Origin of the sequence: Vibrio sp. 10N.222.55.C6, from assembly GCF_041473395.1 — a bacterium.
GTDB lineage: Bacteria > Pseudomonadota > Gammaproteobacteria > Enterobacterales > Vibrionaceae > Vibrio > Vibrio crassostreae_C.
In genome coordinates, this window is record NZ_JBFRSD010000012.1 from 1 (window position 1) to 46,442 (window position 46,442).

General features: G+C 44.0%; 41 protein-coding genes and 2 tRNA genes. 8 read left to right on the forward strand and 35 right to left on the reverse strand.

What is annotated here, in order from left to right:
• Positions 1 to 220: 220 nt before the first annotated feature.
• The 7 genes from AB4486_RS10415 to dusA form a co-directional block, all read right to left on the reverse strand.
• Complete coding sequence (locus tag AB4486_RS10415) at positions 221 to 997, reverse strand: phosphoadenylyl-sulfate reductase (protein WP_017059954.1); 777 nt, start codon at positions 995 to 997, stop codon at positions 221 to 223.
• Positions 990 to 2,717 carry an assimilatory sulfite reductase (NADPH) hemoprotein subunit gene (gene cysI, locus AB4486_RS10420; protein WP_372117111.1) on the reverse strand — a complete coding sequence of 576 codons (1,728 nt, stop codon included), beginning with the start codon at positions 2,715 to 2,717 and terminating at the stop codon, positions 990 to 992. The genes AB4486_RS10415 and cysI overlap by 8 nt, the downstream gene beginning before the upstream one ends.
• A complete protein-coding gene (locus AB4486_RS10425; protein WP_065584778.1) occupies positions 2,717 to 4,582 on the reverse strand; it encodes an assimilatory sulfite reductase (NADPH) flavoprotein subunit in 1,866 nt (621 codons plus the stop codon). The genes cysI and AB4486_RS10425 overlap by 1 nt, the downstream gene beginning before the upstream one ends.
• A 123-nt stretch (positions 4,583 to 4,705) precedes the next feature.
• On the reverse strand, positions 4,706 to 4,936 hold the full coding sequence (locus AB4486_RS10430; protein WP_004735813.1) for a hypothetical protein: 231 nt from the start codon (positions 4,934 to 4,936) through the stop codon (positions 4,706 to 4,708).
• 192 nt (positions 4,937 to 5,128) lie between these two features.
• The gene (locus AB4486_RS10435) at positions 5,129 to 5,800 is read right to left on the reverse strand and encodes a TIGR04219 family outer membrane beta-barrel protein (protein WP_102333451.1); all 672 of its coding nucleotides are present in this window, start codon (positions 5,798 to 5,800) and stop codon (positions 5,129 to 5,131) included.
• A gap of 135 nt (positions 5,801 to 5,935) precedes the next feature.
• Positions 5,936 to 6,157 carry an envelope stress response protein PspG gene (gene pspG, locus AB4486_RS10440; protein ID WP_017059950.1) on the reverse strand — a complete coding sequence of 74 codons (222 nt, stop codon included), beginning with the start codon at positions 6,155 to 6,157 and terminating at the stop codon, positions 5,936 to 5,938.
• Between the two features lie 206 nt (positions 6,158 to 6,363).
• Positions 6,364 to 7,368 carry a tRNA dihydrouridine(20/20a) synthase DusA gene (gene dusA / locus AB4486_RS10445; RefSeq protein WP_019822275.1) on the reverse strand — a complete coding sequence of 335 codons (1,005 nt, stop codon included), beginning with the start codon at positions 7,366 to 7,368 and terminating at the stop codon, positions 6,364 to 6,366.
• A 104-nt stretch (positions 7,369 to 7,472) separates the two neighbouring features.
• Between dusA and AB4486_RS10450 the strand changes: the two genes are divergently transcribed.
• Entirely contained in the window at positions 7,473 to 8,543 is a 1,071-nt protein-coding gene (locus tag AB4486_RS10450) for a tyrosine-type recombinase/integrase (protein WP_372117112.1), read from the forward strand.
• A 21-nt stretch (positions 8,544 to 8,564) separates the two neighbouring features.
• Here the strand turns inward: AB4486_RS10450 and AB4486_RS10455 are convergent, their stop codons facing one another.
• The 7 genes from AB4486_RS10455 to AB4486_RS10485 form a co-directional block, all read right to left on the reverse strand.
• Entirely contained in the window at positions 8,565 to 10,136 is a 1,572-nt protein-coding gene (locus AB4486_RS10455; protein WP_372117114.1) for a hypothetical protein, read from the reverse strand.
• Between the two features lie 74 nt (positions 10,137 to 10,210).
• Positions 10,211 to 10,372, reverse strand: coding sequence for a hypothetical protein (locus AB4486_RS10460; RefSeq protein ID WP_372117115.1), 162 nt, complete (start codon positions 10,370 to 10,372; stop codon positions 10,211 to 10,213).
• Complete coding sequence (locus tag AB4486_RS10465) at positions 10,372 to 10,503, reverse strand: hypothetical protein (RefSeq protein WP_017059946.1); 132 nt, start codon at positions 10,501 to 10,503, stop codon at positions 10,372 to 10,374. The genes AB4486_RS10460 and AB4486_RS10465 overlap by 1 nt, the downstream gene beginning before the upstream one ends.
• Before the next feature lie 85 nt (positions 10,504 to 10,588).
• Positions 10,589 to 12,952 (reverse strand): hypothetical protein, encoded by a 2,364-nt coding sequence (locus AB4486_RS10470; protein ID WP_372117117.1) that lies wholly within the window; start codon positions 12,950 to 12,952, stop codon positions 10,589 to 10,591.
• 43 nt (positions 12,953 to 12,995) lie between these two features.
• Positions 12,996 to 14,471, reverse strand: a complete 1,476-nt coding sequence (locus AB4486_RS10475) for a glycerophosphodiester phosphodiesterase (RefSeq protein ID WP_017059944.1) — start codon at positions 14,469 to 14,471, stop codon at positions 12,996 to 12,998.
• A gap of 216 nt (positions 14,472 to 14,687) precedes the next feature.
• A complete protein-coding gene (locus AB4486_RS10480) occupies positions 14,688 to 15,842 on the reverse strand; it encodes a hypothetical protein (RefSeq protein ID WP_017059943.1) in 1,155 nt (384 codons plus the stop codon).
• 24 nt (positions 15,843 to 15,866) lie between these two features.
• Positions 15,867 to 16,076: a hypothetical protein gene (locus tag AB4486_RS10485; protein ID WP_017059942.1), complete on the reverse strand. Its 210-nt coding sequence runs from the start codon at positions 16,074 to 16,076 to the stop codon at positions 15,867 to 15,869.
• A 439-nt stretch (positions 16,077 to 16,515) separates the two neighbouring features.
• On the opposite strand from AB4486_RS10485, the gene zur reads away from it, so the two are divergent.
• Entirely contained in the window at positions 16,516 to 16,974 is a 459-nt protein-coding gene (gene zur, locus AB4486_RS10490) for a zinc uptake transcriptional repressor Zur (RefSeq protein WP_017078243.1), read from the forward strand.
• A gap of 17 nt (positions 16,975 to 16,991) precedes the next feature.
• On the forward strand, positions 16,992 to 17,453 hold the full coding sequence (locus AB4486_RS10495; protein ID WP_017059940.1) for a chemotaxis protein CheX: 462 nt from the start codon (positions 16,992 to 16,994) through the stop codon (positions 17,451 to 17,453).
• A 153-nt stretch (positions 17,454 to 17,606) separates the two neighbouring features.
• Here AB4486_RS10495 and pgi read toward each other — a convergent pair whose 3' ends face one another.
• Positions 17,607 to 19,259, reverse strand: coding sequence for a glucose-6-phosphate isomerase (gene pgi, locus AB4486_RS10500; RefSeq protein WP_017071572.1), 1,653 nt, complete (start codon positions 19,257 to 19,259; stop codon positions 17,607 to 17,609).
• A gap of 326 nt (positions 19,260 to 19,585) precedes the next feature.
• On the opposite strand from pgi, the gene AB4486_RS10505 reads away from it, so the two are divergent.
• A complete protein-coding gene (locus AB4486_RS10505; protein WP_017059938.1) occupies positions 19,586 to 20,005 on the forward strand; it encodes a secondary thiamine-phosphate synthase enzyme YjbQ in 420 nt (139 codons plus the stop codon).
• A gap of 117 nt (positions 20,006 to 20,122) precedes the next feature.
• Here the strand turns inward: AB4486_RS10505 and AB4486_RS10510 are convergent, their stop codons facing one another.
• The 3 genes from AB4486_RS10510 to AB4486_RS10520 are packed head-to-tail and all read right to left on the reverse strand — an operon-like array spanning position 20,123 to position 23,835.
• The gene (locus tag AB4486_RS10510; RefSeq protein WP_017059937.1) at positions 20,123 to 21,328 is read right to left on the reverse strand and encodes a BamA/TamA family outer membrane protein; all 1,206 of its coding nucleotides are present in this window, start codon (positions 21,326 to 21,328) and stop codon (positions 20,123 to 20,125) included.
• 23 nt (positions 21,329 to 21,351) lie between these two features.
• Positions 21,352 to 22,437: an alanine racemase gene (alr, locus tag AB4486_RS10515; protein ID WP_372117120.1), complete on the reverse strand. Its 1,086-nt coding sequence runs from the start codon at positions 22,435 to 22,437 to the stop codon at positions 21,352 to 21,354.
• 6 nt (positions 22,438 to 22,443) lie between these two features.
• Positions 22,444 to 23,835, reverse strand: coding sequence for a replicative DNA helicase (locus AB4486_RS10520; RefSeq protein WP_016767560.1), 1,392 nt, complete (start codon positions 23,833 to 23,835; stop codon positions 22,444 to 22,446).
• Positions 23,836 to 24,011: 176 nt separating this feature from the next.
• Here AB4486_RS10520 and AB4486_RS10525 point away from each other — a divergent pair, with 176 nt between their 5' ends.
• On the forward strand, positions 24,012 to 24,929 hold the full coding sequence (locus AB4486_RS10525) for a DUF481 domain-containing protein (protein ID WP_137002284.1): 918 nt from the start codon (positions 24,012 to 24,014) through the stop codon (positions 24,927 to 24,929).
• Between the two features lie 180 nt (positions 24,930 to 25,109).
• On the opposite strand, the gene rplI is transcribed toward AB4486_RS10525, so the two are convergent.
• The 5 genes from rplI to rnr all read right to left on the reverse strand — a co-directional run bounded on the left by rplI (position 25,110) and on the right by rnr (position 30,038).
• On the reverse strand, positions 25,110 to 25,562 hold the full coding sequence (gene rplI / locus AB4486_RS10530; RefSeq protein ID WP_010434182.1) for a 50S ribosomal protein L9: 453 nt from the start codon (positions 25,560 to 25,562) through the stop codon (positions 25,110 to 25,112).
• Between the two features lie 38 nt (positions 25,563 to 25,600).
• Positions 25,601 to 25,828, reverse strand: coding sequence for a 30S ribosomal protein S18 (gene rpsR / locus AB4486_RS10535; protein ID WP_000090472.1), 228 nt, complete (start codon positions 25,826 to 25,828; stop codon positions 25,601 to 25,603).
• 112 nt (positions 25,829 to 25,940) lie between these two features.
• On the reverse strand, positions 25,941 to 26,330 hold the full coding sequence (gene rpsF / locus AB4486_RS10540) for a 30S ribosomal protein S6 (RefSeq protein ID WP_004741278.1): 390 nt from the start codon (positions 26,328 to 26,330) through the stop codon (positions 25,941 to 25,943).
• A 277-nt stretch (positions 26,331 to 26,607) separates the two neighbouring features.
• The gene (gene rlmB / locus AB4486_RS10545) at positions 26,608 to 27,348 is read right to left on the reverse strand and encodes a 23S rRNA (guanosine(2251)-2'-O)-methyltransferase RlmB (protein WP_017063180.1); all 741 of its coding nucleotides are present in this window, start codon (positions 27,346 to 27,348) and stop codon (positions 26,608 to 26,610) included.
• Between the two features lie 188 nt (positions 27,349 to 27,536).
• Positions 27,537 to 30,038, reverse strand: coding sequence for a ribonuclease R (rnr, locus tag AB4486_RS10550; protein WP_017063179.1), 2,502 nt, complete (start codon positions 30,036 to 30,038; stop codon positions 27,537 to 27,539).
• A 247-nt stretch (positions 30,039 to 30,285) separates the two neighbouring features.
• Here rnr and AB4486_RS10555 point away from each other — a divergent pair, with 247 nt between their 5' ends.
• Positions 30,286 to 31,695: an amidohydrolase gene (locus AB4486_RS10555; protein ID WP_136979333.1), complete on the forward strand. Its 1,410-nt coding sequence runs from the start codon at positions 30,286 to 30,288 to the stop codon at positions 31,693 to 31,695.
• A 143-nt stretch (positions 31,696 to 31,838) separates the two neighbouring features.
• Here AB4486_RS10555 and motX read toward each other — a convergent pair whose 3' ends face one another.
• Both motX and AB4486_RS10565 read right to left on the reverse strand, forming a co-directional pair.
• On the reverse strand, positions 31,839 to 32,474 hold the full coding sequence (gene motX, locus AB4486_RS10560) for a flagellar protein MotX (protein WP_017063177.1): 636 nt from the start codon (positions 32,472 to 32,474) through the stop codon (positions 31,839 to 31,841).
• Positions 32,475 to 32,772: 298 nt separating this feature from the next.
• Complete coding sequence (locus tag AB4486_RS10565; protein WP_010434108.1) at positions 32,773 to 34,089, reverse strand: adenylosuccinate synthase; 1,317 nt, start codon at positions 34,087 to 34,089, stop codon at positions 32,773 to 32,775.
• 172 nt (positions 34,090 to 34,261) lie between these two features.
• Here AB4486_RS10565 and AB4486_RS10570 point away from each other — a divergent pair, with 172 nt between their 5' ends.
• Positions 34,262 to 34,450 carry a DUF2065 domain-containing protein gene (locus AB4486_RS10570; protein WP_010434105.1) on the forward strand — a complete coding sequence of 63 codons (189 nt, stop codon included), beginning with the start codon at positions 34,262 to 34,264 and terminating at the stop codon, positions 34,448 to 34,450.
• 189 nt (positions 34,451 to 34,639) lie between these two features.
• Here the strand turns inward: AB4486_RS10570 and hflC are convergent, their stop codons facing one another.
• The 8 genes from hflC to tsaE form a co-directional block, all read right to left on the reverse strand.
• Entirely contained in the window at positions 34,640 to 35,617 is a 978-nt protein-coding gene (hflC, locus tag AB4486_RS10575; RefSeq protein WP_017059930.1) for a protease modulator HflC, read from the reverse strand.
• A gap of 2 nt (positions 35,618 to 35,619) precedes the next feature.
• Positions 35,620 to 36,822, reverse strand: a complete 1,203-nt coding sequence (gene hflK / locus AB4486_RS10580) for an FtsH protease activity modulator HflK (RefSeq protein ID WP_017059929.1) — start codon at positions 36,820 to 36,822, stop codon at positions 35,620 to 35,622.
• Between the two features lie 27 nt (positions 36,823 to 36,849).
• Positions 36,850 to 38,157 carry a ribosome rescue GTPase HflX gene (gene hflX / locus AB4486_RS10585; RefSeq protein ID WP_017059928.1) on the reverse strand — a complete coding sequence of 436 codons (1,308 nt, stop codon included), beginning with the start codon at positions 38,155 to 38,157 and terminating at the stop codon, positions 36,850 to 36,852.
• Positions 38,158 to 38,201: 44 nt separating this feature from the next.
• Positions 38,202 to 38,465, reverse strand: a complete 264-nt coding sequence (gene hfq, locus AB4486_RS10590) for an RNA chaperone Hfq (RefSeq protein ID WP_017059927.1) — start codon at positions 38,463 to 38,465, stop codon at positions 38,202 to 38,204.
• A gap of 193 nt (positions 38,466 to 38,658) precedes the next feature.
• Positions 38,659 to 39,591: a tRNA (adenosine(37)-N6)-dimethylallyltransferase MiaA gene (miaA, locus tag AB4486_RS10595; protein WP_017059926.1), complete on the reverse strand. Its 933-nt coding sequence runs from the start codon at positions 39,589 to 39,591 to the stop codon at positions 38,659 to 38,661.
• A gap of 97 nt (positions 39,592 to 39,688) precedes the next feature.
• A complete protein-coding gene (gene mutL / locus AB4486_RS10600) occupies positions 39,689 to 41,905 on the reverse strand; it encodes a DNA mismatch repair endonuclease MutL (RefSeq protein ID WP_372117123.1) in 2,217 nt (738 codons plus the stop codon).
• A gap of 102 nt (positions 41,906 to 42,007) precedes the next feature.
• Positions 42,008 to 43,723: an N-acetylmuramoyl-L-alanine amidase gene (locus tag AB4486_RS10605; RefSeq protein ID WP_372117124.1), complete on the reverse strand. Its 1,716-nt coding sequence runs from the start codon at positions 43,721 to 43,723 to the stop codon at positions 42,008 to 42,010.
• Positions 43,717 to 44,181, reverse strand: a complete 465-nt coding sequence (tsaE, locus tag AB4486_RS10610; protein WP_017059923.1) for a tRNA (adenosine(37)-N6)-threonylcarbamoyltransferase complex ATPase subunit type 1 TsaE — start codon at positions 44,179 to 44,181, stop codon at positions 43,717 to 43,719. Before tsaE ends, AB4486_RS10605 begins: the two co-directional genes overlap by 7 nt.
• A 240-nt stretch (positions 44,182 to 44,421) precedes the next feature.
• On the opposite strand from tsaE, the gene queG reads away from it, so the two are divergent.
• On the forward strand, positions 44,422 to 45,600 hold the full coding sequence (queG, locus tag AB4486_RS10615; protein ID WP_017059922.1) for a tRNA epoxyqueuosine(34) reductase QueG: 1,179 nt from the start codon (positions 44,422 to 44,424) through the stop codon (positions 45,598 to 45,600).
• Between the two features lie 613 nt (positions 45,601 to 46,213).
• On the opposite strand, the gene AB4486_RS10620 is transcribed toward queG, so the two are convergent.
• Positions 46,214 to 46,289 (reverse strand) — tRNA-Gly (locus AB4486_RS10620).
• Between the two features lie 33 nt (positions 46,290 to 46,322).
• Positions 46,323 to 46,399 (reverse strand) — tRNA-Met (locus AB4486_RS10625).
• Between the last annotated feature and the right edge of the window lie 43 nt (positions 46,400 to 46,442).

Sequence of the window (46,442 nt, forward strand, 5' to 3'; positions counted from 1 at the left end):
GAGGCGGCATTATAGAGATGTTCATCACATTGGCAAGTGTTTATTAAAGAAAGATGCAAAAATAACGATTACATGGCGAATAAACACTCAAAGCCTTATTTGTGCAAGTTTAACTACAGAGTACTTACAAAATAACCACAGACTTATCCACAATTGATCTAATTTTCATCCTAGAAAACAAAAAAGCTGCCTCATGGCAGCTTTTTAAATGGCAACGAGTCTAAATCCCAGAACCATATTGCTCTCCATCATCTTCATGGAGACCACATTCGCGTTTCAACCCATTAAAACGAGTTTCCTCTTCAGTCATACCCGGTTCCCACTTCTTAGTTGTATGTGTATCTCCAACAGAAAGGTAACCCTGCTCTCGAAGCGGGTGATAACCGAGACCATGCTCTTCTAGGTAATAGTGAACATCTTTATTCGTCCAATCGATTACCGGCAAAAATTTAAACACACCATTTTGGATAGATAAGATTGGCAAATTTGCACGCGATTGAGATTGCTCTCTTCTTAAACCGGAAAACCATGTCCCAGCCTCGAGCTCATCCAACGCTCTTCTCATCGGTTCAACTTTATTAAGCTTGTTGTACTTCTCTATCCCTTCTATACCTTGATCCCAAAGTTTTCCATATTGCGCTTCTTGCCAATTAGGGCTCTGTTGGGCGCGAAAGACTTGAAGGTTTAGAGTCAACTTCTGACTTAACTCATCAATAAAGCGATAGGTCTCCGGAAATAGATACCCTGTGTCAGTCAAAATAACCGGAATATCTGGTTTTGCTTGGGTCACTAGGTGCAACATCAATGCTGCTTGGATTCCGAAACTAGAAGACACAACATGTGTCCCTTCTAAATTATCTAAAGCCCACTTAACTCTTTCTAATGCGGTTAGCTGCTCTAACTCTGCGTTGATTTGTCCAAGACGAAGTATTTGCTCCGTCTTAGTCAATGCGAGTAGCTCTGCTAACTTCAATTTTGAAGCGACAGAATTATGCATGCAGATCCCTCTTGGAAATGATCACCTCTTCGATGATGCCAGCTCGGATTGTAAAATCACCGAACCCTTCTTTGTCGTTGCGTTCTGTAGCCCAACGTCCCACCAGCGCATCAATCTCTTCTAAGATCTGAGCTGATGTGATGTTCTCTTTATACATCTTAGGGATACGAGTTCCGGCCTTGTTGCCACCTAGGTGCATGTTGTAACGCCCCGGCGCCTTACCCACTAAACCAAGTTCAGCCAACATTGCACGACCACAACCGTTTGGACAACCTGTGATTCGAAGGATGATGTTATCTTCTTCTGGTAATCCATGTTTTTTCAGAATGTCTTCAACATCCGTTACAAACTCAGGAAGAAAGCGCTCAGCTTCTGCCATTGCTAAAGGACATGTTGGGAAAGCCACACACGCCATTGAGTTTTTACGTTGCTCTGAAACAGCATCATCCATCAAGCCATATTGACGCGCCAGTTTTTCAATCTTGGCCTTTTGACTCGTCGACACACCCGCAACAATTAGGTTTTGGTTTGCAGTCATGCGGAAGTCACCTTTGTGGATCTTCGCTATTTCAGCAACACCTGTTTTCAGAGCTTTACCCGGAAAATCAAGTAAACGACCATTCTCGATGAATAACGCCAAGTGGTGCTTACCATCAATGCCTTCCGCCCAACCAATGCGATCACCACGGCCAGTAAACTCATAAGGACGGCTTTCAGAAAATTCTACGCCTGCACGCTTTTCTACTTCTGCTTTGAATACATCAATACCAACACGGTCTAGTGTGTATTTGGTTTTTGCATTCTTACGGTTTGAACGGTTACCCCAGTCACGCTGAGTCGTTACCGCCGCCGCTGCTACATCTAACGTTTTATCTAATGGCACAAAACCAAAGTCGTCAGCTTTACGTGCATAAGTAGAGGTATCACCATGTGTCATAGCAAGACCGCCACCGACTAACACATTAAAGCCCACCAGCTTTCCGTCTTCAGCAATAGCAACAAAGTTAAGATCGTTAGCATGGACGTCCACATCATTTTGCGGAGGAATGACAACCGTCGTCTTGAACTTACGCGGTAGGTAGTTGCTACCAAGGATAGGTTCTTCATCCGTTGTTTCTAGTTTTTCACCATCTAACCAGATTTCTGCATAAGCACGAGTCTTCGGTAATAGATGTTCACTGATCTTTTTCGCCCACTCGTAAGCTTCTTGATGAAGTTCAGATTCAACCGGGTTTGTCGTACATAGAACATTTCGGTTTACATCACCCGCTGTCGCAATTGAATCAATGCCAATGCTATTTAGCGTTTGGTGCATCAACTTAATGTTCGGCTTCAAGACACCGTGGAACTGAAACGTTTGACGAGTTGTTAGACGAATTGAACCGTAAGAGGTACTTTCGTCTGCGAACTTATCAATCGCCAACCACTGCTTAGGGGTAATGATGCCACCAGGCATACGAGCACGAAGCATGACGTTATGTAACGGTTCGAGCTTTTGTTTGGTACGTTCGTTACGAATATCACGGTCGTCTTGTTGATACATACCGTGGAAACGAATCAACTGAAAGTTATCAGCAGTAAAGCCACCTGTTATGCGGTCTTGGAGATCTTGTTCAATCGTACCGCGTAGGTTATTACTTTCACGCTTAAGACGCTCATTGTCAGCCAAAGGTCCAAGTACTTGACCTAGCACTTCTTGCTCTATTACTTGCTTGCTCATTAGTACACATCCCTTTGGTAACGTTTCGCTTTACGTAAATCATTAATATATTGTTCAGCTTGCTCGCGGCTCTGGTTGCCATGCTTTTCCGCTATCGAAACTAACGCTTCATGAACATCTTTAGCCATTCGAGTCGCATCGCCACAGACATAGAGGTACGCGCCCTCTTGCAGCCATTGCCACACCTGCTCTGCTTGTTCGATTAAACGGTCCTGAACATAAACCTTTTCTTTTTGGTCACGGCTAAAGGCAACATCGAGCTTAGTTAGCGCGCCAGACTTGAGGTACTTTTGCCATTCAACTTGGTATAAGAAATCTTGAGTAAAGGTACGGTCACCAAAGAACAACCAGCTTTTTCCTTCAGCATCATTGTTTTCACGCTCTTGAACAAAACTGCGGAACGGTGCGATACCGGTACCCGGGCCGACCATGATGATTGGTGTATTGTCGTCTTGTGGTAATTTGAAGTTATTGTTGTTCTCAACAAACACCTTCACTTCACCACCCTCTTCAAGACGTTGAGCTAAGAAGCTAGAAGCTCCGCCTAAACGAGACTCTTCGCCTTTTTGGTATTCAACCAAACCAACCGTCAAGTGAACTTCTTCATCTACTTCTGCTTGGCTTGATGCAATAGAATAGAGACGCGGTGTCAGCTTACGTAACAGGCCAATTAACTCATCAGCCGATAGCTTAGTTTTCTTCTCAGCTAAAACATCGACAACTTGAGTATTACCCGCGTATTCACGAAGCTTGTCTTTATCTTCCACCAGCTTGATTAACTTCTTGCTGCCCGATAACTCAGCAAACTTAGTCACAAGTTGAGGGTTTGAAGTGGTAATCTCAAATTTACTCACTAGCGCACTATGGATAGATAGATTCTCACCATCGACATCGACACTTTCGATACCCGATAACCCAACCTTAGAAAGAATCTGATTTGCGAGTTCTGAACTGTTTTCATACCATACGCCTAGCGCATCGCCGGGTTGGTAGGTAATGCCCGACTCATCAAGATCAATCTCGATATGACGAACATCTTTACCCGAGTCACGACCCGTGATCTTTTGACTGGTTAATAGTGTCGCTGTATATGGATTTTGTTTGGTGTATTGCGAATGACCGGCAGCTGCTTGGCCTACTGGTAACTGAACGATATCAGCCTCGGCACCTGTCGATAGCGTCTCTTTTACTTGCTCTAATGCTTTAGCGCGCCATTCCGTTGCTGATTCTTCGTAATCAACATCACAATCAAGACGGTCGACAAACGATTTAGCACCAAGCTTAGCGAGGAAGTTATCGAAGTCTTTAGCCGTTTGGCAGAAGAACTCATAGCTTGAGTCACCTAAACCAATCACACCGTATTGTAGGTTTGATAATTTTGGCGCTTTCTTCGATTGAAGGAATTCATGCAACTCAATCGCGTTATCAGGGGCTTCGCCCTCACCATTGGTTGAAGCGACGAAAATGACGTGTGTCTCTTTGGCTAGGTTCTTACCTTTATAATCACTCGCATCGAAAAGCTCGACGGCGATACCTAAGGCTTTTGCTTCTGCCTCTAGCGATTCAGCGACGCCTTTAGCATTACCGGTTTGAGAAGCGAAGATAATGCTGAGCTTACCCGCTGGCTTAGCCGCTACTGCAGCGGCCGCTTGAGCGATTGGCGCAGCAGCACCGACAGGCTGAGCTTGGCTCACTCCCCAAAGGTAACCACTGACCCATGCCAGTTGCTGTGAAGACAGTTCAGAAACAGTTTGCTGAAGATGACCCAATTGTTGGTCATTAAGTGGTGCTGCTAGCCCAGGTAACTCATTAGCCCCAGACTGTGCATTATTATTTTGTGAAGACTCTTTCTTATTTAAAGACATGGTCACGACATCCCTAATCATTGCGTGACGATAGATTAACCACTCCTTTTAATAACAAGAAAGAATAGAAAAGTATGTTTTATAACTTTTTGGAAGTAAAAACCGATTGAAACGTAAATTGTCTTACTGGTTTTCAATGCGTACTTGCTGAAAGCCAACCGCCATTGCCGATTTAGATGCCAAGTCTAAATCCGCGTAATGGCACTCTTCACCATGAACATCAGTAAGCAGAACAAAGCCACCTCCCATATGGCGAAACTCCACAACCCAAGACCCTTCTTGAATTGAGGGCTCTATGATAGCTTCAACTAACAGGTTTTCTCTATATAAATTTCGTAATTCATTGAGTGTCATATTCCATCCCTTGCTTTGACCTCACTACATAGACCTTATAAGAATAGACGCAAATTGGCTCTCTGTATTAAGGATGGTCGAAAGTGATGAATGTGCTAACTAATTCCAGAAAGATATAATCAATAGATATAAAAAAACGCCACTTAATAAAGTGGCGTTCTTAAAATTCGTTCTAAATTTGCTTTATATGGCCTAGAAGCGCACTTCAGCACCAGCAAACCAACCATCGACCATGACAAAGCTCTTGCCTAGTTCTGAGCTAAAGAACTCATCCGAATCTAAATCGATAACACGGTAACCACCACGCAGGGCAATTTCAGATTCTGATACTGGAATTCGGTACTGAACACCCGCCATCAAGTCAGTGCTCTTAATACCACTGCTATCACCGAACTCCATCGTACCAATGATATCGAAGTTAGTGTCCGGCACATTGATCTCTGCGTTACCGTAGAAGCTCCACGTGAACTCATCAAACGTCGATGTTTTCGCACCTGTTGCTTTTGGTTCAATGTAATTCGAGTTTGAGTATTGAGTAAACGTCACACCCGCATCGAAGTTCATCTGCTTGTGATCTAACAACGTGTAATAGAAGGTGTAGTCGTACTTATCGAAAGCCAATGAATCTGCATCAACAGAAGTATAGCGAAAGCTAGCGTTTGGTAGCATCGGGGCATTATGCTCAAATGCGAAATACAACGAAGGTGAGTTAGAATCGTCATCTTGTCTAACTTCGTTTAGCTTTGTACTTCCCCACCACATATCGGCACCGACTTTAGCCGTGTAAGAAAACTCTTCTTCAGCAGACACTGCTGAACTTAAAGATAGCATTCCCACTAAAGCAATTAATGGCATTTTATTCATTTGAGATAGCTCCAATTCCATATCGTAGTGCTAATTGTATGCACATTCATAGATTATTGGGGAAAATTCTACCACACATCTTAAATTCTAAAACGATAAACCGCTGACGAGTAAAGATTTGACGGCACGATGACCTTAGTAACGTCTCTGGTTAGAACTGTGTACAAAATTTTTGAAAAACCACACACCGATTGCAATCACGATCAACCAAGGCAGTAACTTAAACACGACGCCCATCATACCTAAGACCAACATGACTAATAACGCCACTCCGGTTGCAGCCAATACCGTCATAAACGTAATACCAGTGACAAGTAGAGTCGCAACGAAAATAAGAACAAATATTAATTCAAACATAATGGTCTCCCTAATGAGTTAATGACCTATCTTTCCTACTTTCTAACATTGCAGCTTCCATACCAAGTATGCCAACCCTATAAAATCCTTATTTATCAGATAAATAAAAAGCCACACATCTTCATGCGTGGCTTTTCGGAAACTTATAGTGGTAAATTTAACCTCTAGTGGCGAATTTAACCTTAAGTTTTTAACTTAGAGGGAGCTTAAACATTTAGCTCTTTAGGGATCTTAGCCAATGCTGTTTGCATCACTTCAATACCTGCACCTTTCTTATGTGCGTTTTCACTGATGTAGCGACGCCATTGTCTTGCACCAGGCATGCTTTGAAACAAACCAAGCATGTGACGAGAGATGTGACCTAAACTTGCGCCATTTGAAAGTTCACGCTCGATGTACGGGTACATCTCTTCGACAACCTGTGAGCGCTTCTTAATTGGTGTGTCTAAACCAAAGATCTGTTGATCAACTTCAGCCAAAATAAATGGGCTATGGTAAGCCTCACGACCAATCATCACACCATCAAGGTGTTGCAAGTGCTCCTTAGTTTGCTCAAGAGTCGTAATGCCACCATTCACGGCAATCACCAGATCAGAGAAATCTTTCTTGATTTGGTATGCACGATCGTAATCTAGCGGTGGGATCTCACGGTTCTCTTTCGGGCTAAGGCCACTCAACCACGCTTTACGCGCGTGAATAGTAAATTGCTCACAGCCACCTTTTTCAGAAACCGTCGAAACAAACTTAGTTAGAAACTCATAAGAGTCTTGGTCATCGATACCGATACGCGTTTTCACGGTAATTGGAATATCAGTGACTTCTTTCATCGCTGAAACACAATCTGCCACCAACTCGGGCTCAGCCATCAAGCATGCACCAAATCGACCATTCTGAACTCGGTCTGAAGGGCAACCTACGTTAAGATTCACTTCATCATAACCGCGTTCACCAGCAAGCTTGGCACAAGCAGCAAGATCAACCGGGTTTGAACCACCGAGTTGAAGTGCAAGAGGATGTTCTTGCTCGTTATATTCTAGGAAGTCGCCCTTACCATGTAAGATCGCGCCCGTTGTTACCATTTCCGTGTACAGAAGAGTCTGCTGAGAAAGCAAACGGTGAAAGTAACGACAGTGGCGGTCAGTCCAATCGAGCATGGGTGCAACAGAAAGTCGGTTACTAGCGTATTTACTGGTTTTATTAGTGTTTGTCATGATTCAGTCTCAATTAATACTGTACAAACATACAGTGAATTACCTAGAATTAAACGGAATTACTTCCTGTAGTACCCCTCAAGTACCCCTTTAGGAGTTGGACAATGGCAAGTTATACCATCGAGACCAGAAAGCTAAAAAGCGGTGAACCAAGGTTCAAGGTAACAATCATCGTTAAAAAGAATTCGCGCATTATACACAGGGAAAGCAAAACTCTAAAAAAGAAAGCACTCGCTAAAGCTTTCGGTAAAAAAAGGGTAGCTGAACTAGAAGCTCAAGGGGTACTCAATCAGCCAAAAACAGTCCCCCTTTCGGTACTCCTCGATTTATTCATGACCGAAAGAGATCTTTGGGACAATACAGGCCGCACCAAACGCTATGTGATTAAGATGCTTAGGGATTGCGACATCGCCCAAGTTGAGAGTAATCAGCTACGAACTAGCGACTTAATCGAGCACTGTAAAAACAGAAGAGGCGCAGGAGCCAAACCCGCAACGATTTATCATGATATTGCTTACCTACGTTCTGTAATGAAAAAGTCTAAGCCTGTCTTCAACATCGACACCAATCACCAGATTTTTGATGAAGCCGTCCCTGTTCTGATTGATATGGGGTTAGTCGGTAAAAGTCAGAAACGAACACGCCGCCCTACCTCTGAAGAACTGAAACTCTTAAAGCTTGGGTTAGAGCAACGTGAGTCTTTCCGGCCAAACGGTACAACTCGAATCCCATTCACTGACATTCTTGAGTTCAGCATTCTTACTTGTATGCGAATTGGTGAAGTCTGCAAGCTGCGTTGGGAAGACCTCAACCAAGAACATAAAACGATACTCGTCAGAGACAGAAAAGACCCAAGGAAGAAAGAAGGCAATCACATGATTGTGCCACTGCTTGGCGAGTCATTTGAAATCGCACTAAAGCAACCAAATAAAAGTGAGCTAATTTTCCCATATAACTCACGAAGTGTTAGCGCAGGCTTTCAAAGAGTGAGAAACGAGTTAGGTATTAAAGATTTGAGGTATCACGATTTACGGAGAGAGGGAGCAAGTCGACTGTTTGAAAAGGGCTACACAATTGAAGAAGTAGCCCAAGTTACAGGTCATCGGAATTTGAACATTTTGTGGCAGGTTTATACTCAGTTATTCCCGCATAAATTACACAAAAAACACGATTAACTTGACGTACAGCCATTAAAATCAATCACCTGAAAGTGATAAACGTGAAACTGATTTAGAATTTTCATTTGGTATAAAGCTTAACTTAACTTTCTCCCCCTCAACTGACGCATCTAAATCCATGCAAAAGTAGGTGCGTTCAAACTCTAATGATTTTAAGTCAAGCCCAAAGCTTTCAGGTACGAAATTTTTCTTACTGAGATTCAGTTCATTGAGGCTGTCCGCTTTTCTTTTTTCTAAGAATTTTTCGTACTCTTCCAAACTAACATCGACTTGAAAAGGAGTAACATCATTACCTAATACGATTTCTTCTCCATCAAGTAAGTCAGCAACGTAAGTCAACGTATCATACTCGTCAGCTGATAATTCAAAGTCGCCGTATACTGGTGCTGGCAAGTCAAATTTATCTAATATTCTTCTGTAGCAGTCGATAATATGAATAACATCACCAAAATCTTTAAAAAACTTTAGCCGCTCTTGATTATCTTCTCCAATAGGCATCGGGTCTATAGATTGGCCATCTTCAAGCTCTAATCCGATACTTAAACCACCCCCTGCTTGTAAGATTTCTTTCGCTTTTAGGAGTTTATTGAAAAAAGGAATTCGATTAATACTTTTTCCATTCCACAACGAGGTGCTTACAACGTAATTACATGTAATTTTAGAGGCTTGAACATCTGAAAAGTCACAAAAACACGATACTTTAATCAGCTTGTTAAACGCTAAAGCTTCAAATTTTAATCCGTGTTTCAATTTAAACTGCTTACCTTTAAATCCTCCAAGGAAAGCTTGCTGTGATTCAGATATCGCATAAAGATCAACAGTAACCTTTGTTGAGGCTGGCATGATAACTAACTCTTTAGGCCCAGTTACGTCATTACCTATTGTCTCAAATAATTTTGAGCCTTTAAATTTAAAACGATCACTAGATAACTTAACTGGTTTACCAGTCTCTATCATCACCTCCATGTTAGCTTCAAACTCTTCGCCATCAGATTTATTCATGGACAAAGAAAAACATGCATCATTAGTTAGAGGGGTGATATGTCTTAGCGTTGCGCCATTAATAATATTAGTTTGAACTGAAAATCGACTATCTAACTGGTTAAGGTGGTCATCAATAAAACCAACCATCTTTGATGGTACATCCGTAGAAAAAATGGTGTCCTTACCAGAGACATAATCCAATGTATTCTTTAGTGCTTTTGATTCAATTTCTTCTTTAGGGAGAAGTTGTTTACCCACATTATCTCTAGCATAAGTTAAAGCTTGGCTCTTCCAATCACGTAAAAGCTCTTCAGAATAAGACCCATCATCTACATCAATTAGTGTAGAGCATGTAGTGCAAAGCCAAATACCATTATCAAAATCTCTCCTTTCAGCTTTAGTTTGTTCTGGTTTGTAGCGTGGGCCTCCAGGTGCAGCTGCACAAATATGAGCAGCGACGCCCACATTCGATAACGAACACTCATCAATTTGGGATGCAACCGTAAGAACTCCGCAGCCGGGTTTGGAACAGAAGTTCGCAACACTCTCTCTTAACAAGCGTTTAGTCGACTCAAGAAACTCATGCCTTTTATGAATTGGGGCCATTCACTACAACCTATGAAATTAAAATTGAAGAAACAGCAACACTCTATCGCCTAAGTATATAAAATAACAAGACATTATTGAGAACCCTTATGTTTCTCTAGCTCTACCACTCTTACTTTAAGTTCCCCTAATCCAATTTTGAGCCAGTCAATATCAACTCGAATAGCTGCAACAGTAGCTATACTGGAGACACACCCAGTGGCAACGGCAACAATTATTGTTTGATACTCTGCCATTACTTGAACTCATTGCGTAGGGTTTCCCATAGGCCAAATACTATTGGAGCACTTGCGCCAATAATGCCACCGAATTGAACACCGTCTGCCGATACGCTCGCGGTGATAAGTTCAGGGTGACCAGCTACCAAAGCAGCTCCCGCGCCAAGTAACGCTAAACCCTTTTTAGTGGAAGGAGCAGATCATTTTCTTCTGTTCACTTTCTATGACGCGGACTTAAATAACCAACTTTTCAAGTTCGATTCGGTGAGAGGCTTTTCCTTTACTGTGCTTTACCCATAAACGCTTTGGTTGGTATCCATTGGCACGGACCTCAACATCATAATTACCCTCTGGCAATCGCATACCGGCTTGGTACCTAGGCTTAATATTCATTATTCGAACCTTAAAACCCGGTTGGTTCTGTGCATTTGAATTGATGTACATAGGAAACTCCGTTTGGGCTTCATTATTGTTTTTAGCTGAACTCACCGGTTCGCTCTCAGCACGCTGAGTTAAATAACGAGCAAAAACACCATCCAACTCCGCTACCGAATGCTCCAAAGAGGTAGAAAACCCATCAGTAATACGCATACTTTTGTCTATTTGAGCGCCAAGTGGATGAATCAACGGTTGAGTATGTATCACCCAACGAACGGCATAAGAAGCCGACGGAGATAGTGTGTCACTGACTTGCTCTAAGAAAAAGCCAATCGTTGAGTCCGTTTGAGTGTACTTGGATGAAAATACATTCACAGGCACAACAAGAATAACGAATATGACGATAAACGAGCTGCCTATATTCAGAGCCTTGCTCTTCAAGTTCGGTGCAGGCCGTGGTTTATGGTAATTCATCAACACGATAAATTTTCCTGGCAGCTTAAACACCGTTAGGACAACGAGAAATAGCGATAGTCCCATTGATATTGGCGGCACAATGATAGAACGCAATGCCGCTTTGCCTTGTTCAGCATAAGGGCCATCATCAGCAAACTGAGCGCGTGACGCCTCAATATAACCTAGCCAATAATCTCTCTCACGCCTCACATTTGGAACAATAACCTGTTGGTAAAATTGCTTATTAGTCCACGTCGCCATCATGGGCTCGACGTAATAACGTTCGCCCATACGATTCTTTATTTGTTGCTGAACTTCGGCTACTTTTTGAAAATCATTCCAAGATAAGTTCGGTTCAATGTCGTAACCCCGCTGCTTTGCCTCGGCATGCCAACGAGCTTTGGTGTCCTTCATAACTTTGTTTCTGACTGCATTTTTAAACACGCTAATTTGGTTTATTTGCCAATTGGAGTCTAAATGGATCCCCTTTCGATGAACTTGAGTACGAACCTTACTTGCTGTTGTAGAGTGGGAGCGAAACTCCGACATAGAGTCGATTCCCATAGGATAACCGGTCTCTTTTAAGAACTGTTTTTGCCACACTGCCAGTATTCGTGGTGTGTAATGAGCGACACTATTGGTATACGTTTTATCTTGAATGGCTTCTCCAGCTTGCCCTGTCGCCTGCTCAATACCGGCTTGGATAACTGATAAGCCTAGAGAACCGAATGCTTCCCCCCAAGATGTTTCACCTTTCGTTCGTCGAAAGGTTTTCTCTAACCAATAATCCATCGGTTGGTGGGGAATCGAGTTATCTTTTAATAAGCGTTCATAGCGATCTTCAATGCGGCTGATACAATTGGCTCTTGAGCTTCCTTTGCGTTTATAACAGCGTTCTTTATCATCAAATAGGTCAAAAATAGGTTGTGCAACTCTTTGTGCTCTCGCCTCTGCTCTCGTTAAATAGGCCTTACTCGCCTGTTGATAATCACGATACCCCGTCGCGACGGTCGACTCGACCTCTTCCCACGCTTGATTGGCCTTTTGATGGCGAGACTCTACCGTCTGATTATACGCCCCAACATGTTTTTGATATTGATGCCACGATTGCTGAACTTCATTCCGTAATACTTTATAGTTCGCATAGTGCTCATCGAAATTGGCGTTTGCTCGATTTTGAATATAACGATCCAAAATTTGAACTTTCTTATCATCAATATGACTTAAGAATGCATCATTGCTGTAAACCAACCCACCGATCAAAGCGAGAAAAGTCATTTCTGACGACTCGGTACTCGCCTCTGAGTTATAAGGGATCCCTTCGATATTAATCGCATTCATCGCTAAACTAGATCGCAGTACAGAGGAAAAGAAAGCCTCCTGTCTCTGCTTTGCACTACTCGGTTCAATCAACCATTTATCTATTACCGCCTTTTGACCAAAAAAAACCGTTGGCCAAACCAAAGCTGTAATCACGACCAACGATGAAATAGCGCGAAACTTCGTCGTGGTCAGCCATCCTTTAAGTAGAAAATCCGCAACAATTAAAGTCACCCCGATCCCTGAGATGGTTCGGCCAAATAGCTCCGTTTTATGTAATTGAGCATCACTAACATCGATTCCACCCGCAATTTCAACCAACTTGGCGTTGAAAGCGACTTCAGGAAAAAGATAAAGAAGTGAACAAAAAAACAACAAAACAGCCAACCATTTCGGCTTCTTATTATTTGTGGTTATTACGTCCTGGCTAGGAACTGGTTTCATCTTAACGCTTCCATAATTTGTCTATCCCTGTTCTCATCAAACATCATTTTTCTGTCGGCATCGAAATGCTGATCGCATCGTTACTTAAATTTAAATCTTCATCTTGAATATCAAACAGCACTGCTGGCTTCGCGCTCTGCGTTGTTTGCGTTCTTTTTTTCACACCTTTCACGCTAGCAGGCTTGGAATATGACACACTCCTAATGAGACCTCGGTTAGTGATGTAATGGCCATCTTTGAGATAATCTATTTGTTCATAGAGTCGGTGAAAATCAGCGTCATTGGGTAGGCCAGCAACGGTTTCGCCTGCTAACGTTGTGGGTTGGTAGCCATTTGATTGAACGACAAGCTGTGGAGCAAGCTGCTGACAAATAGAGAACTTACTGGTATCCATGATCGCCTCATCTGGCAGAGGTCGACCTGCCTTAGCTAACGAGACCAATTGATCTTGGTGGTAATCCGTTCCGTTAATCGTATAAGTCACCACCTTCATGCCTTGCGCTTTCGCACGGCTGTAAATTGTCGCATATTGTCGGTAACTTCTTATATCAACATGTAATCCACTATTGGGGCCAAGTATTCGTTTTACCGTTTTAGCGGAATGTTTGGGCTTATGCTTACGATAACGCCCCTCCATAGCAAAGGCGCGATCGATATTCTTTTTATTTTTCTGATAATAATCATCAGATCTCATCCCTCGCTTTGCATCTTTTTTAAATTTAGCAACCGACGTTGAATGAGGCTCCCATACATACCCAAGATAAACACTTGGATTGATTTCCCGCATTTTTTTCAGAACGTCCATATCCATTGATGAATAAAAATAGTTTCTATAGGGGAGACTTTGTCTGGCCATTTCGTCGAGTTTAAACAAATCTTCCATGGAGCCATCTGATGTTTTTATTTCAATATTAAGGGGTTGTTCAATCGTTGCGTAATGGTACCAATCATTCACGGCTTCATTGAAATAAGCGGGACGATACCCATCTAATGTTCCGTCAGGGCTCCTTCCACTCAGAGAGTTCCACTCACTACTCTTCATACGACTCACGCGATATCGCTTACCATCACTACGAGCGGTTGCTCTTCCTGTTTCTATGTCGTGATGTACAACCCAATCTTTATCACGCGTCAGCATCACATCAATTTCTGCTCCATCAAAACCACTTACCGCCGCCATTTGAATCGCATTACGAGAGTTTTCAGCATAATTAGAGCTGCCACGGTGGGCGATAACATCAATAGGGCACTGTCCTTTGATGTAAGAGATATCCCCTCCCATGGTTTGATAAAGATTGCGCGATTTTAACGCCAACTGCATATCACGAAACATTTCTCGCCCCTCTGCTGAGTTATGATTCGAGATTAGTTTTGCATCTGCAGGTAATCCAAGCCCTCGCTCCAAGGTTGGTTGTGGTGGTGTTACTTTATCTGTAGATGAACATCCCTGAATAAGAGCAATAGTAGTGACAAGCAGCCCTCTTGAAAGCGTGGTTACACGTGAAGGTGGTGAAAACATGAGATCCTTATCCGTTGGTAGCTTATATGTGACATAACTGGGTTTCACACGCTGAGCACGACAAAGTCGGCCTCCAAGCACGGAGACCGCAAAGTGCTAATATATGATGACTCCAACCATTGATTTCGATTGTTGATATGTTGTTGGAGTGGACGTATTTAATGGTTCAATTTGATTGAAAGCAAAGGCTCAAAAACTCATAAATACAAATCATGATTACATTATTTCATCAAATAATAATTGAATAAGCCCTTGTTCATCTGGGATGTCATACCCCTTTCGACATGGATAAGCCAAACCATCTGTGAAGTTCAAAAACGAAAAGCTATTGTCTATGCTTTCGCTCCCCTCTTCATCCTGCCATGGTTCAATAGTACTGTTCTGTTTAGTCACGATATAACCACACGAATTGACAGGCATCTCGGTCTTACGATTTAAGACTATCTTATGATTGGAATTATTGTAGTGATTTACTCGAATCTTACCGGCTAACGCTAGATATATCGCCCCTGCGGCGCCCAAAAGCAAAGTATGGCCGATAACTTTACCTGTCGCACTCGCTACGGCGATTCCAACATTAGCAGTCGCACTCGCGATGCTTTGACCTCGGTTTCCATAACGGTCTGTAGAATACACGTAATCCACGCTATGTTTTCTTTCAACGCGAGCACGTTGTCTGACAGGAGTATGGTTTATGTACTCTTGACCACCAAAAGCATCAAAGTTGTGTATTAATACCGGAACACAATGATAAGTTTCTCCATTCCAGTTCACTACACGAGCCTTCATTTGCCATGGATAATACTCTTCATCTAAATATTTCTTACATAAAGCTGGTAACAAATGGCTAAGTAACGCTGTGTTGTGATCGCTCTGCGCCATGTTGTACAGTTCTTGCGTTATTGATCGGGCCTGCTCTTGATCTCCTGATCTTGCGGCAACGATAAAGAGAATGACCTCGCCCCAAAAAGTATCGTTGATCAAGTAGTCAACCGGCAAATTATCGATTTCGATTAAAGCTCGTGGAACATCTTCATCGGACAAAGCCTCCAATACTGCAGACAAGTGATGCACGCGATCTTGAGGCTTTGCAATAGGTTCGTAATATGCGTCCCATCGTTCAACAAAGGTCTTCCAACGCATTATTTTTTTAAACTCCTCAGTTACTCCTTCCGTGGTGAGTAACTTAGGTTCAATATATTTTGCAATGTGCTTTTTATGACCGTCTCGCTTTTTCATCGCCTTTGTGTAAATTTTGCTATCAGACTTGAATAAGTGCAGTGCTAAACCATAGCTTTCATACCATTCACCAAGGTTAAGATGACTACTTTCTAATGAAGCTTTAGCCAAAGCGTCAAAATGCTTTTTCATTTTATTCCCTTCCAATTTGACGACTTAAATAAAGATAAAGGCGATGACTAAAATAATAGCTGCGGCTATAGCCAGTTTGATGTATAGCTCATTTTTTTTAACTCTTGGTTCTTCCACTTCTTCAAGCTTATCCCTCATGGCCTTAAAGTCATCCAAACGTTGTTGATAACGTTTTTCTCTTTGATTATAGATGGACAACAGTTTCAGAAATGATTCTTTGTTTACTTGCTCCACAGCTTAACTCCAAGCATTTGAAATTAAAGACTAAGACTAAAACTACAATACACCATGACAAGCTCATGTTGACAGGAGGGGTCAATAGTCTTCTTCTAGTCTATATTAGGCATCGATTTTAGCGAATAAGGAACAATATGCGATAAGAAATGTGATTTAAAACAGCACATTATTGTAAGAAAAATTAATTGAGCTAAATTGAACTCAAATGAAGATGTCATATCAACTTTACCTCATACTTTTTTATCAACCTATTCACCAGTTCTCTAATTCAGCCTCATTAATCAGTTATGCCTTGAGTCACACTGTCATTTTGAGTTACCTTGTCTTATTCAAAGTCGTGGGTCACAATACGCTCTGTACCTGACTTTAATAGAAATCATTGGCTCCCAAAACGTAGTAACCTAGAAATAGGGTTTAAATAGGGATGTCCGATTGAATGGTGAAAAATTTGGACCACACATTAATAGAGCAAGTTGAAGGGATATGCGCATCTCGAGGCGTTAGGTTAACACCTCAGAGAAAGCGAGTGTTTGAGCTCATTTTCTCTAATAAAAAAGCCTCCAGTGCTTATGAATTATTAGAGCAGTTGAAAGTCAGTGAACCGCAAGCCAAGCCTCCTACAGTTTATCGTGCTTTGGATTTCTTGTTGGAGCAAGGTTTCATTCACAGAGTTGAGTCAACCAATAGCTTCATATGCTGCTGCTCTTGCAATGCCAACAAACATTTCTCCCAACTACTGATCTGCGATAAATGTGGCACTGTGATAGAACTGCAGGACGATGCGCTTGTCACCCTACTCGCCAGTAACGCTGAGAAGCATGGCTTTCAATTGACGAATCATGTCATTGAATCGCATGGCATTTGCCAATCTTGCTCCTCCGAGATGAAAGAATAAGATTATAGAAGAACATTATGCGCGCTGAATTTGTAAACCCGTTTTTAGCTTCTTTGATGAACGTATTAAAAACGATGGCTTCTCTAGAATTGAAGCCACAAAAACCGAGAGTTAAGAAAGATGAAATCGCTCGTGGTGATGTATCCGGCCTAATTGGTATGGTGGGTACACAATCTCGTGGCTCTATGTCGATCACCTTTGATGAAGGTCTCGCTCTCGAAATCATGGAAAACATGCTTGGTGAACGACCAAACGGCCTCAACGAAGAAGTGACCGATATGGTGGGTGAAATCACTAACATGGTGACTGGCGGTGCGAAACGTATTCTTGCGGAAAGCGGTTTTGACTTCGATATGGCAACACCAATCGTGGTTTCCGGTAAAGGTCATACGATTCGTCACAAGTGTGATGGGGCAATCATCATCATGCCTTTCTCATCTCAATGGGGTAATGCTTTCATCGAGATCTGTTTCGAATAACAGCTGTTTATTTCTAGCAGTACTGAGTATCAACTCAAAGAAGGTTGGCATCATGCCAGCCTTTTTTATTACCTGCGATTTAACCAATGCTTGCTATACAGATACAAAAGCGCCAACCCGAAGGTTGGCGTTTTTTTGGTGCTATCAACTCAATTAAGCTTTAAGCGCTTTAAATGCGTTGATTAGACCGTTAGTTGAGCTGTCGTGAGACGTTACTTGAGCATCGTCAGCAAGCTCTGGAAGAATTTGGTTTGCTAGTTGCTTACCAAGTTCTACACCCCATTGGTCGAAGCTGAAGATGTTCCAGATAACGCCTTGAACGAAGATCTTGTGCTCGTACATCGCGATTAGGTTACCTAAAGAGCGAGGGTTGATTTGCTTAACAAGAATAGAGTTCGTTGGACGGTTACCTTCAAATACTTTGAAAGGTACAAGCTCAGCCACTTCTTCAGCTGTTTTGCCAGCCGCTAGGAATTCAGCTTCCACTGTCTCTTTTGTCTTACCGAAAGCAAGCGCTTCAGTTTGAGCAAAGAAGTTAGACATTAGCTTCTGGTGGTGATCAGATGCTGGGTTGTGGCTGATAGCAGGAGCAATAAAGTCTGATGGGATCAGCTTAGTGCCTTGGTGAATCAGTTGGTAGAAAGCGTGCTGACCGTTTGTACCTGGTTCACCCCAGATGATAGGACCAGTTTGGTATTCTACTGGATTGCCGTCACGGTCTACAAACTTACCGTTTGATTCCATGTTGCCTTGCTGGAAGTAAGCTGCAAAACGGTGCATGTACTGGTCGTAAGGTAGAATTGCTTCTGACTCAGCGCCGTGGAAGTTGTTATACCAAATACCGATAAGCGCAAGGATTACTGGAATGTTGCTTTCAAACTCAGTTGAAGCAAAGTGGTTATCCATCTCGTGAGCACCTTCTAGTAGCTCAACGAAGTTATCGAAGCCAACAGATAGTGAGATAGAAAGACCGATTGCAGACCATAGTGAGTAACGACCACCAACCCAGTCCCAGAATTCGAACATGTTGTCAGTATCAATACCAAACTCAGCGACCGCAGTTGCGTTAGTTGATAGTGCTGCGAAGTGTTTAGCTACGTGTGCGTTGTCACCCGCTTCAGCCAAGAACCAATCACGTGCAGAGTGCGCGTTAGTCATTGTTTCTTGAGTCGTGAATGTTTTAGATGCCACTAAGAATAGCGTTGTTTCTGGGTTAAGAGGCTTAAGTGTCTCAACGATGTGAGTGCCATCTACGTTAGAAACGAAGTGCATGTTTAGGCGAGTTTTGTATGGCGTTAGTGCTTCAGTCACCATGTATGGACCAAGATCCGAACCGCCGATACCGATGTTAACTACATCAGTGATCTCTTTACCTGTGTAACCTTTCCACTCACCAGAAACGATGCGGTGTGTGAACAGTTCCATTTTTGCTAGTACAGCGTTAACTGCTGGCATTACGTCTTTGCCGTCAACCATTACTGGCTTGTCGCTACGGTTACGTAGAGCAGTGTGAAGTACTGAACGACCTTCAGTCTTGTTGATTGCATCACCACCGAACATTGCTTCGATTGCAGACTTAACTTCAGTCTCGTTCGCAAGAGCAAATAGGTGCTGCATAGTTTCAGCATCGATAAGGTTCTTAGAGTAATCCACTAAGATGTCAGAACCGAAACGAGTAGAAAAGCTCTCGAAACGCTTTGCATCTTGAGCAAACAGCTCTTTCATATCCATATCTTGAGCAGACTCAAAATGTGCCGTTAGAGCTTTCCACGCTTGTGTTTGCGTTGGGTTGATATTTTTCAACATGGTATCTATCCCGATGTTACTGTAGGTTTTATTCTAAACGTCACCTGGGTGATGAATAGAACCCCCGATTAGGCGAAAGTTTATATTTTTCTGTGATGACCAAACCGCGTCACCACTGAAAGATTCTTTGTAATTTTTTTTCACGACGTATTATGCCGTATATGAAGAGCGCCACCTTGAGATAAATCAGGATTCGATTTCCTGATAGAGAGATCGATGCTGACTCAGGCTCTAACATAATTAAATGTGAGCGATAGCTGATAAATTCAAGTTCAAAAGATAGCGTTAAACCACTTTTTTTCCAAACACATTATAAAGGATGGCGTATGTGGATTCAGAAGACTATACACCTAAATGCAAGAAAGCGTGGATTTCATCTCATTACTGATGAAATTGAACAACAGATACACGATATCAATTCTCTATCTGTTGGTTTATTACATCTTTTTATCCAACATACCTCTGCCAGCCTCACGCTAAACGAGAACGCTGATCCTACCGTCCGTACCGATATGGAGTCGCACTTTAATAAGTTTGTCCCAGAGCGAGCGCCCTACTACAGACACACCTATGAAGGTGATGATGACATGCCTGCCCACATTAAAGCATCGACACTTGGCACCAGTGTGACAATACCAATTAGCAATGGTCGTTTAGCTTTAGGAACATGGCAGGGTATTTACTTAGGAGAGCACCGAGATTGTGGTGGAAGCCGAACTGTGATTGCTACGATGCAAGGTGAGTAGACTGCTTGAAAACAAGATCTCCTTAATAAAAACAATATCTTGTTAATAAAAAAGAGTGGTGTGTTTCCACGACCACTCTTATAAAAATAGTATTTGGCCTACTGTAGGCCGAAAGGTTTAGAAGGGCTGGTTTATCATAACCCTAAAGGCCCCTTCGTCACCACCTCGCGCCAACTCAGCACGTACAACAATACCTTCCACTTGGAAACGCACCGCGCCACCTAAGCTCCATTTCATGTCCGAGTGCAGTGTTTTGATGTCGTACTCATCGGCAACGCGCCCTAATTCAGCAAACGCTACCCATTGCCACCAAGGCAAATCGTAGTAGTTTATCAGTGGGATATCGCCAAGTGGTTGCCAGTCAGGAAGTACTCGGTACTCAGCAGAATAATGAACTGCAGAGCGACCGTGATAACGACCTCCGGTATAACCTCGTAAACGATACAAGCCACCCAATCGAGCTTGCTCCGTTTCTGGTGGGCGAGCACAATCTTGCCCAGAGCAGTTATCCCACGTTGGCGTGTCAGCGGTATAGAAATCAAATGCTAAAACTTGTTGATCGAATAAGTCCCCTAAAGGACCTAAAGCAAAGTACTGGCTATTTTGGAAGGTCCACTTAAGCCACAAGTCATCGTTAGACCAACTCTCTGCGCCAGTGGTGAACTCAAGGTTAGTGTGAGAACCTCTGGTCGGGTTGCGTGTGCTATCACGGTTATCCCAATCAAACGCCAAACTAAAGCCTGTTGCCTCCTCGGTATTATTTAAACCTTCCAACTCACGAGCAGTATAAAAAGGCGTAAATAGAATCGAACTGACACCCGATTCGATTGGCGAAGCAAAGCTCACATCTTTGATTGGCTGAAAAGCACCGAGTAAACCGTGTTCTGCAACGTTGCCCCAAGGTAGCAAATACTTAAACTCAAACTGATAGTTTTGCTCTAAGCCATCAGCAATGGTTTTGTCATCGATAGATGAATCATTATCGCCTTGAGAACCAATGTAATACGGGTTGTCGTTGAAGCGCGCTTGATACATCTGAGTGCTAAACAATACGTTCTCAGACAAGGCATAGTTAAAAGCCGATAGAAAACCGACGTAACTGTCTTTGTCTGAATAGAGTGCCATACCAAACAGAGCGGCTTGAGGTTGCCAAACACCCTTTGCGACACCCGCAACCCCAAAGGTGTTACCCATGGTTTCGGTGCTGAAGTAGAAAGGAACAAAGGCTGAATCTTTTTCTTCACTCACAGCGGAAGAAGAAAAGCTGACACCGAGTAATGTCATTGCAGACATTAGCCAGCTTCGAGTCGTTCGCTTGAACATAATTTACTTATCAAGATCCATGATTACTTCACATATTCCATCGCAACACGCGAAGTCAGCTTAGTGACTAACTCGTAAGCGATAGTGCCGATATGTTCAGCCACTTCTTCTGAAGGTAAATCTTTACCCCACAGAGTCGCTTCATCGCCGACTTTATCTGCCGCATCAGGGCCTAGATCAACCGTTAGCATGTCCATTGATACACGTCCTGCGATCGGTACTTTTCGACCGTTAACGAACACTGGAGTGCCGTTAGGTGCAGTGCGAGGATAACCATCACCATAACCAATCGCGATAACACCAACCTTGGTATCACGTTCACTGGTCCAGTTTCCGCCATAACCCACACTTTCACCGGCTTTCACATCGCGAACGGCAATTAGGTGTGAGGTCAGGGTCATCACAGGCAAAAATCCAAGCTCTTGCGCTGATTTATCAACAAACGGAGAGACACCGTAAGATATGATTCCCGGACGAACCCAATCAAGGTGGCTGTCTGGCCAAGCGAGTAAACCCGCAGAGGCAGCAAGTGAACGCTCCCCTTCACAACCTTCAGTAAGCGACAAGAAAAGCTCTGTCTGTTCAACGGTGGTTGCTCTATCCAGTTCATCAGCACAACCGAAGTGGCTCATGTAACGTAGAGGTTTGGCAACATTCGCACATTGATGCAAACGCTCAACAAAGTTTTGGTATTGCTCAGGGCGAACACCTAATCGGTGCATACCACTGTCGACTTTTAGCCATACCACAACGGGTGTTTCCAAATCCGCACTCTCTAGCGCGCTTAATTGCTCTTCACAATGCACCACCGTTTGAATGTTATTGGTCACCAAGATTGGCAAATCGCCCGAAGAGTAAAATCCTTCCAGCAACAAAATAGGTTTAACAATGCCACCAGCACGAAGTTGTAAGGCTTCTTCAATACGCGCCACACCAAAAGCATCAGAGCTTTTTGAATGCTTGGCTATATGCAGTAAGCCGTGTCCGTAGCCATTGGCTTTCACAACAGACATGACCTTGCACTGAGGAGCCTTCGACTTTATCTGGTTCAGGTTATGTTCGAGCGCGTTTAAGTCAATGCTCGCCGTCGCCGCTTTCATGTAAGTCATTAGCGATTACTCATCATCAAATGCAGGGCCTGCATAGTTATCAAATCGGGAGTGTTGGCCTTGGAACGTAAGACGAACAGAACCGATCGGACCGTTACGTTGCTTACCAAGGATGATCTCAGCAATGCCTTTCAAGGAACTATCTGGGTTATAAACCTCATCACGATAGATGAACATGATCAAATCGGCATCTTGCTCAATCGAACCTGATTCACGCAAATCCGAGTTTACTGGGCGCTTATCAGCACGTTGCTCTAGGGAACGGTTAAGCTGAGAAAGTGCCACAACCGGAACGTTGAGCTCTTTTGCTAACGCTTTCAATGAGCGAGAAATCTCGGCGATTTCAAGAGTACGGTTATCAGATAACGAAGGTACACGCATTAATTGAAGGTAATCTATCATGATCATAGAGATACCATCGTGTTCACGAGCGATACGTCGAGCACGAGAACGCACTTCTGTTGGCGTTAGACCCGAGCTGTCATCGATATACATATTCTTCTTATCCATAAGAATACCCATACTCGACGAGATACGAGCCCAATCTTCATCATCTAGCTGACCAGTACGAATCTTGGTTTGGTCTACGCGAGAAAGTGACGCAAGCATACGCATCATCAGCTGTTCGGCTGGCATCTCTAGCGAGAAGATTAAAACCGGTTTGTCTTGCTTCATCGCCGCGTTTTCACACAAGTTCATCGCAAATGTGGTTTTACCCATCGATGGACGAGCAGCAACAATAATTAAGTCAGAGCCTTGTAGACCTGCTGTTTTCTTGTTGAGGTCGTTGAAGCCAGTATCGACACCTGTCACACCATCTTGCGGCGTTTTGTATAGGATCTCGATACGTTCTAGCGTCTTCTCTAGAATGCTATCAACGTTTTGTGGACCTTCGTTTTCACTTGCACGGCCTTCGGCAATCGCGAAGACTTTACTTTCAGCAAGATCAACCAGCTCTTCCGAAGTACGACCTTGAGGGTCATAACCAGAATCAGCAATCTCATTCGCGACACCAATCAGGCTACGAACAAGTGCACGTTGCGCTACGATATCCGCATACGCATTGATGTTTGCGGCACTTGGTGTGTTTTTCGCTAAGTCAGCAAGGTAAGCAAAGCCACCCACTTCTTCAAGTTGCTCACGCAGCTCTAAATGTTCAGAGAGTGTAATAAGATCCAGAGGAGAACTTTCTTCAAGGATATCCTTTACCGCTTCAAAGATCAGACGGTGAGGACGGCTATAAAAGTCTTTGGCCACAACCTTTTCGGCAACTGTATCCCAGCGTTCGTTATCTAATAACAAACCGCCAATAACAGATTGCTCAGCTTCTAATGAATGTGGCGGGACCTTGATGGCGTCCACCTGATCGTTGGCTGATTTCTGACTTTTGGTATCCACTATGACTACACTCAATAACTAATAATGATCGTTCATTATACCCAAGAACATCCGTTTGTAATCCGATCCTATGAGTTTGTTTTATTCTTCAGGAAGAATTTACCTATTGCTGACGGAATTAACCAAGGGTAGCATTACGATCCTGCCATTCACTCACTGTATAACTAGAGGTATGCGTGTCCAAATTATTGGCTCTGAGCACTGGTCTTCTGAGCTCTAGTCTTCTAAGCATCGGTCTCCTGAGCACTCCGTTGGCCTTAGCTGATGATACTAAAGCCTCTGTTGATGCTAATACCTCTGTTGATTCTATTCTCGACTCGATAGTAGTACCAGAAACTACAGCTGAGCCGATCGTCGTTGCACCGACACCTGAAGAAAAAGAGTTGGATATCGCACCAAGTGATACGGCTGATACAGAGCTGCCTAACCCACTAAAGACTGAGGTCGAATTTGGATATCAGTCGCATACTGGTAATTCGGATTCACGATCGCTTAACGCACGCCTGAACGGTGAGTATACAGCTGGTCGTCATAGAACCAGTGGTGAATGGAAATACTACAACCTCTACAAAGATGGCGAAGAAGATAAAAGGCAATCGACTTACTCAGCTCAGAGTGACTACAAGTTAAGCCCTAAAACCTACCTTTACGGCAGTTTCAAAGGAGTCGACTCGAGATACAGTGCTTACTTTAAGGACTACACAATTTCGAGTGGTCTGGGTTACCAGTTTTCGAATACCGAAGAGTTTGTATTGGAAGTCGAAGTGGGCCCAGGTTTTCGTTACCAAGAGCCAAACCTCGATGAGATCGACGATGATGACATCATCTTCCCTGAGATTGTTGAAGAAGCGATTTTTCGTGGCAACGTGAATACGTCTTGGCAGGTATTGAAGAACTTGCAACTCAAGGCAGACGTGACGCTTGTATCTGGTCACAGTAACCTAAAGTTTGATACTGAGTTAGAAGCCATCAACGATATTACTGACAATATCGCGCTGAAGATCGCTCACTCTCGCCAGTACCACGATAAAGTGCCTGAAGGCTTAAGCAAACAAGACTCTGTTCTATCGATCAACTTGCTCTTCCAGTTCTAATCTTAGGCCACCTCTAACCTTGAGAACAACTTGTTCAGCAATAACAGCTTATGGATCACCGTAAGCTTTTTACCTACTGTAGCCCTTCCTTGTACTTTCCTATATTCCAGACATAAAAAAACACCAGCCGAAGCTGGTGTTTAAAACTTTCAAAAGAAAGAATTCGTCTTGGTACTGAAATTACTCAGCTGCAACGATAGCGATTTTCGCAGTAGCAAAAACTTCAGAGTGAAGTTGGATGCTTACTTCGAATTCGCCGATGTTACGTAGAGCGCCTTCAGGTAGGCGTACTTCGCTCTTAGCTACTGCAACACCTGCCGCTGTAATAGCGTCAGCGATGTCACGAGTACCGATAGAACCGAATAGTTTACCTTCGTCACCAGCTTTAGAAGCGATTGTAACGCCTTCTAGAGTGTTAACGCTCTCTGCACGAGCTTCAGCAGCAGCTAGTTGCTCAGCAACTTTAGCTTCTAGTTCAGCACGACGAGTTTCGAACATAGCAACGTTGTCTTTAGTTGCCATAACTGCTTTACCCTGTGGGATAAGGAAGTTACGAGCGTAACCAGATTTAACGTTTACTTGGTCGCCAAGGCCACCTAGGTTACCGATCTTATCAAGTAGAATAACTTGCATTATCTTAGTCCTCTTAAACTATTATTAACTATTACCGATTACTGATGCTTGTCAGTGTACGGTAGTAGAGCTAGGTAACGAGAACGCTTGATAGCGCGAGCTAGTTGACGCTGGTACTTAGCGCTTGTACCAGTGATACGGCTAGGTACGATTTTACCAGCTTCAGTGATGTAGTTTTTAAGAGTTGCTACGTCTTTGTAGTCAATCTCTTGTACGCCTTCTGCAGTGAAACGGCAGAATTTACGACGACGGAAGAAACGAGCCATGGGCTATCTCCTGATCTTAAATTTAGTAAAGCGGTCTTTCACAATTATCGAAATAACTATCAATGACCTAAAACAAGTTGAGAATTTTTTAAGGCGTTAAGCCAAAAAAGAATTACTCAGCAGCTGCTTCTGGTTTAGCTTCTGTACGCTCTTCGCGACGAGGAGCACGCTCTGCACGCTCTTCTTTTTGCTTAAGCATAATAGATTGCTCAGTCACAGCGCCTTTAGTGCGCATGATCATGTTACGTAGAACTGCATCGTTGAAACGGAAAGCAGTTTCTAGCTCGTCAATCACTTCTTGACCAGCTTCAACGTTCATAAGAACGTAGTGAGCTTTGTGAAGCTTGTTGATTGGGTAAGCCATTTGACGACGACCCCAGTCTTCTAGACGGTGGATAGTACCGCCAGCTTCAGTGATAGAACCAGTGTAACGCTCGATCATGCCAGCAACTTGCTCGCTTTGATCAGGGTGAACCATGAATACGATTTCGTAATGACGCATTTGGTTGCTCCTTACGGATTATTAGCTTCCACGAGTGGCCCGGTCGTCCAGAGGAAGCAAGGAACTAAAGATAAATGACCGAGTTTTAAGGACGGCAAATGTTATAGAAAGAACCCGGTATTGGCAAGCGCTATTTGGTGAATAATGAAACAGTTTTTCTGTCGCCATCTAGCCATCCGACAAACCGATGGATTTTGCTATAACAGCCTAAAAAGAAACGCCCACCAGCAAGTGGTGAGCGCTAATAAATTCATAGACTTAAAGCAGCGTTAACGCATTACTGAGCTAAACGCTGTCTTACCGCTTCGAACAGGCAAATACCCGACGCCACAGAAACATTTAAGCTCGATACGCTACCTGCCATTGGAATCTTAATCAGATCATCGCAAGTTTCACGAGTTAAACGACGCATACCGTCACCTTCTGCACCCATAACTACCGCAAGAGGACCCGTTAGCTTCGCTTGATAGATATCATGCGTTGCTTCACCTGCCGTACCCACAAACCATACGCCCTGCTCTTGCAGTGCACGCATTGTGCGAGCTAGGTTGGTTACGCGCACGAGAGGAACCGTTTCAGCTGCGCCACATGCAACCTTGCTTACCGTTGCTGTTAACGGCGAAGAGCGATCTTTAGGTACGATAACAGCAGCGACACCTGCGGCATCCGCGTTACGTAGACAAGCGCCTAGGTTATGAGGGTCTGTTACGCCGTCTAGAACTAACAGCAAAGGCTGTTCGTGCTGCGCTAGGATATCGTCTAGGTGAGTTTCATTAAGCTGCTTAGCAGGCTTCACCTTAGCAATAAGACCTTGGTGATTCGCACCTTGTGCTTTTTCATCCAACGGCTTACGACCCATCTGTTGAATCGACACACCAAACTGTTGCAGTTGGTTCAGTAATGGAAGAAGACGCTCGTCTTGGCGACCTTTCAATACATACGCTTCGATAAAACGTGCAGGATCTTTTTCTAGTACGGCTTTCACCGCGTGAATACCGTAAATAAATTCGTTACTCATTGTCTCAACTTACTCTTATTGCTCAGAGATGAATGACATCAATGCCGATGTGTCCACCTCTGTGTTGTTCATTTCGAGAGTATGCGTCTTGTGCCTGATACTCTCGCATTAAAGTCATTTCACACTAAATCAGTAGGCGCTAAACCTGATTAGCAGAGCGCCTTATTTAGCCTTAAAATCTATCAGTCTTAAGAGTTATCAGCCTTTGGCTTACGGCTTGCAGCACGCTTTTTCTTAGCGCGAGCTTTAGCAGCACCGGTTTTATTCGCTGGCTTTTTCTTCTTAGCAGGGCCTTCGCTGCTTCCGTCAGGTCGCTTAGTTGGCTCAACCATAGGCTTCGCTGATACACCTGGCTTATTACTCTTCACTGCTGAGCGCTTCTTGCTTTTCGCCTTTTTCATCGCTTCGGCTGCACGCTTCTTGGCTGTTTTGCCTTTGCCACGCGGCTGACGATCAGTGTCTTCTAAGTCAAAGTCGATTTGGCGAGTTTCTAAATTAACCGCAGAAACCTTCACTTTAACCGAATCACCCAAGCGGTAGATATTACCTGAGCTTTCACCCACTAGACGCTGACCAACAGCATCAAATTGGTAGTAATCATTCGCTAGCGCTGAGATGTGTACCAAGCCATCAATGTGCAGTTCAGTTAGACGAACAAAGAAGCCAAAACCAGTCACGTTGGCAATCACACCATCCATCACCTCACCGACATGGTCTTGCATGTATTCACACTTCAACCAGTCGTTTACTTCACGCGTTGCGTCATCAGCACGACGTTCAGTCATTGAACACTGCTCGCCGTAGAAGTCCATATCATCGAAAGTGTAGTGGTAACCACCAGTTGGCGTCCAACGTTCGCTGTTACGACCTTCTTCTTTCGCAATAAGGTACTTAATCGCACGGTGCAATAGCAAATCTGGGTAACGACGAATTGGCGAGGTAAAGTGAGCATAGCGTTTAAGAGCTAAACCAAAGTGACCCGCGTTATCCGCGTTGTATACCGCTTGCTTCATTGAGCGTAGCAGCATAGTTTGGATTAATTCACGATCTTCACGTTCATTAATCTGTTGCATCAGTTGTGCATAGTCTACTGGTGATGGCGACAGACCACCTTCCAGTGTTAAACCTAATTCACTTAAAAAGCTCTTGAAGCCCATTAAGCGCTCTTCGCCCGGAGTTTCGTGAACACGGTACAGCGCAGGCTCTTTCGCTTTTTCTACGTAAGATGCCGATGCGATATTCGCAAGAATCATACATTCTTCGATGATCTTGTGTGCATCGTTACGAATTACTGGCTCAATACGGTCAATCTTACGATCCGCATTGAAGATAAACTTAGTTTCTACCGTTTCAAATTCAATCGCACCACGTTCGTCACGCGTTTTCTTAAGCACCTTATACATCTTATGAAGCTCTTCAAGATGTGGTACTTCAGGTTCGTAACGCTCACGTAATTCTTCATTGCCATCTAAGATCGCGCCTACTTTGTTATAAGTAAGACGAGCATGAGAATTCATTACCGCTTCGTAGTGCTTGTAGCCTGACAGTTTACCTTTGTCTGAGATAGTCATCTCACACACCATACATAAACGGTCTACCTGAGGGTTCAATGAACACAAACCATTTGAAAGCACTTCTGGCAGCATTGGCACGACTTGTGACGGGAAGTATACCGAGTTACCACGGTTAATCGCTTCTTTGTCTAGCGCTGTATCTGGGCGAACGTAGTAACTTACGTCAGCAATCGCTACCCATAGACGCCAGCCGCCGCCTTTCTTCGCTTCACAGTAAACCGCATCATCGAAGTCACGCGCATCTTCACCATCAATGGTAACCAATGGCAGTTTACGCAGGTCTACACGTCCTTCTTTTGCTTCTTCAGGAACATGCTCACCTAGGTTTTCGATTTGCTTATCTACCGCTTCAGGCCACTCTTGTGGGATCTGGTGAGTACGGATCGCAATCTGCGTTTCCATACCCGGCGCCATGTTTTCACCAAGAACTTCGGTTACTTTCCCCATCATGTTACGAGAACGACCACCGCGATCCGTAATTTCAATCACAACCACATTACCCATTCGAGCACCGCCTTTATGCTCAGTAGGGATCTGGATGTCGTGACTAATACGCGAATCATCAGCAACAACGTAAGAATGGCCGTACTCTAGGAAGAAGCGACCAACAAGTGGCGTTTTACGCTCTTCAAGCACACGAACCAAGCGACCTTCACGACGGCCACGCTTACTGTTGTCAGTAGGCTGAACCAATACGTAATCACCGTGCATGATGGTTTTCATCTGATGATGCGGCAGCACGATATCATTGTCTTTACCCACACTGCCGTCTGGGCGAACCCAACCATGACCGTCTTTATGACCAATCACATAGCCTTTGATCAGTTCCATCTTCTCAGGCAATGCGTAGCACTGACGACGAGTAAAGATAAGCTGTCCATCACGCTCCATTGCACGTAAACGACGACGCAGCCCTTCATATTGTTCCTCTCCAGCAAGACCCAAAGCTTCGAATAGATCGTTGCGGTTCATCGGAATATTCGCGTCTGTTAGAAACGAAATAATGAACTCTCGGCTTGGTACTGGGTTATCGTAATTTTTCGACTCTCGGTCGGCAAAAGGATCAACAGTGGTTGTCGCTGTCGTATTTTCTGACGTTGGTGTGTTTTTTGACATAGGCGGGCCTGCTTAAGCAAGGAAGGTATATACCCCTAGTATATCTGATGCTAGGGGTAAGCTACAGATATGCTTTAGAAAACACTCAAATAACCTCAGATTGATACATATCTTCACTTTGTGAAACATCGCTTCATAGACGTGGATTATCATCAAAATTTCAAGCAAACGATAAAACAAACGTTTGCGCCATGAATGAAATACACTATTATCCACGCACTTTACCAACTCCTGTTCTGGGTATGATATGAAACTAAAACGCACTTTATTGGCTTCAGCTATGGCGAGCCTAGCGCTGTTCCCATTCGCAAGTTCGGCAATGGAAAAGGCTGACCTGATGATTACCGATGCGATGGTTCTAACCATGAACCAAGACAAAACGGTTTATGAAAGCGGTACTGTTGTGGTCAAAGACAACAAAATCATTGCGGTTGGTGATGCTTCACTAGAGAAGCAGTACCAAGCTAAGCAAGTGTTAGACGTTGATGGCGATATCGTTATGCCAGGTCTCATCAATACCCATACTCATGTATCAATGACAGTTTTCCGTTCGTTAGCCGATGATGTGCCAGATCGCCTGCACCGTTACATCTTTCCGCTAGAGAAGAAGCTAGTATCGCGAGACATGGTACGCATTGGTGCCAACCTAGGTAACGTTGAAATGGTGAAAGGCGGTGTGACCACTTACGCCGACATGTACTACTTCGAAGATGAAGTCGCAAAAACCGTCGATAAGATCGGTATGCGTGCCATCCTAGGTGAAACGGTGATTAAGTTCCCTGTAGCCGATGCGGCCAACGCCGAAGAAGGCATTAAGTACGCGTTGAACTTCATTGAAGAATACAAAGATCACCCGCGAATCACACCAGCGTTTGCACCGCATGCGCCTTACACCAACACCACAGAGATCCTGCAGAAAATATCTAAGCTCTCCCTAGAGTTAGATGTTCCAGTAATGATTCACCTTGCAGAATCACACCGTGAAGAAGAGAAAATCGCAGAGCGTTCTGATGGATTGTCCCCGGTTCAATACATGGACAGCATTGGCGCACTCAACAAGAACTTGGTGGGTGCACACATGATCCTCGTTGACGAACATGATATCGAACTGGTGAAGAAATCGGATATGGGTGTAGCTCATAACATGAGTGCTAACATCAAGTCAGCAAAAGGTGTATCACCTGCCCTTAAGATGTATGACGAGAACGTGCGTATCGGTTTAGGTACTGATGGCCCAATGTCTGGTAACACACTGAGCACCATTGATGAGTTCAACCAAGTCGCTAAAGTTCACAAGCTAGTTAACAAAGATCGTGCTGCGATGCCGCCGATCAAAGTGATCGACATGGCGACCATGGGCGCAGCAAAAGCGCTGCACATGGAAGATAAGATCGGCTCTCTTGAAGCAGGCAAACTGGCTGACATCATAGTGATCGATACTAAGGCGCCAAATATGGTTCCGGTCTACAACCCATACTCAGCACTGGTGTACTCAGCTAACTCAGGCAATGTTCGTCATTCCATCGTTGATGGCAAGATCATCATGCAAGATCGCGACATGCTAACGGTAGACGAAGATAAGATTCGTCAAGAAGCACTCGATTTCACCAAGGCTGTTCGTGAAACGGTGATTGAGTCTGGTGAGGTGGTTCAATAACGCTACCGAATTAGATAAACGGTTTTCCGTTCAGATCAAAAAAGGCCTCGCTGATGAATCTCAGCGAGGCCTTTTTAATACGAGTTTTTTAGATGATTAACGAGTGCAGTCATTAATCATCATTGCTCATTCAATAATCTGTCTTACCAGAACACGTCTCGACGCTTTGCTCGAGCAATAATATTGTCTGGCATTCTCTGTTCCAGACCGCTACGAAGCACAGTGATACGTCTGTGTTGTCTTTGGTCTGCGGTTACCGAGTTATACAACCAACGGTAAGCATCTTCATAATCCAATGGGCTACCGTAGTCACGTAACAAGAGTTCCGCTAAGTGAATGCTCGCACTTAAGTTACCCATAGAGGCCGCTTCACGTAGATACGGAATCGCACGCTCTTGATCTTGTTGTACCAAAGTACCACGAGAGTAATAACGACCTAACTGCTCTAATGCAGCGGGTAAACCTTGATGTGCCGCGTTCTCCATATAGTAAAGGCCAAGCTCTACATCTTGTGGAACACACACACCCCAAGCCAACATATCACCGTATAAAAACTCATAAGAAGGCAAGCTAATACGCGTTGCGCGAGCAACGATATCTTCAACTAACTGGCACTTATCAGCTTTCACTCGCTCTAGATGTTGATTATTTTCGATTAAATTAATCAGTTCAGCTTCTGTATATATTGGAACGGGCTCTCCCACATCAGCCAAATTTGCATGACTCAAGGGTGAGCTCAGTGCCATTATCAATGAAGCTGCCACAATTCGTAGCTTCATACCTGCACTCTATTATCTGTCGCTAAAGTTATCTATTGAGGGGTGCAGAGGATTTCTACACGCACAAAACAGTGTGAACTTCACTTTCCATGATATCTGTATCGGCAATAACCCCGACGGCTTTAGACAAAACTTGCCGCTAATGGGCAATATTTTGCCTGATGACGCTTAAAAGATCACCATCAAAGAGTGAACGGCTAAATTGCAGGTATTAAAAAGCCGACTTAATAAAGTCGGCTTTTAGAAAACTATTTTATTATCAAAGCACTGTTCGTGCCTGGTAATCACTCAGCAGGCATTATGCGCCGTATGGGTGAACCTTGATGATAGTTTCGTTACGATCTGGGCCAGTTGATACGATATCAATTGGAACGCCAGTTAGGTCTTCGATACGCTTGATGTAATCTAGAGCAGCTTGTGGAAGCGCGTCGATAGATTTAGCACCAAATGTGTTTTCAGACCAACCAGGCATTGTTTCGTAGATTGGCGTCGCTTCTTCGAATGACTCAGCAGCCATTGGAGAAACTTCTAGGATAGAACCATCTTTCATCTTGTAACCAGTACAGATTTTTAGTTCTTCTAGGCCATCTAGAACGTCTAGTTTAGTTAGACACATACCAGATAGAGAGTTGATTTGGATTGCACGACGCATAGCAACAGCATCGAACCAACCAGTACGACGTAGACGACCAGTTGTTGCGCCAAACTCGTGACCAACATCGCCTAGGTGTTTACCAACTGGGTCTTGCTTCTCAAGGCCATCGTATAGCTCAGTAGGGAATGGACCTGAACCAACACGAGTACAGTAAGCCTTAGTAATACCAAGGATGTAACCGATGTGACGAGGACCGAAACCAGAACCTGCAGCAACACCACCAGCAGTCGTGTTAGAAGACGTTACGTATGGGTAAGTACCGTGGTCGATATCTAGTAGCGTACCTTGAGCACCTTCGAACATGATCTTGTCGCCGCGCTTACGTGCTGCGTCTAGTTCGTCAGTTACGTCGATAACCATCGCAGTTAACATATCTGCGTAGCTCATCGCTTGCTCAAGAACTTCTTCGTAGCTTACTGTTTCAGCTTTGTAGAAGTGCTCTAGTTGGAAGTTGTGGAATTCCATCACTTCTTTTAGCTTCTCAGCAAATGCTTCTTTATCGAAAAGGTCACCAACGCGTAGACCGCGACGAGCAACTTTATCTTCATAAGCAGGACCGATACCACGACCCGTTGTACCGATAGCTTTAGCGCCACGAGCGATTTCACGCGCGTTGTCGATTGCAATGTGGTACGGAAGAATTAGAGGACAAGCTTCAGAGATGAAAAGACGTTCACGTACTGGAATACCGCGATCTTCAAGAGGCTTCATTTCTTTAAGAAGTGCGTCAGGCGATAATACTACACCGTTACCAATAACACATTTAACGTTATTACGTAGGATGCCTGATGGAATTAAGTGAAGAACGGTTTTTTCACCGTCAATTACAAGTGTGTGACCTGCATTGTGACCGCCTTGGTAGCGAACCACGTATTTTGCATCTTCAGTTAAAAGGTCAACGATTTTACCTTTACCTTCATCACCCCATTGGGTGCCTAGAACGACTACGTTATTTCCCATCTTTCCAATTTCTGTTGCTAATTAAAAATGGATTCTAGCACTGAATCACACTTCTTGCAGTCACTTTTTGTTCATAAACGTTAACGCTGTACAAAAATAAACCAGCCATAACTGGGGGCAGATGTGTAAAGATACTGATATCATTGCTTTTTTACAGACAAAAGGCAGAACCATGTCTCAATCAATTTGGCTCGCTATTGGGCTCGTACTTATTGTGGAAGGGCTCGGCCCCTTGATTGCACCCAATGGCTGGAGAAACATGGTCGCGCAACTGAGCGAGCAACCAGACACGCAACTGCGCCGCATTGGAGGCTGTCTTGTGGTGGCTGGAGCGGTTATCGCTTTCATGACCTACCGTTAGTTTCTATAAGTACTAATCTGTTTATAAGTACCACTCTGTTAAGCGCCTTCCCTCGCGCCCCAATAGTGAATCCACAAACATGTCTCCTCCTGAAAGAAGTCATAGAAAACAAAAAGGCTCCCACAATGGGAGCCTTTTAAGTTTTAACGTATTTTGCTTATTAAGCTAAGCATTCGCTAACGCATCAGCTTATTTTGCTGGAGCGCCGCTTGCTTGATTCATGTATTGGAAGAAGTCAGTCTTCGGATCCAGTACTAGAATGTCGCTCTTATCGCTAAATGATGTCTCATAAGCTTGCAATGAACGCATGAAGCCGTAGAACTCAGGATCTTTGCTGAACGCATCAGAGTAGATCTTCGCTGCTTCTGCATCCGCATCACCACGAGTGATTCGAGCTGTACGGTCAGCTTCAGCAAGAACTGTTGCCACTTCTAGCTCAGCTTGAGCACGGATAACTTCCGCTTTCTCACGACCTTGAGAACGGTGTCTACGAGCAACCGATTCACGTTCTGCACGCATACGGCGGTAGATAGATTCACTGATTTCGTCAGGAAGGTTAATCTTCTTCATACGAAAATCAACAACTTCAACACCTAAATCAGCCATCGCACTTTCTGCCGTTCCAGACAAAACGTTTTCCATGATCTTATCGCGTTCGCCATCAACTTCTAGTGCTTCTGCAGCCGCTACCGTTGTGACGACTTCGCTATCAGCAGAGTCTGGCAGGATGTCCTTGTTACGAGGGCCTGACACGATCTGCTTAATTTCACGAGAACCAATTTCAGAACGAAGAACATCTGTCACTTTACGCTCAAGAAGTGCTTCTGCCGTCATGATATTACCGCCACCGGTACTCAGATAGAAACGTCCAAAATCAGCAATACGCCATTTTGCGTAAGTATCAATTAGAACGTCTTTTTTCTCTGATGTTACGAAACGGTCAGAACGGCCATCCATCGTTTGAATACGAGCATCAAGTACTTTTACGCGATCAAACATCGGTAGTTTAAAGTGCAGACCTGGTTCATAGATTCGTGATACGCCGTTGTCATCGAGAACTCGACCAAAACGAATTACCATGCCACGCTCACCTTCTTGAATCACAAACACTGACATCAATAGAAGGGCAATCGTCACAACTAATACAGGGATCATTAATTTACGCATTATTAGTATCTCCCTTGGCGTGAACTGTCTGAACGAGTTTGAGTGCTAGGCTTTGGATCCGCTTGAGTTTCTAACTCAATTTGATCGTAAGTTGATGATGCTTTTGCAGGGCGAGAGCCCGACTGAGAACCACCTTGTGCGCCTAGCTTATCAATTGGTAGGTATAGCAAGTTACCGCTTGATTCAGAATCAATCAGGACTTTCGATGTGCTTGAGTACACTTTTTCCATTGTATCTAGGTACATACGGTTACGTGTTACTTCAGGAGCAGCTTGGTATTCAGGTAGCAGTTTCTCGAATTGAGCAACTTGACCTAGAGCACCATTAACTGTGCGCTCTGAGTAACCCACCGCTTCTTTCTTCAAACGCTCAGCACGACCTGTTGCTTTTGGAAGAATGTCATTTCGGTAAGCTTCAGCTTCACGTTCAAAACGCTCTTCATCCTCACGAGCCGCGATAGCATCATCAAATGCATCTTTCACTTGCTCAGGTGGACGTGCTGACTGGAAGTTCACATCAACAATCAGAATACCCATATCGTAGCTATCAATAATACGGTTCAACGTTTCTTGAGTGCTTTGACGAATCTGCTGACGACCACTTGTCAGGATACTATCCATTAGTGAGTCACCAATTACCGCACGAAGCGCGGAATCGGTTGCTTGACGTAAACTGTCGTCTGCATTCGTTACACGATACAAGTACTTGTATGGGTCAGAAACACGGTATTGAACACCCATTTCAACGGTCACAACGTTTTCATCTTTCGTTAGCATCGTGCCAGCAGCACGTAGAGAACGAATCGCTTGAACGTTTACTAGTTGCTCATCACTGATTTCATCGATGAAGCGTGGGTGCCAGTTAAGACCAGGTTCTTCGATACGGTCGAACTGACCCAGTCGAAGTACTACTGCTCTTTCTGCTTCGCCAACGGTGTAGAAACCAGCGAAGAACCAGATAGCAATAGCAATAACGGCAATGACACCAAAGCCAATTGCACCGCCACCACCAATAGATGGCCCGTTACCGTTGCCACCCTTTTTACCAAACTTGCCACCTAACTTTTGACTTAGTTTATTAAACACTTCGTCTAGATCTGGCGGTCCTTGTTCTCGGCCGCCGCGATTATTTTTATTACCCCAAGGGTCATTATCGCGGCCGTTATTATCGCCGTTGTTGTTATTTCCAGGCTCATTCCACGCCATTAGAAAGCTCCATCATTTGATATGACGTTATACTGTAGCAGTCTCTTTGGTAACGATAAAGTCACCTAAGAGCGCCCCTTCTCTTTTTTCAAGTTTAGACCAATCTATTTGTTGCATTCGGATATCTATCAACAAGTTACCATTTTCATCATACTCTTCCTGTTGAATACATTTCATCTCGAAGAATAAGCTGCGAATACGGCCCTGATGTTGATGTGGAATACACAACCGGAATTGAACCATCTGGCTAGCTAAACGCTCAGTTAAAGCTTCAAACAGCAGTTCAATACCTTCTCCTTCCATTGCAGAAACCCAAACAGCGCGAGGTGCGCCCTCTTCGTCTCTTTCAATTCGAGGTTTTTGGTCTTCCATGCAGTCAATTTTGTTCATGACTACAAGGGTTGGCACTTCATGAGCATCGATTTCTTCTAATACTTCATGAACAGCCTGAATGTTCTCACGAAAACGGTCATCACTGGCATCAACAACATGTAACAAAATGTCAGCTTCCTGCGTCTCTTGTAATGTTGCCTTGAACGCAGCGACCAAGTCGTGTGGTAGATGACGGATAAAACCTACGGTATCTGCGAGAATTGCAGGCCCGACATCTGCCAAATCAATCTTACGTAGTGTTGGGTCTAGGGTTGCAAACAGTTGGTCTGCCGCATAAACACCAGCACTTGTGATGCGATTGAAAAGTGTTGATTTCCCTGCGTTGGTATAACCAACCAAAGAAATTGTTGGGATTTCAGCTCGATTACGAGCACGTCGTCCTTGTTCACGCTGCTTAGCGACTTTCGCTAAACGACGTAGTATTGCCTTTATACGGTCACGCAACAAACGTCGATCGGTTTCCAGTTGAGTTTCACCTGGACCACGAAGACCAATACCACCTTTCTGCCTTTCAAGGTGAGTCCAACCACGAATCAGTCGAGTAGAGATATGACGAAGCTGAGCGAGCTCAACTTGTAGCTTACCTTCATGAGTTCGCGCACGTTGTGCAAAGATATCTAAGATCAAACCCGTGCGATCAATCACACGACATTTACACAATTGCTCGAGGTTGCGCTCTTGGGCAGGAGAGAGGGAGTGGTTAAAAATCACAATTTCAGCACCGGTTAGCTGAACAGCTTGTGCGATTTCTAGGGCTTTACCTTCTCCAACGTAGTATTTAGGGAGTGGGGATTGTCGGCTACCAGTAATCACTTGTAGCGTTTCTACCCCCGCTGAGGAGACCAGCATTTCACATTCGCTTAGATCTTCCCATTCTCCCTCTTGCGTGAAGTTGATATGAACAAGTACGGCTCGCTCGCCGGATTCATAACGGTCAAACAAGCAACCAACTCCTTATTACAGCGCAAGCTGTACAAATTGAACGATTAATCTTCAGTCTTCTCTGGACGATCAGATGGCGTGCGTTGCTCGCCGCTGTGGTGACTAACTGCGCGAGCAGGTACCACAGTAGAAATCGCATGCTTGTAAACCATTTGGTTTACTGTGTTCTTCAATAAGATCACGAATTGATCGAAAGACTCGATCTGACCTTGCAGCTTAATGCCGTTAACAAGATAGATAGAGACTGGAATGCGCTCACGACGGAGTGCATTTAGGAATGGGTCTTGTAGCGATTGCCCCTTAGCCATTTTATTTTCCTTATTTGTATTTTGTTGTAATTATTTAGCTAGTGGTGCACAAAAAGGTGCGGCCTTTGCATCTGAGCTAAATGAATAAAAAAACTCCGTTGTTATTGAAAGGCTGTGATTTTTTAAAAGCCTCAATAACGGATCCTTTCCAGAGTATATTCACGCAAAAGCGATCACATTATACACAGCAATACTAATCAGATGCTATTGCATCTGAAAGAGTTTCTAACGCTTGATCAATGTTTTCGCTATCTAACCAAGTTAAATCATCCCAACTGCGCAACCAGGTGATTTGTCGCTTGGCCAACTGACGGGTTGCACAGACACCACGGAAAACCGCTTCGTCTAAATCACAATTACCGTCTAAATAATCCCACATCTGCCTATAACCAACGCATCGGATCGATGGCAGTTCAGGGTGAAGATCTTCTCTGGCGTACAACGCCTTCATTTCATCTTCAAACCCAGCTTCTATCATCTTCTCGAAACGCAGCTCAATGCGGCGATGGAGTTCAGTCCTTTCCTTGGGAGCTATTGCAAATTGTTTTACACGAAATGGCAGGCTATCGCCTTTCGTTTGAGTTAGCTCTGTTAATGTTTTACCCGAAATTCGGTAAACTTCCAATGCCCTTGAAAGCCTTTGTGGATCATTTGGGTGTATTCTTTCAGCGGATACGGGATCTATCTCTCTTAATTGATCGTGCAATGCCTGCCAACCTTGTTCGATAGATTCCGCTTCAATCTGCTTACGAATCTCTTGATCCGCGGCTGGTAATGGCGATAAACCTTCCAACAATGCTTTGTAGTACAGCATTGTGCCACCAACAAGTAACGGGATTTTGCCTTCCGCTACAATCTTATTCATTTCATTGATCGCATCACGACGAAAATCTGCCGCAGAATACGCTTCGCTTGGATCCAAAATATCAATCAAGCGATGAGGCGCGAGCTCAAGCTCTTCCGCATCCGGTTTAGCGGTACCAATATCCATGTCTTTGTAGATCAATGCCGAATCGACGCTGATGATCTCTACAGGGTATTTCTGACGTAAGCGGATAGCTAAATCTGTTTTTCCTGACGCCGTTGGGCCCATTAAAAACAACGCTAAAGGTAATTTTTCAGTCATGATATTTTGTATTTGCTTCTCTGTTTTAGCGCTTTTTAGCAAAGGGCTTTGTGTCGCGACGTATTCAGCTAAAAAGACAAAGGTCGTCGCGAAAAAATTAAACCGTAAACGCGGCTATAGTCGCTGAAAAGTCGATAGGATTAACAAACTCTGGATCATCTAATGGAAGTAGACCATGCCAAAGTTGTTCTAGTTCCCCAACTAGTTGAACCGCTTCAGATAAAGTGTAGTCGCTTTTTACTTGTGCGGTTTGAATCCCGATCCAGTTGACCAATGATGGCAATAGGTCGTTAGAAACATTAGCCGAGTGTTTATCAACAATCTGAGCGTTTAATGAAGCCGCGTAAGATAACAGATCTGGGATCAAAATTTGTAAGTTTTGCTGCCTTAAAGGAGAAGGCACGCCCATCACCATTACCGCCTCGCTGTTTCGCGCCTTAAGCTCAATCCCCAGTAATGCCAGAGTTTGACTCAGCGCCTTAGCAACTTCGACAAGTTCACTACCCAGCTTAATCGATAAAGGCACCAATAGTGGTTGGCTTTTTAACGCACCACCTCGAGTATCAAGCTGACCAACAACACGCAATAACTCAGCCTTAGCCAAGGAAACCAGCACACTGCCGTTCTTATTGCCCATTACCAGATACTGACGTTCCACAATCGAGACCGCTTTGCCCAAGTCCGTTACAGGTGCTCTTGGCTTTAAATGAACAGGATTCTGTTGAGCAGGCTTAGCTTCTTTATTTTCTTTATTTTCTAAGTTGTCTCTGGTTTCTACTGGTGCCACATGCTCTTGAGAAAGTGAAGGCTGTACAACTTGCTCATCAAAATCTGGCGTTTTCAGAAGCTCTTTATAGGCTTTCACTTCTCGCTTAGATGGCGCGGGTTCACCATGATGTTGGTGTGGCTCTTTCTCTTTTTTAGGTTCAGGTCGAGACTCTATCCACTCTTGGCGAGAGGAACCGGTAAAACTGCTGTCACTAGTAGCCGAGCTTCGGCCAGCTAATGAACTTGGACTGGTTGATGAGCTTGGGCTAATTGATGAAACATAGTGTCGCCCACCATCATTAACGCTGTGTTGAGGCTTATCAAAAGCGTGCTCTGATTCTGCTTTTCTCGGGTAGGCAGGCGTTTGCTCAATAGCGTGTCGCACCCTATCCGAAACTTGGGTTTGATCCGAACTGCTAGGCATTACGCTTTCTGGCTCAGCGAAACTTGCAACACCATCAACTGCAGAGCTCGTACTATCTTGCTGATGATGAATCACTTCTGACTGATGAAAAGCCGACTGATTGATTGGTGCAGCATCGATCTGCTTGCTCTGTGCTAAACCATCGCTCAATGCTTGGTAAATAAAGTCATGCACAAGGCGCGCTTGATGAAAACGCACTTCATGTTTTGCAGGGTGGACATTCACGTCCACCTGATGTGGATCGAGTTCAATGAACAACACATACGTCGCGAATTGGTCTGGACGTAGGCTGGTTTCGTAGCTTTGACGAATCGCATGGTTGATCAGCTTGTCACGCATCATACGACCATTCACATAGCAGTATTGCAGGTCGCTTTGCTGTCTGGCCCCTTCAGGTGTGGTGATCCAGCCATGAAGTTTTAAGCCTTGGTGCTCAAGTTCGATCTCAAGCATATGGCGAACAAAAGGATTGCCACATACCGCAGCGATGCGCTTTTCTGCTTGAACTTCTGTCTTGGCAGCGCGGTACTGACGAATCATCTTGCCGTTATGACGAAGGTTGATCGTCACATCAAAGCGACTTAATGCAATACGCTTGAGCAACTCATCAATATGGGTGAATTCAGTCTTCTCGGTGCGTAAGAATTTGCGGCGCGCTGGTGTATTGAAGAACAGATCCAACACCTCAACCGAAGTACCAATTGGGTGTGCTGCTGGCTGCAGTTTTACCTGCATATCACGACCTTCACTGTGTGCTGCCCAAGCTTGATCTTGAGTGGCAGGGCGTGAAGTCATGGTCAAGCGCGCAACCGAGCTAATACTCGCCAGCGCTTCACCACGGAAACCGAGGCTGACGATCGCCTCTAGGTCATCAAGAGTGTGGATTTTGGAGGTAGCATGACGACTCAGTGCCAAGGCAAGCTCATCTTTTACGATGCCTTTACCATTGTCACGAACGCGGATCATCTTGGCGCCACCTTTCTCGATATCAATATCGATACGTGTCGCACCAGAATCCAAACTGTTCTCAACCAACTCTTTTACAACAGAAGCGGGTCTTTCTACCACCTCACCCGCTGCGATTTGGTTAGCTAACCGAGCTGGCAGTATTTTGATCGTCATATTTATAGCTACCTTACTGCCATTGATGGAAACGCTGCTACGTTTGCACTAGTTCTTATTTTTTATCATTGATATACCTGAAGCTGTTTAGCATTCCCAAGACTACTTGTGAGGAATAATCAACACTTGGCCGATAGCCAGACTGTCAGATCTTAGCTTATTCGCTTGGCGAATGCTGTTGACGCTCACGCCGTATTTCGAAGCTATCTTGCCAAGGTAATCACCTCTTGCAACTTTGTGTTTGCGCAGAGGAACATCTTTAACTTCAACCGTAATACGTAACTTTTGGCCTACTCTCACCGTCTCTGATTTCAAACGGTTCTCACGTTTAATATCAGCCACCGACACTTTATAGCGGCTGGCGATCTTACCTAGGTACTCTCCAGACTTAACCGTGTGAGTGATGGTCTTCGTTTTAACCGCACTGCTTGATGATGAAGTTGAAGCACTGCCTGGAATCTTAAGTACTTGGCCAATTGCTAGGCTGCTCGATTTCAGATTGTTGAGCTTCATCAACGTCTGTGTCGACGTACCATACTTGCTCGCAATCACAGACAAAGACTCACCACGAGAGACTTTATGTTGGCTCACGCTGCCCGTTGATGACGTTGCGTTAGACAAGATAATCCCTTCAGGCGGGTTAGCCTTCAAATACTTAACCACCGCTTTAGTCACTGCTCGTGCCAATTTATCTTGGTGCGAACGTTGGAAAAGAAGCTTCTCTTCCGTCGGATTCGAAATAAAACCTGTCTCTACCAGTACTGATGGGATCTGTGGTGAACGTAATACGGCTAAGCTGGTGTTAATCGGCTTGCTATTGTGCAGTTTCGCAACCTTACCCATTTCAGACAGAATTGCCGTTGCCAGTTTGTAGCCCTCTTTTTGAGAGTGGCTAAACTGCAAATCAAGCAGGGTTTGGTTTACGTTCTTATCATCAATATTGCTTGTGAACGCTGCACCGCTACCACCAAGCAATTCAGACTGTTTCTCTTTATTCTCAATCCAACGAGAGATCTCTGTATTTGCGCGTCGAGTGTTCAATACAAACACTGAACCACCTCTTGGTTGAGGCGTCGTAAAGGCGTCGGCGTGAATAGAGATCAACAGGTGAGCTTCATTCTCTCGAGCAATCGCAACACGTCGATTCAGGTTCACAAAGTAATCAGCATTACGAGTCATACGAGTTTTGATCCCCGGGACCGCATTCAGTTGAGCTGCTAACTTCTTAGAAATACTCAGAGTCGCGTCTTTTTCGTATTTACGCGTAGGACCAATCGAACCTGGGTCTTCACCACCGTGGCCAGGATCAATCACAATTAGAATATCTTTCTGGCGCTTAACCTGATTAATGTTCTTACTTACCGTTGGCTTACTCGGTGTCGATGTCGCTTTACTTGCCGCACCATGAGGTAAGTCGATCACCAAACGGTGTCCATACTGACCACCTGGGGTCGGGCTCAGTTTGAATAATTCTGCTTTAGACGACTTCTTTAACTCAAAAACCAAGCGATAGGTGTTTTTGTCTGGCGGTGAGCTCTTACGAATCTTAGATAGAACAGGGCTGTCTTTCACCTCGACCGGTAACTTAGTCGCAAGACTGGTATTTTTTAAATCAACCACTAAGCGACTCGGGCTACTCAGGGTGAAATAGCTAAAGTCCGCTTCTGATTTTAAGTCGATAACCACACGAGTTTCTTCTGGAGAAGGCCAAACCCTTAAACTTTTCAGTGAGTTTGCAGAAACAAGTGAAGAAAACAGTATAGAAAAAACAGCAGCCATCATGGCCACTGTTGAAATAAGGCGTTTAGAAATCAACATAACTCCAACTGACTAAGTAAGCGCTGTCCGTATTCACTATTAGCGGTTAAAGAAACAACACGGTGATCGTCTTGGTAACGAATATCAATATCCAAATCGGCTTCTGGTAGCATCCCATAACCTTTCTCAGGCCACTCAACCAAACAGATAGCATCCGGCGTAAAATAGTCACGAATTCCCATAAACTCTAACTCTTCAGGATCTGCTAGGCGATAAAGGTCAAAGTGGTACACCTGCCAATCTGCAAGTTGATAAGGTTCAACTAGAGTATACGTTGGGCTTTTTACATTTCCTTGATGGCCAAGTGCTTTTACAAAGCCACGACTGAAAGTCGTTTTACCTGCGCCAAGATCACCATGCAGATAAATAGTCGTCTGCTGTGAGCAAAGATTAGAAAGCTCCGTTCCTAATTGAATCGTTGCTTGTTCATCTTTCAAAGTAAATTGTTTCGTGCTCATGAATACGTTCTCTAAAAATCGATCGTTGACTATATAAAAATCAAAAGAACAAGAATAGTAAACCGTGATGCTTTTGGGAGACAAGCACTCAAGTGTAAGTTCTATGAAAAATACTGATCAAAACGCGTCTGTTCTGGTCAACACCACTAAGATCCGTTAAGATCCGCCCCCATTTTTGCCGAACCTAATTTTAATTAGCCTTATCTCTAATTGTAAAACAGAGAAAATAAGAAATAAGCCATGAATCTAGACCATCTTGCTGAAAAAATTAAAATCTGGGGAAAAGAGCTGGGCTTTCAAAAAGTTGGCATCTGCGATGTTGATTTAAGTGAACACGAAGCCCCTCTTCAAGCATGGCTAGATGCTGGCAACCACGGCGAAATGGATTGGATGGCTCGACATGGGATGATGCGTGCACGTCCTGATGAACTTCACCCAGGCACAATTCGAGTGATCAGCGCTCGAATGAACTACCTACCACCAGAAGCTCAGTTCGCCTCTAACCTAAGCGATACCACTCAAGGCTACATCAGCCGCTATTCTTTAGGCCGCGACTATCACAAATTGTTCCGTAACCAGTTGAAAAAGCTAGGACAAAGAATTGAAAAAGAGGTCGAGGGTTTAGACTCACGCCCTTTCGTCGATTCAGCGCCCATTTTGGAAAGACCACTCGCTCAAAAAGCAGGGTTGGGCTGGACAGGTAAACACTCATTAATTCTTGATAAAGACGCTGGCTCTTGGTTCTTTCTAGGGGAGCTGTTAGTTAACATCCCTCTTCCCACGGATGAACCCAGTGTTGATGAGTGCGGCAAATGCACCGCATGTATCACTTCTTGCCCAACGGGTGCCATTATTGCTGATGGCGTGGTTGATGCGCGCAAATGTATTTCGTACTTAACCATTGAATATGATGGTGTGATCCCTGAAGAGTATAGAGATGCCATTGGTAACCGTATCTACGGTTGCGATGATTGTCAGTTAGTTTGCCCGTGGAATCGTCATGCCGAACTCACAGAGCAAACAGACTTTCACCGCAGAGAAGATTTCCAAGAAGCCGATCTGGTTTCACTTTCAAGTTGGGACGAAGCAACCTTCCTAAAGAAAATGGAAGGCTCAGCAATCAGACGTATCGGCCACACCCAGTGGTTACGCAATATCTTTGTTGCGATGGGCAATGCACCATTTCAACAACGCATTATTGAAACCCTGGAGTCTCATCAAGGCAAAAACGAAATGCTTGATGTGCATATTGAGTGGGCTTTGAATAAACAACTACAGCAGTTACCCAACGCTAGCAGTGTGCAAGAAGATAGCTCTACGCAGAAAAATAGCTGTGTGCAAAAAAGTAACAGCAAAATCTCCACCAAAAAGCACAGACTGATACGTATAGTAGAGAAAGGACTACCAAGAGACGCTTAACGCTTTATATACCAATATATGGCAAGCGAGCCCCCACTAACAGTCCAACATTTAAGACAACTCGTTGCACATAATTTTAGAACAATGTTTGACCTTGTTCTCAATTCTAACAATGTGGAAAAAATTCAGAACTCTCGTAAACTTCCGACACCCGAGCAAAGTTAAACACAGTACCGATAAATGATTAAGATCAAAAAACAACAAGTTAACGATCTTTTATTAAATCCAAGATAGGCATCCAACTTGATAAAAAACAACAAGTTACGATCGCTGCAATTCATCTAATATATTGAAAACAAGAAAGATCTTTTAGGGATAGGTAAAGAATTAAGCCTGAAACAACTTTATCAACCAAGTTATCCACACCTAACATTTTGTGGATAAGTCTGTTTATAGATGTGAAAAACCTCAAGTGTCTGCTTCAGAGACCTGATATTTACTAGCATTTCAGTTGCTATGAAAAATTTAAGACAAAAAAATATCCACCATGATGGAGGATTATTTGCTTTTTTGGGGGGATTATGCTTCGCAGCATTAAAGAAAGAGCGTGACCTTTGTGGTCGCCTTTAAACACAGAGGTTTAAAGTACTTATTAGCTTTTTTAGAAGAAAGCTGGAGCGATACATCGGGTTCGAACCGATGACCTCAACCTTGGCAAGGTTGCGCTCTACCAACTGAGCTAGTATCGCATTAGTTAACCGCTATCGCGCTTAACTGTAATGTGGTTGCGGGAGCCGGATTTGAACCGACGACCTTCGGGTTATGAGCCCGACGAGCTACCAAACTGCTCCATCCCGCGTCCGGATGCATTGTTTAAGACAATGAGACTAAACCATTTTCAT

What these genes read in the sequence shown, in the direction of transcription:
- AB4486_RS10415 (WP_017059954.1), bottom strand. Translation starts at nt 997, where the DNA reads ATGCATAATTCTGTCGCTTCAAAATTGAAGTTAGCAGAGCTACTCGCA.
- cysI (WP_372117111.1), bottom strand. Translation starts at nt 2,717, where the DNA reads ATGAGCAAGCAAGTAATAGAGCAAGAAGTGCTAGGTCAAGTACTTGGA.
- AB4486_RS10425 (WP_065584778.1), bottom strand. Translation starts at nt 4,582, where the DNA reads ATGTCTTTAAATAAGAAAGAGTCTTCACAAAATAATAATGCACAGTCT.
- AB4486_RS10430 (WP_004735813.1), bottom strand. Translation starts at nt 4,936, where the DNA reads ATGACACTCAATGAATTACGAAATTTATATAGAGAAAACCTGTTAGTT.
- AB4486_RS10435 (WP_102333451.1), bottom strand. Translation starts at nt 5,800, where the DNA reads ATGAATAAAATGCCATTAATTGCTTTAGTGGGAATGCTATCTTTAAGT.
- pspG (WP_017059950.1), bottom strand. Translation starts at nt 6,157, where the DNA reads ATGTTTGAATTAATATTTGTTCTTATTTTCGTTGCGACTCTACTTGTC.
- dusA (WP_019822275.1), bottom strand. Translation starts at nt 7,368, where the DNA reads ATGACAAACACTAATAAAACCAGTAAATACGCTAGTAACCGACTTTCT.
- AB4486_RS10450 (WP_372117112.1), top strand. Translation starts at nt 7,473, where the DNA reads ATGGCAAGTTATACCATCGAGACCAGAAAGCTAAAAAGCGGTGAACCA.
- AB4486_RS10455 (WP_372117114.1), bottom strand. Translation starts at nt 10,136, where the DNA reads ATGGCCCCAATTCATAAAAGGCATGAGTTTCTTGAGTCGACTAAACGC.
- AB4486_RS10460 (WP_372117115.1), bottom strand. Translation starts at nt 10,372, where the DNA reads ATGGCAGAGTATCAAACAATAATTGTTGCCGTTGCCACTGGGTGTGTC.
- AB4486_RS10470 (WP_372117117.1), bottom strand. Translation starts at nt 12,952, where the DNA reads ATGAAACCAGTTCCTAGCCAGGACGTAATAACCACAAATAATAAGAAG.
- AB4486_RS10475 (WP_017059944.1), bottom strand. Translation starts at nt 14,471, where the DNA reads ATGTTTTCACCACCTTCACGTGTAACCACGCTTTCAAGAGGGCTGCTT.
- AB4486_RS10480 (WP_017059943.1), bottom strand. Translation starts at nt 15,842, where the DNA reads ATGAAAAAGCATTTTGACGCTTTGGCTAAAGCTTCATTAGAAAGTAGT.
- zur (WP_017078243.1), top strand. Translation starts at nt 16,516, where the DNA reads ATGGTGAAAAATTTGGACCACACATTAATAGAGCAAGTTGAAGGGATA.
- AB4486_RS10495 (WP_017059940.1), top strand. Translation starts at nt 16,992, where the DNA reads ATGCGCGCTGAATTTGTAAACCCGTTTTTAGCTTCTTTGATGAACGTA.
- pgi (WP_017071572.1), bottom strand. Translation starts at nt 19,259, where the DNA reads ATGTTGAAAAATATCAACCCAACGCAAACACAAGCGTGGAAAGCTCTA.
- AB4486_RS10505 (WP_017059938.1), top strand. Translation starts at nt 19,586, where the DNA reads ATGTGGATTCAGAAGACTATACACCTAAATGCAAGAAAGCGTGGATTT.
- AB4486_RS10510 (WP_017059937.1), bottom strand. Translation starts at nt 21,328, where the DNA reads ATGTTCAAGCGAACGACTCGAAGCTGGCTAATGTCTGCAATGACATTA.
- alr (WP_372117120.1), bottom strand. Translation starts at nt 22,437, where the DNA reads ATGACTTACATGAAAGCGGCGACGGCGAGCATTGACTTAAACGCGCTC.
- rplI (WP_010434182.1), bottom strand. Translation starts at nt 25,562, where the DNA reads ATGCAAGTTATTCTACTTGATAAGATCGGTAACCTAGGTGGCCTTGGC.
- rpsR (WP_000090472.1), bottom strand. Translation starts at nt 25,828, where the DNA reads ATGGCTCGTTTCTTCCGTCGTCGTAAATTCTGCCGTTTCACTGCAGAA.
- rpsF (WP_004741278.1), bottom strand. Translation starts at nt 26,330, where the DNA reads ATGCGTCATTACGAAATCGTATTCATGGTTCACCCTGATCAAAGCGAG.
- rlmB (WP_017063180.1), bottom strand. Translation starts at nt 27,348, where the DNA reads ATGAGTAACGAATTTATTTACGGTATTCACGCGGTGAAAGCCGTACTA.
- rnr (WP_017063179.1), bottom strand. Translation starts at nt 30,038, where the DNA reads ATGTCAAAAAACACACCAACGTCAGAAAATACGACAGCGACAACCACT.
- AB4486_RS10555 (WP_136979333.1), top strand. Translation starts at nt 30,286, where the DNA reads ATGAAACTAAAACGCACTTTATTGGCTTCAGCTATGGCGAGCCTAGCG.
- motX (WP_017063177.1), bottom strand. Translation starts at nt 32,474, where the DNA reads ATGAAGCTACGAATTGTGGCAGCTTCATTGATAATGGCACTGAGCTCA.
- AB4486_RS10565 (WP_010434108.1), bottom strand. Translation starts at nt 34,089, where the DNA reads ATGGGAAATAACGTAGTCGTTCTAGGCACCCAATGGGGTGATGAAGGT.
- AB4486_RS10570 (WP_010434105.1), top strand. Translation starts at nt 34,262, where the DNA reads ATGTCTCAATCAATTTGGCTCGCTATTGGGCTCGTACTTATTGTGGAA.
- hflC (WP_017059930.1), bottom strand. Translation starts at nt 35,617, where the DNA reads ATGCGTAAATTAATGATCCCTGTATTAGTTGTGACGATTGCCCTTCTA.
- hflK (WP_017059929.1), bottom strand. Translation starts at nt 36,822, where the DNA reads ATGGCGTGGAATGAGCCTGGAAATAACAACAACGGCGATAATAACGGC.
- hfq (WP_017059927.1), bottom strand. Translation starts at nt 38,465, where the DNA reads ATGGCTAAGGGGCAATCGCTACAAGACCCATTCCTAAATGCACTCCGT.
- miaA (WP_017059926.1), bottom strand. Translation starts at nt 39,591, where the DNA reads ATGACTGAAAAATTACCTTTAGCGTTGTTTTTAATGGGCCCAACGGCG.
- mutL (WP_372117123.1), bottom strand. Translation starts at nt 41,905, where the DNA reads ATGACGATCAAAATACTGCCAGCTCGGTTAGCTAACCAAATCGCAGCG.
- AB4486_RS10605 (WP_372117124.1), bottom strand. Translation starts at nt 43,723, where the DNA reads ATGTTGATTTCTAAACGCCTTATTTCAACAGTGGCCATGATGGCTGCT.
- tsaE (WP_017059923.1), bottom strand. Translation starts at nt 44,181, where the DNA reads ATGAGCACGAAACAATTTACTTTGAAAGATGAACAAGCAACGATTCAA.
- queG (WP_017059922.1), top strand. Translation starts at nt 44,422, where the DNA reads ATGAATCTAGACCATCTTGCTGAAAAAATTAAAATCTGGGGAAAAGAG.